The 45896-nt window shown below is 67.7% G+C and carries 41 protein-coding genes, 2 tRNA genes and 1 pseudogene; 11 read left to right on the top strand and 33 right to left on the bottom strand.

Annotated elements, in window-relative coordinates:
- Positions 1-815: tripartite tricarboxylate transporter substrate binding protein (locus PMI14_RS07770; protein WP_007852371.1), on the top strand; the 815-nt coding region annotated here is incomplete at its 5' end.
- Between the two features lie 7 nt (positions 816-822).
- Positions 823-1953 (top strand): CaiB/BaiF CoA-transferase family protein, encoded by a 1131-nt coding sequence (locus tag PMI14_RS07765; protein ID WP_007852369.1) that lies wholly within the window; start codon positions 823-825, stop codon positions 1951-1953.
- A 15-nt stretch (positions 1954-1968) separates the two neighbouring features.
- Here PMI14_RS07765 and PMI14_RS07760 read toward each other — a convergent pair whose 3' ends face one another.
- The 6 genes from PMI14_RS07760 to PMI14_RS07735 all read right to left on the bottom strand — a co-directional run bounded on the left by PMI14_RS07760 (position 1969) and on the right by PMI14_RS07735 (position 9097).
- Positions 1969-3009, bottom strand: a complete 1041-nt coding sequence (locus PMI14_RS07760) for an amino acid ABC transporter substrate-binding protein (protein ID WP_007852362.1) — start codon at positions 3007-3009, stop codon at positions 1969-1971.
- Between the two features lie 212 nt (positions 3010-3221).
- Entirely contained in the window at positions 3222-3509 is a 288-nt protein-coding gene (locus PMI14_RS35900) for an N-acetyltransferase (RefSeq protein WP_007852354.1), read from the bottom strand.
- A 230-nt stretch (positions 3510-3739) separates the two neighbouring features.
- Complete coding sequence (glmM, locus tag PMI14_RS07750; RefSeq protein ID WP_007852352.1) at positions 3740-5074, bottom strand: phosphoglucosamine mutase; 1335 nt, start codon at positions 5072-5074, stop codon at positions 3740-3742.
- A gap of 67 nt (positions 5075-5141) precedes the next feature.
- The gene (gene folP / locus PMI14_RS07745; RefSeq protein ID WP_007852348.1) at positions 5142-5987 is read right to left on the bottom strand and encodes a dihydropteroate synthase; all 846 of its coding nucleotides are present in this window, start codon (positions 5985-5987) and stop codon (positions 5142-5144) included.
- A gap of 170 nt (positions 5988-6157) precedes the next feature.
- Positions 6158-8086 (bottom strand): ATP-dependent zinc metalloprotease FtsH, encoded by a 1929-nt coding sequence (gene ftsH / locus PMI14_RS07740; RefSeq protein WP_007852345.1) that lies wholly within the window; start codon positions 8084-8086, stop codon positions 6158-6160.
- 357 nt (positions 8087-8443) lie between these two features.
- The gene (locus PMI14_RS07735; RefSeq protein ID WP_007852342.1) at positions 8444-9097 is read right to left on the bottom strand and encodes an RlmE family RNA methyltransferase; all 654 of its coding nucleotides are present in this window, start codon (positions 9095-9097) and stop codon (positions 8444-8446) included.
- Between the two features lie 33 nt (positions 9098-9130).
- Here PMI14_RS07735 and PMI14_RS07730 point away from each other — a divergent pair, with 33 nt between their 5' ends.
- Positions 9131-9607, top strand: coding sequence for a YhbY family RNA-binding protein (locus PMI14_RS07730; protein WP_007852340.1), 477 nt, complete (start codon positions 9131-9133; stop codon positions 9605-9607).
- 5 nt (positions 9608-9612) lie between these two features.
- Entirely contained in the window at positions 9613-10383 is a 771-nt protein-coding gene (locus PMI14_RS07725; RefSeq protein WP_007852334.1) for a hypothetical protein, read from the top strand.
- Here the strand turns inward: PMI14_RS07725 and PMI14_RS07720 are convergent, their stop codons facing one another.
- From PMI14_RS07720 to carA, 7 genes are all read right to left on the bottom strand, one after another.
- Positions 10384-10848 carry a DUF4149 domain-containing protein gene (locus PMI14_RS07720; protein WP_007852330.1) on the bottom strand — a complete coding sequence of 155 codons (465 nt, stop codon included), beginning with the start codon at positions 10846-10848 and terminating at the stop codon, positions 10384-10386. It lies immediately after the preceding gene.
- 20 nt (positions 10849-10868) lie between these two features.
- Complete coding sequence (greA, locus tag PMI14_RS07715) at positions 10869-11345, bottom strand: transcription elongation factor GreA (RefSeq protein ID WP_007852327.1); 477 nt, start codon at positions 11343-11345, stop codon at positions 10869-10871.
- Between the two features lie 133 nt (positions 11346-11478).
- On the bottom strand, positions 11479-12207 hold the full coding sequence (locus tag PMI14_RS07710) for an alpha/beta fold hydrolase (protein ID WP_007852325.1): 729 nt from the start codon (positions 12205-12207) through the stop codon (positions 11479-11481).
- 126 nt (positions 12208-12333) lie between these two features.
- A complete protein-coding gene (locus PMI14_RS07705) occupies positions 12334-13293 on the bottom strand; it encodes a helix-turn-helix domain-containing protein (RefSeq protein ID WP_007852320.1) in 960 nt (319 codons plus the stop codon).
- A 116-nt stretch (positions 13294-13409) separates the two neighbouring features.
- A complete protein-coding gene (carB, locus tag PMI14_RS07700) occupies positions 13410-16658 on the bottom strand; it encodes a carbamoyl-phosphate synthase large subunit (protein WP_007852319.1) in 3249 nt (1082 codons plus the stop codon).
- Positions 16659-16668: 10 nt separating this feature from the next.
- Positions 16669-17082 (bottom strand): hypothetical protein, encoded by a 414-nt coding sequence (locus tag PMI14_RS07695; RefSeq protein WP_007852317.1) that lies wholly within the window; start codon positions 17080-17082, stop codon positions 16669-16671.
- 20 nt (positions 17083-17102) lie between these two features.
- Positions 17103-18275 carry a glutamine-hydrolyzing carbamoyl-phosphate synthase small subunit gene (gene carA / locus PMI14_RS07690; RefSeq protein WP_007852315.1) on the bottom strand — a complete coding sequence of 391 codons (1173 nt, stop codon included), beginning with the start codon at positions 18273-18275 and terminating at the stop codon, positions 17103-17105.
- Between the two features lie 441 nt (positions 18276-18716).
- Here carA and PMI14_RS07685 point away from each other — a divergent pair, with 441 nt between their 5' ends.
- Positions 18717-19520, top strand: a complete 804-nt coding sequence (locus PMI14_RS07685) for a hypothetical protein (RefSeq protein ID WP_007852314.1) — start codon at positions 18717-18719, stop codon at positions 19518-19520.
- Between the two features lie 115 nt (positions 19521-19635).
- Here PMI14_RS07685 and PMI14_RS07680 read toward each other — a convergent pair whose 3' ends face one another.
- The 16 genes from PMI14_RS07680 to rpsB form a co-directional block, all read right to left on the bottom strand.
- Entirely contained in the window at positions 19636-20427 is a 792-nt protein-coding gene (locus tag PMI14_RS07680) for an RNA methyltransferase (protein ID WP_007852312.1), read from the bottom strand.
- Between the two features lie 44 nt (positions 20428-20471).
- Entirely contained in the window at positions 20472-21128 is a 657-nt protein-coding gene (rnhB, locus tag PMI14_RS07675; protein ID WP_035202791.1) for a ribonuclease HII, read from the bottom strand.
- Positions 21091-22260, bottom strand: coding sequence for a lipid-A-disaccharide synthase (lpxB, locus tag PMI14_RS07670; RefSeq protein ID WP_007852309.1), 1170 nt, complete (start codon positions 22258-22260; stop codon positions 21091-21093). The genes rnhB and lpxB overlap by 38 nt, the downstream gene beginning before the upstream one ends.
- Before the next feature lie 22 nt (positions 22261-22282).
- Positions 22283-23080, bottom strand: coding sequence for an acyl-ACP--UDP-N-acetylglucosamine O-acyltransferase (gene lpxA, locus PMI14_RS07665; protein WP_007852307.1), 798 nt, complete (start codon positions 23078-23080; stop codon positions 22283-22285).
- 13 nt (positions 23081-23093) lie between these two features.
- The gene (gene fabZ, locus PMI14_RS07660; protein WP_007852304.1) at positions 23094-23534 is read right to left on the bottom strand and encodes a 3-hydroxyacyl-ACP dehydratase FabZ; all 441 of its coding nucleotides are present in this window, start codon (positions 23532-23534) and stop codon (positions 23094-23096) included.
- 16 nt (positions 23535-23550) lie between these two features.
- Positions 23551-24531 (bottom strand): UDP-3-O-(3-hydroxymyristoyl)glucosamine N-acyltransferase, encoded by a 981-nt coding sequence (gene lpxD / locus PMI14_RS07655; protein ID WP_007852302.1) that lies wholly within the window; start codon positions 24529-24531, stop codon positions 23551-23553.
- A 30-nt stretch (positions 24532-24561) separates the two neighbouring features.
- Complete coding sequence (locus PMI14_RS07650; protein ID WP_007852299.1) at positions 24562-25083, bottom strand: OmpH family outer membrane protein; 522 nt, start codon at positions 25081-25083, stop codon at positions 24562-24564.
- On the bottom strand, positions 25083-27380 hold the full coding sequence (bamA, locus tag PMI14_RS07645; RefSeq protein WP_007852297.1) for an outer membrane protein assembly factor BamA: 2298 nt from the start codon (positions 27378-27380) through the stop codon (positions 25083-25085). The genes PMI14_RS07650 and bamA overlap by 1 nt, the downstream gene beginning before the upstream one ends.
- 45 nt (positions 27381-27425) lie before the next feature.
- The gene (gene rseP, locus PMI14_RS07640) at positions 27426-28787 is read right to left on the bottom strand and encodes an RIP metalloprotease RseP (protein ID WP_007852296.1); all 1362 of its coding nucleotides are present in this window, start codon (positions 28785-28787) and stop codon (positions 27426-27428) included.
- A gap of 62 nt (positions 28788-28849) precedes the next feature.
- Positions 28850-30028 (bottom strand): 1-deoxy-D-xylulose-5-phosphate reductoisomerase, encoded by a 1179-nt coding sequence (gene ispC, locus PMI14_RS07635; protein ID WP_007852295.1) that lies wholly within the window; start codon positions 30026-30028, stop codon positions 28850-28852.
- Positions 30025-30882, bottom strand: coding sequence for a phosphatidate cytidylyltransferase (locus PMI14_RS07630; protein WP_007852294.1), 858 nt, complete (start codon positions 30880-30882; stop codon positions 30025-30027). The genes ispC and PMI14_RS07630 overlap by 4 nt, the downstream gene beginning before the upstream one ends.
- Before the next feature lie 8 nt (positions 30883-30890).
- Positions 30891-31622 carry a polyprenyl diphosphate synthase gene (gene uppS, locus PMI14_RS07625; protein WP_007852292.1) on the bottom strand — a complete coding sequence of 244 codons (732 nt, stop codon included), beginning with the start codon at positions 31620-31622 and terminating at the stop codon, positions 30891-30893.
- A 29-nt stretch (positions 31623-31651) separates the two neighbouring features.
- Positions 31652-32212, bottom strand: coding sequence for a ribosome recycling factor (gene frr / locus PMI14_RS07620; RefSeq protein ID WP_007852286.1), 561 nt, complete (start codon positions 32210-32212; stop codon positions 31652-31654).
- 60 nt (positions 32213-32272) lie between these two features.
- Positions 32273-32995 carry a UMP kinase gene (pyrH, locus tag PMI14_RS07615; protein WP_007852283.1) on the bottom strand — a complete coding sequence of 241 codons (723 nt, stop codon included), beginning with the start codon at positions 32993-32995 and terminating at the stop codon, positions 32273-32275.
- A 62-nt stretch (positions 32996-33057) separates the two neighbouring features.
- Positions 33058-33987: a translation elongation factor Ts gene (tsf, locus tag PMI14_RS07610; protein WP_007852280.1), complete on the bottom strand. Its 930-nt coding sequence runs from the start codon at positions 33985-33987 to the stop codon at positions 33058-33060.
- A gap of 104 nt (positions 33988-34091) precedes the next feature.
- The gene (gene rpsB, locus PMI14_RS07605; RefSeq protein WP_007852278.1) at positions 34092-34844 is read right to left on the bottom strand and encodes a 30S ribosomal protein S2; all 753 of its coding nucleotides are present in this window, start codon (positions 34842-34844) and stop codon (positions 34092-34094) included.
- Between the two features lie 169 nt (positions 34845-35013).
- On the opposite strand from rpsB, the gene PMI14_RS07600 reads away from it, so the two are divergent.
- Positions 35014-36348, top strand: a complete 1335-nt coding sequence (locus PMI14_RS07600; RefSeq protein ID WP_007852276.1) for an amidase — start codon at positions 35014-35016, stop codon at positions 36346-36348.
- A 48-nt stretch (positions 36349-36396) separates the two neighbouring features.
- Positions 36397-37632: an FAD-dependent oxidoreductase gene (locus tag PMI14_RS07595; protein ID WP_007852274.1), complete on the top strand. Its 1236-nt coding sequence runs from the start codon at positions 36397-36399 to the stop codon at positions 37630-37632.
- Positions 37633-37663: 31 nt separating this feature from the next.
- Here the strand turns inward: PMI14_RS07595 and PMI14_RS07590 are convergent, their stop codons facing one another.
- A complete protein-coding gene (locus PMI14_RS07590) occupies positions 37664-38530 on the bottom strand; it encodes a methylglyoxal synthase (protein ID WP_238541816.1) in 867 nt (288 codons plus the stop codon).
- 229 nt (positions 38531-38759) lie between these two features.
- On the opposite strand from PMI14_RS07590, the gene PMI14_RS07585 reads away from it, so the two are divergent.
- On the top strand, positions 38760-40280 hold the full coding sequence (locus PMI14_RS07585; RefSeq protein WP_035202794.1) for a bifunctional ADP-dependent NAD(P)H-hydrate dehydratase/NAD(P)H-hydrate epimerase: 1521 nt from the start codon (positions 38760-38762) through the stop codon (positions 40278-40280).
- 21 nt (positions 40281-40301) lie between these two features.
- On the opposite strand, the gene PMI14_RS07580 is transcribed toward PMI14_RS07585, so the two are convergent.
- Entirely contained in the window at positions 40302-41033 is a 732-nt protein-coding gene (locus tag PMI14_RS07580; RefSeq protein WP_007852270.1) for an AraC family transcriptional regulator, read from the bottom strand.
- Between the two features lie 79 nt (positions 41034-41112).
- On the opposite strand from PMI14_RS07580, the gene PMI14_RS07575 reads away from it, so the two are divergent.
- Complete coding sequence (locus tag PMI14_RS07575) at positions 41113-42087, top strand: alpha/beta fold hydrolase (RefSeq protein ID WP_007852269.1); 975 nt, start codon at positions 41113-41115, stop codon at positions 42085-42087.
- Between the two features lie 55 nt (positions 42088-42142).
- Here PMI14_RS07575 and rnr read toward each other — a convergent pair whose 3' ends face one another.
- Entirely contained in the window at positions 42143-44479 is a 2337-nt protein-coding gene (gene rnr / locus PMI14_RS07570; protein ID WP_007852265.1) for a ribonuclease R, read from the bottom strand.
- A 19-nt stretch (positions 44480-44498) separates the two neighbouring features.
- Here rnr and PMI14_RS07565 point away from each other — a divergent pair.
- Positions 44499-44583: transfer RNA gene (locus PMI14_RS07565), tRNA-Leu, on the top strand.
- A 287-nt stretch (positions 44584-44870) separates the two neighbouring features.
- Positions 44871-44955, top strand: a tRNA-Leu gene (locus tag PMI14_RS07560).
- A gap of 211 nt (positions 44956-45166) precedes the next feature.
- Here the strand turns inward: PMI14_RS07560 and PMI14_RS34110 are convergent.
- Positions 45167-45896 (bottom strand): annotated as a pseudogene (locus PMI14_RS34110) (DUF349 domain-containing protein); the annotation flags it as partial.

Below are 45896 nucleotides of genomic sequence, written 5' to 3'. Positions count from 1 at the left end.
GCGAGGCCGGGCTGGCCCAGCCGATGGTGGTGGAAAACCGCGCCGGAGCGGGTGGCAACATCGGCGCGGAGTACGTGGCACGCGCGGCGGCCGATGGCCAGACCCTGCTGTTCGGCACCTCGGGCCCGCTGGCCATCAACGCCAGCCTCTACCGCAAGATCGGCTACGACCCGGTGAAGAGCTTTGCCCCGGTGATCCAGGTCGGCCACCTGCCCAACATCCTGGTGGTGAACCCCGCGGTGCCCGCCAGGACCGTGAAGGAGCTGATCGCCTACGCCAAGGCCTCGCCGGGCAAACTGAGCTATGCCTCGTCGGGCAACGGGGCCTCGTCGCACCTGGCGGGCGTGCTGTTCAATGCCTCGGCCGGCGTGGACCTGCAGCACATCCCCTACAAGGGCACGGGCCCGGCGCTGACCGACCTGCTCGGCGGGCAGGTGACCATGAGCTTCACCGACGTGCTCACCGCGCAGCCCTACGTCAAGAGCGGCAAGCTGCGGGCCCTGGGGGTCACCACGGCAGAACGCTCACAGGCACTGCCCGAGGTGCCGACCGTCGCCGAGCAGGGCGTCCCGGGCTACGACGTGAGTGTCTTCTTCGGCATCGTGGCGCCTGCGGGCACGCCGCCCGAGCGCATCGCCAAGCTCAACAAGGCCTTCATCGAGGTGCTGAACACCGCCAAGGTCAAGCAACTGCTCGCCTCCCAGGGCCTGGAGCCCGCCCCCTCATCCAGGCCCGAGCAACTGGGCCGGTTCATCGAGGCGCAAATGGCCATATGGGCCGGCGTCGTCAAGCAGTCCGGCGCACAACTCGACTGAGGCCCCCATGACTCCCTCCGATTCCCTTCCCCGCGGCGCGCTGGCCGGCGTGCGCGTGCTGGACATCTCGCGCATCCTCGGCGGCCCCTACTGCGGCCAGATCCTGGGCGACCATGGCGCCGACGTGCTCAAGGTGGAGCCCCCGCAGGGCGATGACACCCGGACCTGGGGCCCGCCCTTCAAGGACGGCGTCGCCTCGTACTACCACGGGCTCAACCGCAACAAGCGCAGCATGCACCTGGACCTGGGCAGCCCCGAGGGCCGCGAGGCGCTGCTGGCGCTGGTGGCCGAGGCCGATGTGCTGATCGAGAACTTCAAGTCCGGCACGATGGAGCGCTGGGGCATCGGCTACGAAACGCTGTCAGAGCGTTTCCCGCGCCTGGTGTGGTGCCGCGTCACGGGCTTCGGGTCCGATGGTCCGCTCGGCGCCCTGCCCGGCTACGACGCGGCGGTGCAGGCCCTGGCGGGCATCATGAGCATCAATGGCGAAGCGCAAGGAGGACCGCTGCGCGTGGGCCTGCCCGTGGTGGACATGGTGACCGGCCTGAACGCCGTCATCGGCGTGCTGCTGGCGCTGCAGGAGCGGCAGCGCAGTGGCCGCGGGCAGTTCGTCGAAGCCGCACTGTACGACAGCGGCCTGTCGCTGCTGCACCCGCATGCGGCCAACTGGTTCCTGGACGGCAACACGCCCCGGCGCACAGGCAATGCGCACCCCAACATCTACCCTTACGACACCCTGGCCACCCGAACGCAGCCGCTGTTCGTCGCCGTGGGCAACGACCGCCAGTTCGCCAGCCTGTGCCGCTGCATCGGTGTGCCGGCGCTGGCGGACGACCCCCGCTATGCCCGGGCCGGCGACCGTTCGGTGAACCGCGTGGCGCTGAAGGCCGTGCTGGAAGACGCGATGAAGGATTTCGACGGCAGTGCGCTGGTGGACACGCTGATGGCCGCAGGCGTGCCCGCCGCGCCGGTGCTGTCCGTCGATGCGGCGCTGGCGCACCCGCACACCGCGCACCGGCAGATGGTGGTGGACCTGCCGGGCGGCTACCGCGGCATCGGGGCGCCGGTGAAGCTCAGCCGCACGCCGGCCAGCTACCGCCATGCGCCCCTGGCGCCCGGAACGGGCTTCGAGGGCTGACCGCTCCGCGAATCCTCAGCGGATGGGGAAGGCGTACATCAGCCCGTTCCGGTTCCACAGGTTGTTCAGTCCGCGCTGCAGGCCCAGCGCGGACTTGGGGCCCACGTTGCGCTCGAAGATCTCGCCGTAGTTGCCCGTGGTCTTGACCGCGCGGGCCAGCCAGTCGCGGTCCAGGCCCAGCAGCTTGCCGGTGTCTTCGGTGGTGCCCAGCAGGCGCTGCACCACGGGGTCGGTGCTGCCGGTCTTCTGGCGGTCCACCGAGGCCTGGGTCACGCCGTACTCCTCGGCCTCGATGAGGCCGTAGACCACCCACTTGACGATGGCGAACCATTCGTCGTCGCCGCGGCGCACCATGGGTCCGAGCGGCTCCTTGGAGATCAGCTCGGGCAGCACGACATGTTCGGCAGGGTTCTTGGCCTCCTTGTTGCGCACCGAGGCCAGGCCCGAGGCGTCGGTGGTGTAGCCCACGCAGCGCCCGGCAAAGTACGCCGCGGTGGCGGCCTCGACCTTCTCGAACACGGCGGGCTTGATGCCCAGGTCGTGGGTCTTGGAATAGTCGACGAGGTTCTTCTCGGTGGTGGTGCCCGACTGCACGCACACCGTCTGGCCCTTGAGCTGCTTCATGCTCTTGATGTTGCTCTTCTTGAGCACCATCACGCCCTGCCCGTCGTAGTAGGTCACGGCGGTCTGGTGCAGGCCCATGGACGCATCGCGGGTGAGCGAAAAGGTGGTGTTGCGCGAGAGCACGTCGATCTCGCCCGACTGCAGCGCCGTGAAACGCTGCGAGGTGCTCAGCGGCACGAACTTGACCTTTTCGCCGTCGCCCAGCACCGCCGCCGCCACCGCGCGGCAGATGTCCACATCGAGGCCCGACCAGCGGCCACCGGTGTCGGCGACCGAAAAGCCGGCCAGCGCCGTGTTGACACCACAGACCACCAGGCCCCGGGCCTTGATGCCGTCCAGCGTCTTGCCGGCATGGGCCGACCAGGGGGCTGCGGCACAGGCGGCGGCAAGGAGCAGGCGGGCGACTGCGGCGCGCAGGGGGAGATGGGTCATGAAAGGCGTGCTCCTTGGAAAATGCAGTCACGGTGCCTTGTGTGCACCGCCGGCCGCCACCTTGTGGGTGCGAGATTCTGGACGATACCGGCTGTGCCCCTGCATCGGGATTTACGAGGATGGAAGCAGCCCACAGGCTACACGGATCGCGCCGCCGTGGCCGCAAGCAAACAGCTGCTTACAAAGACCGGGCCGTGCCGGCCCGGTGGAGCTCAGGCCAGTTTCTTCTGCAGAAACTGCGCCTGACCCATCGCTGGGTCGAGTGCATACGGCGCAAAGCCTTCACGCAGGTACAGCGCCATGGCGCTGGTGTTGCCCGAAAGCACCTCCAGCGTGAGCTTGCAGGCCCCGCGCTCACGCGCCATGGACTCGACGAGCGCCAGCATGCGCTGTGCGATGCGCTGGCCGCGCCAGCCCGGGGCCACCACCACGTCGTGCACGTTGACCAGGGGCTGGCAGGCAAAGGTGGAAAAGCCCTCGAAGCAATTGACGAGACCCACGGGGCACGGGCGCCGTGTCCACGCCCTGCTGCGCCCAGGCGATCACGCTGAAGGCCTGGGGGCGCTGCTGCAGTGCAGCGGGCAGGCCCTGCAGCACCTGCCCGGCCAGCGGCTGGCCACCACCGGCAGGATCCCGGGCATAGCCGTCGAGCAACTGCACCAGGGCCCGGGCATCGCCGGGATGGGCATAGTCCACGCGGCGCACATCGATCGCTACGTCGGCCATGGCATCAACCGGCACGCGCGGCATCGGCCAGGCGCTGGGCGCTGCGGCTGGCCAGTTGGGCTTCGCGCGCCTCGACCATCACGCGCAGCAGGGGCTCGGTGCCGCTGGCACGGATCAGCACGCGGCCGGTGGTGCCCAGCTCCTGCTTCACGGCCTCTGTCTCGCGGGCCAGCAGTTGGTTGGATTTCCAGTCCTGCCCTGGCGCCAGCCGCACGTTGAGCAGCACCTGGGGGTACAGGGTGACGTCGCTGAGCAGATCGGGCAGCTTTTTGCCGCTGCGCACGCAGGCCTGCAGCACCTGCAGGGCGCTGACCAGGCCATCGCCCGTGGTGTGCCGGTCCAGCGCCAGCAGGTGGCCCGAGCCCTCGCCGCCCAGCGTCCAGCCGTGGCGTGCCAACTCTTCGAGCACATAGCGGTCTCCCACCTTGGCGCGCACGAACTGCACGCCGCGCTGCTGCAGCGCCACCTCCACCGCCATGTTGGTCATAAGGGTGCCGACCACGCCGGGCACTTCCTCGCCGCGGCCCAGGCGGTCGGCCGCCATCAGGTACAGCAGCTCGTCGCCGTTGTACAGGCGGCCCGAGGCATCCACCATCTGCAGGCGGTCGGCGTCGCCATCAAGTGCAATGCCGTAGTCGGCGCGGTTGGCGCGCACCGAGCGCACCAGCGCCTCGGGGTGGGTGGCGCCCACCTCGTGGTTGATGTTCAGGCCGTCGGGCGCGCAGCCGATGGACAGCACCTCGGCGCCCAGTTCATGGAACACCTTGGGTGCCACCTGGTAGGCGGCGCCATGGGCACCGTCCACCACGATCTTCAGGCCCTTGAGCGTGAGGTCCTGCGGAAAGGTGCTCTTGCAGAACTCGATGTAGCGGCCCGCGGCGTCGTCGAGCCGGCGCGCCTTGCCCAGGCTGGCCGAGTCGGCCCACACCGGGGCCTCTGCCAGGGCGGCCTCCACCGCCAGTTCCCAGGCGTCGGGCAGCTTGGTGCCCTGGGCGCTGAAGAACTTGATGCCGTTGTCGGGGAAGGCGTTGTGGCTGGCGCTGATCACCACGCCCAGGCTGGCGCGCTGCGCGCGCGTGAGGTAGGCCACGCCCGGCGTGGGCAGCGGGCCGAGCAGCACCACGTCCACCCCGGCGGAGTTGAAACCGGACTCCAGCGCGCTTTCGAGCATGTAGCCCGAGATGCGCGTGTCCTTGCCGATCAGGACGGTGGGGCGCTCTTCGGAGCGGCGCAGCACGCGCCCCACGGCATGGGCCAGGCGCAGCACGAAGTCGGGGGTGATGGGGGCCTGGCCCACGGTACCGCGGATGCCGTCGGTGCCGAAATACTGGCGTGTCATGGGTGGAATCTCCTCGGGTTCTATCGTTTTTTTGGTTTGCCATGCGCCTGCCATCGGCGCACGGCCTTCATGGCTGTGCCTGCTTCTGCTGCTCCATCGCCTGCCATACGGCCAGGGCGCTCACTGTCTCGGCAACGTCGTGCACGCGCACGATGCGCGCACCGTTCACCACGGCCAGCAGTGCCGCCGCCACGCTGGGCAGCATGCGCTCCCCGGCCACGGCCAGCCCCGTCACCGCCCCCAGGGACGACTTGCGCGACCAGCCGGCCAGCACGGCATGGCCCGTGGCCACCAGCTCCTGCTGGCGTGCCAGCAAGGCAAAGTTCTGTTCCACCGTCTTGCCGAAGCCGATGCCCGGGTCCAGCGCTATGCGCTCCCGGGCCACGCCCAGGGCCTGCAGGCCGTCGGCCGCCCGCGCCAGGAACGACAGCACCTCGCGCACCACGTCGCCCGCCATGGGCGCCACCTGCATGGTCTGCGGGTCGCGGTGCATGTGCATCAGGCAAACCCCGCACAGGGGATGGCTGGCCACCACGGCCGCCGCGCCGGGCTGGCGCAGCGCCCACACGTCGTTGACGATGTCGGCACCCAGGTCGAGCACGGCCTGCATCACCCCGGGCTTGTAGGTGTCCACCGAGACCGGCACGCCCAGCGACACGGCCCCCTGCACCACCGGCAGCACGCGGGCCAGTTCCTCGGCCAGCGGCACCGCCGGGCTGCCGGGGCGTGTGGATTCACCGCCGACGTCGAGGATGTGGGCGCCGTCTTTCACCAGCTGTTCGCAATGCCGCAGCGCCGCCGCCGTGCTGGCATGCTGCCCGCCATCCGAGAAGGAATCGGGCGTGACGTTGACGATGCCCATGACCTGCGGCCGGGCAAGGTCGATGGCGAAGCGGGAGGTCTGCCAGAACATGGAAAAAAGGGGAAGGTGCGCCGCCAGGGGCGCACCGGCAGGGGAGTGAAGTGACGTGGATGCGGATGGGGCGAAGGAAGGGGCAGAGACCAGGCCCAGCCACGAAAAACGGGGCACTGGGCCCCGTTGGTGCGGTTGAACCGCTGGTTCGCCTGCCTCGCCTGGCCCTGTCAGGCGGCCGACGGTGCTGCCGGGGCAGCCTCGGTGGCCACGGCAGGTGTGCCGCCGCCCGGGGTGTCGCCACCCGACGAAGGTGTGCGTGGCGTCCAGTCCTTGGGGGGACGGGGCGGCTTGCCGGCCATGATGTCGTTGAGCTGTTCCATGTCGATGGTTTCCCATTCGAGCAGGGCCTTGGCCATGGCGTGCATCTTGTCGCTGTTCTCTTCGATCAGGCGGCGCGCCAGATCGTACTGTTCATCGATGATGCGGCGCACTTCGCTGTCGACCTTTTCCATGGTCTGTTCGCTCATGTTCGTGGTCTTGGTGACCGAGCGGCCCAGGAAGACTTCGCCCTCGTTCTCGGCGTAGACCATGGGGCCCAGGGCCGTGGTCATGCCGTAGCGGGTGACCATGTCGCGCGCGATGTGCGTGGCACGCTCGAAGTCGTTGCTGGCGCCGGTGGTCATCTGGTTCATGAACACTTCTTCGGCGATGCGGCCACCGAACAGCATGCTGATCTGGTTGAGCATGTATTCGCGGTCGTAGCTGTAGCGGTCCTGCTCGGGCAGGCTCATCGTCACGCCCAGGGCACGGCCACGCGGGATGATGGTGACCTTGTGCACTGGATCGCACTTGGGCAGCAGCTTGCCAATCAGGGCGTGGCCGGCTTCGTGGTAGGCCGTGTTGCGGCGCTCTTCCTCGGGCATGACCATGCTCTTGCGCTCGGGGCCCATGAGGATCTTGTCCTTGGCCTTCTCGAAGTCCTGCATCTCCACGGTGCGGGCATTGCGGCGCGCAGCCATCAGGGCCGCTTCATTGCACAGGTTGGCCAGGTCGGCACCGCTCATGCCGGGCGTACCGCGGGCGATGATGCCCGGGGCCACGTCCTGGCCGATCGGGATCTTGCGCATGTGCACGTTCAGGATCTGCTCGCGGCCACGGATGTCGGGCAGCGTCACGTAGACCTGGCGGTCAAAACGGCCGGGGCGCAGCAGGGCGGCGTCCAGGATGTCGGGGCGGTTGGTGGCAGCCACCACGATCACGCCCAGGTTGGTCTCGAAACCGTCCATCTCGACCAGCATCTGGTTCAAGGTCTGTTCACGCTCGTCGTTGCCACCACCGAGGCCGGCGCCACGCTGGCGGCCCACGGCGTCGATTTCATCGATGAAGATGATGCAGGGAGCGTTCTTCTTGGCGTTGTCGAACATGTCGCGCACACGGGCCGCGCCCACGCCGACGAACATTTCCACGAAGTCCGAACCCGAGATGCTGAAGAACGGCACCTTGGCTTCGCCCGCGATGGACTTGGCCAGCAAGGTCTTGCCGGTGCCGGGCGGGCCGACCAGCAGCAGGCCGCGCGGAATGCGGCCGCCGAGCTTCTGGAACTTCTGCGGGTCCTTGAGGAAGTCCACGACTTCCTTGACTTCTTCCTTGGCCTCGTCGCAGCCGGCCACGTCCGCGAACGTGACTTGGTTGTTGTTCTCGTCGAGCATGCGCGCCTTGCTCTTGCCGAAGCTGAAGGCACCGCCCTTGCCGCCGCCCTGCATCTGGCGCATGAAGTACACCCACACGCCGATGAGCAGCAGCATGGGGCCCCAGCTGACCAGCAGGGTCATGAGCAGGGAGCCTTCCTCGCGGGGCTTCACGTCGAACTTGACGTTGTGGCTGATCAGGTCGCCCACGAGGCCACGGTCGAGCACGGAGGCGTTCGTACGGATCTTGCGGTCGTCGTTGGTGACGGCCACGATCTCGCCGCCGCTCAGCCCTTCGGGGATGGTGGCGCTCTTGATACGATTGTTACGAACTTCCTCGAGGAATTCGGAGTACCCGATATGTCCTGCGCTGGCGCCGCCACGGGTGTCAAACTGCTTGAACACCGTGAACAGCACCATGGCAATGACCAGCCATACGGCAATTTTTGAAAACCACTGATTGTTCAAGCGGGGCTCCAGTTGCAAGGGAGAAAGGGCGACGGTCACAAAGCCGTCACGGCCTATATGTGGCCCATTTTAGGTCTTTCAAGCCAAGGCGCCATGGCTATTCCCCCTAGCGGCCATGGGCACCGCTCGGGATTTACGGGGGTTTTTCACAAATCGGCGCTCTTTTCGACCGATTGACCTCCTCGGCACGCCCCTTTGTACTCTGAACTACCTACTGCCGGCGGCCCACGAAACTGGCGCAAACCAAACCAGTGCTCCCGCGCAAGGGCCGCCCCGCCGCGCTGGGAGCGTCCCCCTCCCCGCATTGCGCAGCAATGCAGGAGAGAGGGGGAAGGCGTGAAGCGACTCAGGGGGTGCTTACTTCAGCCCCATGCCGACGAGGAAGGTTTCCGACGATTTGTCGCGCGAGGCCTTGGGTTTGACGGGTTTCACGACCTTGAAGGTCTGCTTGAACAGCGTGACCAGGTCGCTGTAGCCGCTGCCATGGAACAGCTTGACCACCAGCGCCCCGTCGGGCTTGAGGTGGGCCGTCGCGAAATCCACCGCCAGCTCCACCAGATGGGAAATGCGGGCAGCGTCGGCCGATTCAATGCCCGAGAGATTCGGCGCCATGTCCGAGACCACGACGTCCACCACCCGGCCCTCCAGCGCCGCCTCCAGCTGGGCCAGCACCGATTCCTCGCGGAAATCGCCGTTCAGAAAGGTCACGCCCTCGATGGGCTCCATGGGAAGGATGTCCAGCGCGATGATGTTGCCATTGAGCTGCCCCGTGGCCGCGCCGCTGGGCGACAGGCGCCGGCGCACGTACTGGCTCCAGGCGCCCGGGGTGGAGCCCAGGTCCACCACGGTATTGCCGGGCTTGATCAGGTGCAACTGCTCGTCGATTTCCTTGAGCTTGTAGGCCGCACGGGCCCGAAAACCCTCTTTCTGGGCCAACTTGACATAGGTGTCATTGACGTGGTCGTTGAGCCACGCCTTGTTGACCTTCTTGCTTTGGGTTTTAACTTTCATTGTGTTTTTCTTTCAGCCTCGATAATACGGCCCATGCCCCAAATTCAATTGACCCCCGCCGAGCGCCGGGAACACCGCGCCAACGCCCACCATCTCGACCCCGTGGTGCTCGTGGGCGGCGACGGCCTGACCCCCGCCGTCCAGAAGGAAATCGACGCCGCCCTGAATGCCCACGGGCTGATCAAGGTGCGCGTCTTCGGCGACGACCGTGCCGCGCGCGAGCTGATGTACCAGCAGCTCACGGCCGACCTGAACGCCGCCCCGATCCAGCACATCGGCAAGCTCCTGGTGCTGTGGCGCCCTCAGCCTGCCAAGGAGCGCACCATCGACGAGGACCGCATGCCTGGCCCGCGCGACGTGAAGGTCCTGAAATACAGCAAGCGCGCCGGCCAGCGCCCCGAGGTCAAGCAGCTGCGCGTGCTGGGCAACCAGCGCCTGACGCCTGGCGGCCAGATCAAGCGGGCCAAGAAGCCCAAGCTCAAATCCGTCAAGAAACGCCAGGCCGACTGATCCGAATGGTCGTCGCCGCCACGCCTGCTGGCAGCGCTGCGGCCCCCGGGGGCCAGCGCCACGTCATCTGCATGAAATGGGGCACGAAATACGGCCCCGAATACGTCAACCGGCTCTATGCCATGGTGCGCAGGCACCTGTCGGGCCCGTTCCATTTCGTCTGCCTCACCGACAACAGCGCCGGCATCCGCAGCGAGGTGCAGTGCCTGCCCATCCCGCCACTGGACCTGCCCGCGGGCATCCCCGAACGCGGCTGGACCAAGCTCGTCACCTTCAGCGCCGACCTGCACGGACTCAGGGGCACGGCCCTGTTCATGGACGTGGACGTGGTGGTCACCGGTTCGCTCGATGGTTTCTTCACCGAGCCGGGCGAATTCCTCATCATCCACGATTACAAGCGCCCCTGGCGCATCACCGGCAATTCGTCGGTCTACCGCTTCGAGCTGGGCGCGCACCCCGATGTGCTCGATTACTTCCGCGGCCACTTCGCCGAGATCCGCGAGCAGTTCCGCAACGAGCAGGCCTACCTGTCGGATTTCCTGCACCGCCAAGGCAAGCTCGCCTACTGGCCCGCAGCCTGGTGTCCGAGCTTCAAGTACCACGGCATCCCTGCCTGGCCCAGCAACTACTGGAAGGCACCCTTCGTGCCGCCAGACGCACGCATCGTGATCTTCCACGGCGAGTGCAACCCGCCCGACGCGCTGGCCGGCCGGCGCAACCGGCGTTTTCGCTACATCCGGCCCGCCACCTGGGTGGCGGAGCACTGGCACGAGTGATCAGGCCCCGGGCTGGGCGGCTGCCGGCCCGGCTTCGCCATTGACCGAGGCCGGCGGGACCTGCACGGTGCGCCACAGCACCACCAGCGCACATACCCACTGCAGCACGTACATGCCCGTGCCCACGGAATGCCACAGGCGCAGGTCCTGCCGCGCCACGATGCGCGGCGACACGCCGAACTGAACCAGCAGAGCGAGCAGCAGACCCCCGAGCACGAAACCCAGCGCCGCCTGGGCCCAGGGCTCCTGGACTTCCTCATGCCGGCGCCGGGAGATGAGCAGCAGCAACATGCAGCAGGCGACCGTGACCCAGGTCTGCGCAGCGAACAGCTTGGCCGCCATCTGCCCGGCGATCGCAGCCGAGGGCAGGTGGGCGAACAGCAGGGGCACCACCAGGAAACCCACGGTGGTGAGACTGCCCCACCACAGGGCGGCAGCCAGGGCCGGAAGGCGCGCAGCGGTCATGAAAGCAAAAAGGCCTGGCCTCAGACGTAGCTGACGGCCACCACTTCGTAACGGCGAACGCCACCGGGCGCCTGCACTTCGGCGGTATCGCCCTCTTCCTTGCCGATCAGCGCGCGCGCGATGGGGCTGGAAACGTTGATCAGGCCCTGCTTGAGGTCGGCCTCGTCCTCGCCCACGATCTGGTAGGTCACCGTATCGCCGGTCTCTTCGTCCTCGAGCTCCACCGTGGCGCCGAACACCACCTTGCCGCCCGCATCCACCGCGGTCGGATCGATGATCTGCGCGGCGGACAGCTTGCCTTCCACTTCCTGGATGCGGCCTTCGATGAAGCCCTGGCGGTCCTTGGCAGCTTCGTACTCGGCGTTCTCGCTCAGGTCCCCCTGGGCGCGGGCGTCGGAAATGGCCGTGATCACCCAGGGGCGGTCCACGGTCTTCAAGCGGTGCAACTCTTCGCGCAGCTTCTCCGCGCCGCGCTTGGTGATGGGAATGGTGGTCATGTCCGTCGTCGTTCGGGTTGTCAAAAAAACGACACCGCCGGGCGCAGGCCGGGCGGTGTCATGGACATGATTATGCCGCGTGTTGGGCGCGCTTCAAAGCACCCTAGAAACCCGCAAAAAAGAGGCGATGTTTTCAATCCCGACCGGCGCGCTCGATGCTTGACGCCGCCAGCGCCGGGTCGGAGAAGCAGATCTCGTGGCTGCCCTGGCACTCCACCAGGCGGAACAGGCCCAGCCGCTCCGACAGGCGCGGGTGCCAGGGCAGGCTGTGGGGCAAGGCCACGTCCTGCTGGGCATTGAGGTAGCTCTTGCCGATCTCCAGCGCCGCCAGGGGCGCGGGCAGGCGCGCGGGTTCGGTGAAGGTGCGGTAGGGATGCGCGTTGAGCAGTGCGTAGCTGCTTTTCGCCAGGGCCTCGTCGCCATCGTTGATGAAGGCCTCGCGCCAGATGGGGTACGGCAGCATCACCGCGTTGCCGTTGGCCGCGGCGATGCCATCGAACAGCGCGCGGTAGTGCGGCGGCACCAGGTCGTTGAGGCACTCGCCGTCCTGCGGGACAAAGGCGTTCCAGTACACCAGCCGGCGGATGCGCCCCGGCAGCCGTGCCGGCATGTGGCTGATGACCATGCCGCCATAGCTGTGGCCCACCAGGCGCACATCGCGCAGGTCCTGGCCCTCGATGAAGGCCGCGAGCGAGTCCACCGCATCGGCCAGGCCCGTGGCCGCGCGGTCGTCGCCCGGCCGGTTGCCGGCCAGCGTGGGGCAATGCACGGTATGGCCGCGCGCGCGCAGGTGGCCGGCCGTGGCCTCCATCTCGGCGCCAGTGTGCCAGGCGCCATGGACCAGAACATAGGTATCCGCCATCGTTGTCTCCTTCGTTGGTTGTGACAGGCCGGGCGACATGCCCTGCCCTGGCGGTACCTTAGGAAGAAGACGGGGGCCTGGATGGCCTGTGCGTGCCAGGCCCCTGTGCTGTGTGTGCCAGGGCTCTCAACGCCGCCGCCACGCGGCCGGCGACATGCCCATGGCGCGCTGGAAGGCACGCGCGAAGTGCGATGCATCGGCAAAGCCGCAGCGCCGCCCGATCTCGGCCACGGACACATGGGCCAGTTGCGGGCGGCGCAGCAGATCGCCGGCACGTGCCAGGCGCAGCTGGCGCAGCGTGCCCGCAAAGGTGCTGCCCCGCGCCGCAAACGCTCGATGCAGGGTGCGCAACGAGATCCCGGTCTCATCGGCCAGCACCTGTGCCGACAGGCCGCCCTGGTCGATCCGGGCCGCCATGAGCGCAGACAGATGGGCATGCAGGCCCTGGGCGGCACCGGCAGGCACCACGGGCTGCTCCAGCGCGGCCGACAGCAGGGCCCCCAGGTGGTCCGACAGCAAGGCGGGCGGCAAGGCCTGGGCCGAGGCCGGGTCACGCGCGAGCTGCACCGCCAGGGCGCCCAGGCTCTGGCCCCAGCCCTGGTCGCGCCAGGCCACGCGGGGCCCGCGCGCCTCGGCCTGGACCAGCCACTGCCCCACCCAGGCACGCGGCAGCTGCAGCGAGACGCAGCCCACGCCTTCGGGAAAATGCAGCTCGTAGGGCCGGGCCGAATCCACCAGCGCCACGTCACCCGGGCGCAAATGGGCCACCTGCCCGTCCTGGCGCACATGCCAGGAGGATTCGGCCTGGGCGATCAGATAGAACGGCAATTGCCGGCTGCAGGCAATGCCGGCGGGCGTACGGTACACATCCTGGGTGGAGGCCCGCACCTGGTTGACCGAGAGGCTGGCCACCGGCAGGCTCTGCAGCACGCCATCGAAGGTGGTCGCCTCGCGCGAGCTGCAGTCCATCTCCAGGAAAGCCTCGCAGATGGCGCCCACCCAGTAGTCCAGCCGCGCCGCAGGCGCGACCACCTCGGTCGACCATCGGCGCAGGGGCTGCGGGGCAGGTGCGGTAGCGGCAGGCATGGCGCCAATCTAGCGGCAAGACCCAACGGCAGGCAACAGGGCAAGCCCGCAGGCAAAGAAAAAGCCCCGTGGAGGCGCGCTCCACGGGGCTCGGCGGCCACGGCTGGCCGGCGGGATCAGGCTGCCGCGAGCTGCGCGTGCAGTTCCTGCACCGAGTACACGTCCAGCTTGTCCATGTACTTCATGCCTTCCACGGCCGCCTCGGCGCCGAAGATGGTGGTGAAGGTGGTCACGCGGGCCAGCAGCGACGAGGTGCGGATGGCGCGCGAATCGGCGATCGCGTTGCGGCGCTCTTCCACGGTGTTGATGACCATGACGATCTCGTTGTTCTTGATCATGTCCACGATGTGCGGGCGGCCCTCGGTCACCTTGTTGACCACCTGCACCGGCACGCCGGCCGCATCGATGGCGGCGGCCGTGCCCTTGGTGGCCACGAGCTCGAAGCCCATGGCCACGAGCTGGCGAGCGATGTCCACGGCACGCGGCTTGTCGGCGTTCTTCACGGTGAGGAACACCTTGCCCGAGGTGGGCAGCTTGGTGCCCGCGCCGAGCTGGCTTTTCACGAAGGCTTCGCCGAAGGTCTTGCCCACGCCCATGACTTCGCCGGTGGACTTCATCTCGGGGCCGAGGATGGTGTCCACGCCGGGGAACTTCACGAAGGGGAACACCGCCTCCTTCACGCTGAAATACGGTGGTGTCACTTCCTTGGTGATGCCCTGCGAGGCCAGCGTCTGGCCGGCCATGCAGCGCGCGGCCACCTTGGCCAGCTGGATGCCGGTGGCCTTGCTCACGAAAGGCACCGTGCGCGAGGCGCGCGGGTTCACTTCGAGCACATAGATCACGTCCTTGCCGTCGACTTCCTGGATCGCGAACTGCACGTTCATCAGGCCCACCACGCTCAGGCCTTCGGCCATGGCAGCGGTCTGGCGCTTGATCTCGTCAATGGTCGGCTGCGACAGGTAGTACGGGGGCAGCGAGCAGGCAGAGTCGCCGCTGTGCACGCCGGCCTGCTCGATGTGCTCCATCACGCCTCCGATGAAGGTGACGCCTGCGGAGTCGCGCACGCAGTCCACGTCGCACTCGATGGCGTTGCTCAGGAAGCGGTCCAGCAGCACGGGCGAGTCGTTGCTCACCTTGACGGCCTCGCGCATGTAGCGCTCCAGGTCGCGCTGCTCGTGCACGATTTCCATCGCGCGGCCACCCAGCACGTAGCTGGGGCGCACCACCAGGGGGTAGCCCAGGGCGGCGGCCTTTTCCAGGGCCTCGGGTTCGGTGCGCGCCGTGGCATTGGGCGGCTGGCGCAGGCCCAGGTCACCGAGCAGCTTCTGGAAGCGCTCGCGGTCTTCGGCCGCATCGATCATGTCGGGGCTGGTGCCGATGATCGGCACGCCTTCGGCTTCGAGGCCCAAGGCGAGCTTCAGGGGCGTCTGGCCGCCGTACTGCACGATCACGCCGACCGGTTTTTCCTTGTCCACGATCTCCAGCACGTCTTCCAGCGTCACGGGCTCGAAGTACAGGCGGTCGGAGGTGTCGTAGTCGGTGGAGACGGTCTCGGGATTGCAGTTGACCATAATGGTCTCGTAGCCATCCTCGCGCATCGCCAGCGCTGCGTGCACGCAGCAGTAGTCGAACTCGATGCCCTGGCCGATGCGGTTGGGACCGCCGCCGAGCACCATGATCTTCTTGTTGTTCGTCGGTGCGGCCTCGCACTCTTCCTCGTACGTGGAGTACAGGTAGGCGGTGTTGGTGGCGAACTCGGCGGCGCAGGTGTCCACGCGCTTGTAGACCGGGCGCACGTTGAGCGCGCGGCGCGCTTCGCGCACGGCCTTCTCGGTGGTCTTGAGCAGCTTGGCCAGGCGGCGGTCGGAGAAGCCCTTTTGCTTGAGCGTGCGCAGCGTGGTCGCATCGATCGCGGCCAGTGCGCCCTCGCCCTTCTCGGCCGCAAGCTGGTCGATATCGAGCTCGATCTTCACGATCTGCTCGATCTGCACCAGGAACCAGCGGTCGATCTTGGTCAGCTCGAACACCTCGTCGACCGACAGGCCCATGGCGAAGGCGTCGCCCACGTACCAGATGCGCTCGGGACCGGGCTCGCCCAGCTCCTTTTCGAGCACTTCGCGGTCCTGGGTCTTCTCGTTCATGCCGTCCACGCCCACTTCCAGGCCGCGCAGGGCCTTCTGGAAGGATTCCTGGAAGGTACGGCCCATGGCCATGACCTCGCCCACGGACTTCATCTGCGTGGTCAGGCGGCTGTCGGCCGTGGGGAACTTCTCGAACGCGAAACGCGGGATCTTGGTGACCACGTAGTCGATGGAAGGCTCGAACGAGGCCGGCGTGATACCGCCCGTGATCTCGTTGCGCAGCTCATCGAGCGTGTAGCCCACGGCCAGCTTGGCCGCGACCTTGGCGATCGGGAAACCCGTGGCCTTGGAGGCCAGCGCCGAGGAGCGCGAGACGCGCGGGTTCATCTCGATCACGACCATGCGGCCGTCCTTGGGATTGATCGAGAACTGCACGTTGGAGCCGCCCGTGTCCACGCCGATCTCGCGCAGCACCGCCAGCGAGGCGTTGCGCATGATCTGGTATTCCTTGTCGGTCAGCGTCTGCGCGGGGGCCACGGTGATCGAGTCGCCGGTGTGCACGCCCATCGGGTCCAGGTTCTCGATGGAGCAGATGATGATGCAGTTGTCCGCCTTGTCGCGGACCACTTCCATCTCGTACTCCTTCCAGCCGAGCAGCGATTCTTCGATCAGCAGCTCGTTGGTGGGCGAGGCTTCCAGGCCGCGCTTGCAGATGGTCTCGAACTCTTCGGGGTTGTAGGCGATGCCGCCGCCCGTGCCGCCGAGCGTGAAGCTGGGGCGGATCACGGTGGGGAAGCCCACCTGCTTTTGCACGCCCCAGGCCTCTTCCATGCTGTGGGCGATGCCCGAGCGCGCCGAGCCCAGGCCGATCTTGGTCATCGCGTCCTTGAACTTCAGGCGGTCTTCGGCCTTGTCGATGGCCTCGGGCGTGGCGCCGATCAGCTCAACCTTGTACTTGTCGAGCACGCCCTGGTGCCACAGGTCGAGCGCGCAGTTGAGCGCGGTCTGGCCGCCCATGGTGGGCAGGATGGCGTCGGGGCGTTCCTTGGCGATGATCTTCTCGACCGTCTGCCAGGTGATGGGCTCGATGTAGGTCACGTCGGCCGTGGCCGGGTCGGTCATGATCGTCGCGGGGTTGCTGTTGATCAGGATGACCTTGTAGCCCTCTTCGCGCAGGGCCTTGCAGGCCTGCACGCCGGAGTAGTCGAACTCGCAGGCCTGGCCGATGATGATCGGGCCAGCGCCGATGATGAGGATGCTTTTGATGTCTGTACGTTTTGGCATGTTGCGTCGATCAGTCGATCGTGGGTTCGGCTGCCTGGGGACTGGCGGGCGTGGCGGCGGCTGCAGCGTCGCGGCGCGTGTTGATCTTGGCGATGAGCGCCTGCGCGCGCTCGGGCGGCAGGTTCTTCTGCATCAGCTGCAGCAGGCCATCGCCCTGCACCAGGGGCAGCAGCACTTCGGTTTCCGCGTCATAGAAGGTCACGTCCCATTCGGCCATGGCTTCGGCAAAGGTCTCGTCGTCCCAGGTCTTGCCCTTGGCCACCAGCGTGACCAGAGGCATGGCCTTGTTCTCGATGAAGGACTTCTTGTAGGGCTTTTGCGCCCAGCGCTCGATGAACCACTCGCGGTGCGGCGACGGCAGGGTCAGCACACGCTTGTGGATGGCTTTCTCGAGCGAGGCCTGGGGGAAGCTGAAGAGTTTCATGGCGCGGTTCCTTCAGGGGCTTATTGGGTGCGCGCGGCCCGCATCGCGTCGGTGAAGCGGTCGAACAGGTAGGCGATGTCGTGCGGGCCGGGCGATGCCTCGGGGTGGCCCTGGAAGCAGAACGCCGGCTTGTCCGTGTGCACCAGGCCTTGCAGCGTGCCGTCGAACAGGCTCACGTGCGTGGCGCGCAGGTTGGCAGGCAGCGAGTCCATCTCCACGGCAAAGCCGTGGTTCTGGCTGGTGATGCTCACGCGGCCGGTATCCAGGTCCTTCACGGGGTGGTTGGCACCGTGGTGGCTGTTGACCATCTTGAAGGTCTTGGCGCCTGCGGCCAGGGCCATGATCTGGTGGCCCAGGCAGATGCCGAAGGTGGGCACGCCGCTGTCGACGATGGTGCGTGTGGCTTCGATGGCGTAGTCGCAAGGCTGTGGATCGCCAGGGCCGTTGGAGAGGAACACGCCATCGGGCTTCATGGCCAGCACGTCGGCGGCAGGCGTCTGGGCCGGCACCACGGTGACCTTGCAGCCGCGCTGCGCGAGCATGCGCAGGATGTTCTTCTTCACGCCGTAGTCGTAGGCCACCACATGGAACTGCGGTGCCTCGAGCTGGCCGTAGCCCTTGCCCAGCGTCCACTCGGTCTCGGTCCACTCGTAGCGGGTCTTGGTCGACACCACCTTGGCCAGGTCCAGCCCGGCCATGTTGGGCGCGGCCTTGGCGGCCACCAGGGCTTCGTCGATCAGCGCCTGCGTCACGCTCTGGCCTTGTGCCAGGCCGATGATGGCGCCGTTCTGGGCACCCTTTTCGCGCAGCAGGCGGGTGAGCTTGCGGGTGTCGATGTTGGCGATGGCCACGGTGCGTTCGCGCACCAGGTACTGCGACAGCGTTTCGGTGGAGCGGAAGTTGCTGGCCAGGAGCGGCAGATCCTTGATGATCAGGCCTGCGGCATGGACCTTGTCGGCTTCGATATCCTCGGTGCTGACGCCATAGTTGCCGATGTGCGGATACGTCAGGGTGACGATCTGCTGGCAGTAGCTCGGGTCGGTAAGGATTTCCTGGTAGCCGACGATGGAGGTGTTGAACACCACCTCGCCGACGGTGGTGCCGGTGGCACCGATCGAATTGCCGATAAAGACCGTGCCGTCTGCGAGCGCCAGGATGGCGGGCGGGAAGGTTCCCTTGAGAGACAAAAGCACTGGGTTCTCCGAATGGTTACGGTCGCCCGGAGTCGCAGGAAGAGGTCCTGGGACTGCTGTTTGTGGGAAGTTTGCTTTGGGTGCGGCCGGGCGACGTGTTTGCGGGAAAGCCTCCAATTGTAGCCTGAGAGGCCCATCTTGCAGGATTAACCCGGCATTTTGCCCTGCATTTGCCGCCACTTTCCGGCCGCTGGCTCGCTGCTGCATGGTCGCGCAGGCTGCGCACCGCGCTATCACTTGCATAGCAAATTTCATTGTAACAAGCAGCGACAACTGCTGCATGTCCTTGCGCCGCCCGGTGGCGATGGTGCGACCACCGCGCCGGTGCGGGATCCGAGAAGCTTTTCACGAAACGACACAACTTCCCGGCGCGGCAGGCAGGCCCGACGGGGGCCCTCCGCTAGACTTTCCCGTATCGTTTGACACACCGAGAGAGACGGGATGACCAAGACTTCAATCGCATTGGCGTGCGCACTGTTTTCCACCCTGGCCGTCGCCCAGGACCTGGCGGCCTACCCACAGGTCTTCACCGGCCCGCAGGGCCTGGAGGTGGTGCTGGCACCGACCACCGACGGCAAGGCCGCGCTGGTGCGCGTGAGCGGCGTCAACAACCCCATCGACAAGGTAGTCCTCCTGGGCAAGCAGGAGCAGCGCGGCAGCGGCAGCGAGGCCTATGTGACCACGATCGATGGCCGCGACTGGGGCCTGGTTCAAAAGCAGGCCAACCGCTATGGCGGCGGCGAGCGCTATGTCACCTACCTGCCGGGCCGCCAGGGTGCGGTGGACCTGGCCTTCGACGAGAAGAAGAGCAAGGCCCTGAACATTGCCGAACTCAAGACCGCCTATGCGCGCCAGCAAAAGGACGGCGTGCAGGAAAAGCTCGCCCGCTTCGACCGCGACAAGCACCTGGCCTCTGCCCAGGCGGAGCTGGCCAACACCGATACCTCGGCCAGCAGCGCCTGCGGCAGCCCGGTGAAGACGGCGGTGGACTGGAAGACCATCGACGACGACAAGCTCAAGAAGCTCAGCATCCAGAGCTTCTGCGGCGAAGTCGCCTCGCAGATCGGCAGCATGTGCGGGAGCAATGCCGGCTTCAAGGCCAAGGCCGCCACGCTGGGCCAGGTCCAGTGCCAGTTCGGCCCCGAGATGAAGCTGCGCGTGGAGGGCCAGAAACTGGTGTTCACCACGCACCAGGATGCGCCCAACCAGGGCGACTTCGTCCAGCAGTTCCTGCGCAACCAATAGTACGGCTTTGCCTTCGGGCGCCTAGCGTCGTTGGTTCGCCTTGCCGTGCTACGGCACTGTCTGCGGCTTCCCGCCTAGCTATACGCCCGAATCCAAACCCGTACGGGGAGGTGGATCAGCGCCCTGCCGACAGGGCGCGTTGCGCCGCACTCGCGTGCAGGCAGATGGCGGCGGCCGCGCCCACGTTGAGCGACTCCTCCCCGCCGGGCTGGGCAATGCGGATGTGGTGGCTTGCACGCTCCTGCAGCACCGCGCCCACGCCCTGCCCTTCGTGCCCCATGACCCAGGCGCAGGGCCAGGGCAGCTCGGCGCGGTGCAGGTAGTCGCCCTGGTGCGAGCTGGTGACGAGCATGGGCAGTTGCAGGCCCGCCAGGTCTTCGGGTGCCAGGCCTTCGATCAGGTCGAGCGCGAAATGCGCGCCCATGCCGGCGCGCAGCACCTTGGGCGACCACAGCGCGGCGCTGCCCTTGAGCGCCAGCACCTGCCGAAAACCGAAGGCCGAGGCACTGCGCAGGATGGAGCCCACGTTGCCCGCGTCCTGCACACGGTCGAGCACCACAGCTGCCACACCGGCCCGGGGGGCCTTGCCTTCGGGCAGGTCGAGGAGGAAACCCATCTTCGCGGGCGACTCCAGGCCGCTGATGTCGGCAAACAGCGCGTCGGCCAGCAGCACCACCTTGGGTGCGGCCTTGCCCCATTCGGGCTGGGCCGTGGGCCACAGCGATTCGGCGAACACCGCCACGGCCGGCGCCACGCCGCGCTCCAGCGCCGCGCGGCACAGGTGGTCGCCCTCGAGCCAGACACGGCCCTGCTTGCGGTAGGCACCGTTGCCCTGCGCCAGGCGGCGCAGGTCCTTGACCCAGGCGTTGTCGCGCGAATGGATGGCTGTGATGGAAGATGATGTCATGGAAGGACGAAACTGCCGCGGACGGAAAGGAGCGGCCAGAGGCCTCAGGCGCTGATGCGCTCGGAGGCAAGGGGCGACACCAGCACCTGAGCCACGGGCGCGAACGAGCGCCGGTGGTGGATGCAGGCGCCATGGGTGCGCAGGGCTTCCATGTGTACCAGGGTGCCATAGCCCTTGTGGGCCGAGAAGCCGTAGTGCGGGAAATGCGCATCCACCTCGTTGCACCAGCGGTCGCGGTGGACCTTGGCGAGGATGGACGCGGCGGAGATGGATTTCACCAGCGCGTCGCCCTTGACGATGGCCTCGGACGGCACGTCGAGCCGGGGCAGCTGGTTGCCGTCCACCAGCACGCGCACGGGCTTCAAGCGCAGGCCCATCACGGCGCGGCGCATGGCCAGCAGCGTGGCCTGCAGGATGTTCAGTTGGTCGATCTCCTCGACGCTGGCCTCGGCGATGGCAAAGCACAGGGCCTTGGCGCGGATCTCATCGAACAGGGCCTCGCGGCGCAGCGCCGTGAGCTTCTTGGAATCGTCGAGCCCGGCAATGGGGCGCATGTCGTCGAGGATGACGGCGGCGGCCACCACGGGCCCGGCCAGCGGGCCGCGGCCGGCCTCGTCCACGCCGGCCACCAGGCCGGGCGGGTGCCAGTCCAGGCTCACCTGTTCAGACAGCAGCGGTGGCAAGGATTTTCTCGATCGCATCGGCAGCCAGTTGGGAGGTGTCGCGCCGCAGGCTCGCATGCAGCGCGGAAAAACGCTGTTCCAAAACCGTGATGGTAGCGGGATGCTGCGATTTTGCATCCAACCATTGCAGCGTGGCGTCGCACAGCGCCTGCGGCGTGGCCGCATCCTGGATCAGTTCGGGTACGACGAATTCGCCGCACAGGATGTTGGGCAGCCCGACCCAGGGCTGCAGCTGCTTGCGCTTCATGAGCCACCAGCTCAAGGGGTGCATGTGGTAGCCGATGACCATGGGGCGCTTGAACAGCGCCGCCTCCAGCGTGGCCGTGCCGCTGGCGATCAGCGTCACGTCGCAGGCCGCCAGCACCGTGTGCGACTGGCCGGTGACGATCTGCAGCATGTCGGCCACGCCCTGCGCGCGCGCAGCCTCTTCGATGCGCGCCTGCAGCGCGGGCACGGCTGGCACCACCATGCGCAGGTTGGGGCGCGCCTTGCGCAGCAGCGCCGCCGCAGCGAAGAACGCGGGCGCGATGTACTGCACCTCGGCCGAACGGCTGCCCGGCAGGATGGCCAGCACCTCGTCGGCATCGGCCAGGCCCAGGCGCGCACGCGCGGCGCTGCGGTCCGGCACCTCGGGGATCACGCTGGCCAGCGGATGGCCGACGTAGGTGGCGGCAATGCCGTGGCGCGCCAGCAGCTCGGGCTCGAAGGGGAAGATGCACAGCACATGGCCGGCGCTCTTGCGGATCTTCTCCACACGGTCGGCACGCCAGGCCCAGATGGAAGGGCAGACGAAATGCACCGTGGGAATGCCGGCGGCGCGCAGGTCGGCTTCGAGCCCCAGGTTGAAGTCGGGCGCGTCCACACCGATGAAGACGTCGGGCCGGTCGGCCAGCAGGCGCGTGCGCAGTTGCTTGCGAATGCCGAGCAGTTCGCGCAGGCGGCGGAGCACCTCCATGCTGTAGCCGTGCACGGCCAGTTTGTCGCTGGGCCACCAGGCCGTGAAGCCGCGCCTGGCCATCTGCGGCCCGCCGATGCCGTGCGCCGTGGTGGCCGGCCAGCGGGCCTGCACGCCATCGAGCAGCAGGCCGGCCAGCAGGTCACCCGAGGCTTCGCCTGCGACCATCGCCACGCGGGGCGCCTTGTCCGTCATTCGGAAATCCCTCGGACCGGGATCAGCGGGCAATGCCCGCGGCCGAAGCCTCGAGGAAAGCGTCCATCAGTGCCACGTCGGTGGCGGCTTCGGGCATTTCCCCGGGCAGGGCCAGGATGAGCTTGCGCGCCTCGTCCAGGGTCAGGCCCTGGCGGTACAGCAGCTTGTGCATCTCGCGGATGGCCGCGATGCGCTGGGCCGAGAAATCGCGCCGGCGCAGGCCCACCAGGTTCACGCCACGCACGGCCAGCGGGCTGCCGTCCACCACCATGTAGGGCGGCACGTCCTTGTTGACGTGGCTGGAGAAACCGACCATGGTGTGCGCGCCGACGCGCACGCGCTGCAGCACGCCCGTAAGGCCACCCACCGTGGCCCAGTCGCCCACCTCCACGTGGCCGGCCAGCGTGGTGTTGTTGGCCAGGGTGGTCTGGTGGCCGATGGTGCAGTCGTGCGCGATGTGCACGTAGGCCATGATCCAGTTGTCGTCACCCACCGTGGTCTCGCCACGGTCCTGCACCGTGCCGGTGTTGAAGGTGCAGAACTCGCGGATGGTGTTGCGGTCGCCGATCACCAGGCGCGTGGCTTCACCGGCGTACTTCTTGTCCTGCGGAGCGGCGCCCAGCGAGGCGAACTGGAAGATGCGGTTGTCCTGGCCGATGGCGGTGTGCCCTTCGATGACGCAGTGCGCCCCCACCGTGGTGCCGGCACCGATCACCACGTTCGGGCCGATCACGGCAAAGGGCCCCACCTGCACCGAAGGGTCCAGGCGGGCGCCGTCGGCAACGACGGCGGTGGGATGGATGTTGCTCACGTTCGACACCGGCGCAAGCGGATCAGCCCACCTGGCGCATGGTGCACATGAGTTCGGCCTCGCAGGCCACTTCCTCGCCCACGCAGGCGAGGCCCTTGAACTTCCAGATGCCGCCGCGCACGCGGTCGATGGTGATGGTCATCACCAACTGGTCGCCCGGCTCCACTGGGCGCTTGAAGCGCGCACCGTCGATGCCGACGAAGTAGTAGATGTTGTTCTCGTCGGGCACCTTGCCCATGGCATCAAACGCCAACAGCCCGGCGGCCTGGGCCAGGGCTTCGAGGATCAGCACGCCGGGCATCACCGGGCGGCCCGGAAAGTGCCCCATGAAGTACGGCTCGTTGAAGGTGACGTTCTTGATCGCCTTGATGTGCTTGTTGCTCTCCAACTCGATCACCTTGTCCACCAGCAGGAACGGGTAGCGGTGCGGCAGTTGCTTGAGAATCGCGTGAATATCCATCATCGAGTTGTTCTTCCGTTCATGCTGCCTTGAGAGCTTGCTCCAGCGCCTTGATGCGCTCTCGCAAGCTGTGCAGTTGTTTGAGTGTTGCAGCGTTTTTTTCCCACCGCGCATTGTCGTCGATGGGGAACATGCCGGTGTATTGGCCCGGCTGGGTCAATGAGCGGGTGACCACGGTGGCCGCAGAGATATGCACATTGTCGGCCAGCGTGAGGTGGCCCAGCACGATGGCGCCGCCGCCCACCGTGCAGTGCGCGCCGATGGTCGCACTGCCCGCCACGCCGACGCAGCCGGCCATGGCCGCATGCTTGCCGATGCGCACGTTGTGGCCGATCTGGATCAGGTTGTCGAGCTTCACGCCGTCCTCGATGACGGTATCGTCCAGCGCACCGCGGTCGATACAGGTGTTGGCCCCGATCTCCACGTCGTTGCCGATGCGCACGGCGCCCAGTTGCTCGATCTTGACCCACTGGCCCTTCTCGGGCGCAAAACCGAACCCGTCGGCACCGATCACCACGCCGGAATGCACGATGCAGCGCTCGCCGACATGGCAGTTCTCGCCCACCGTCACGCGCGACCTGAGCACCGTGCCGGCGCCGATGTGCGCACCGCGCTCGACCACGCACAAGGGGCCGATGGTGGCGCTGGGATGCACCTGCGCCGAGGCATCGACCACGGCACTGGCATGCACCCCACCCGGCCCCGCAGGCGCGGTGTGCTGGCGCCACAGCTGGGTGGCGCGGGCGAAGTAGACGTAGGGGTTGTCCGCCACGATGCAGGCGCCCCGTGCCACGGCAGCCTCGCGCATCGCCGGGGCCACAATGACACAGGCCGCCCGGGAGGCGGCCAGTTGCTGCTGGTAGCGGGGGTTGCTCAGGAAGCTGAGATCCCCCGGCCCCGCAACCTCCAGTGGCGCGATGCGGGAGATGACGGTATCACCCGCCCCTCCTTCCAGCGTGCCCCCCAGCGCATCGACGATGTGCCCGAGACGCAAGCTCACACGCCACCCGCCCAGCGCTGGTAAGGCTGCTTACTTGGCAGGCGCTGCATTGAGCGCCTTGATCACCTTGTCGGTGATGTCGTGCTTGGGGTTGATGTAGGCGACTTCCTGCAGGATCACGTCGTACTTCTCGGCCTCGGCGACCTGCTTGACGATCCGGTTGGCGCGCTCTTGCAGGGCTGCGTACTCTTCGTTGCGGCGGGCGTTCAGGTCTTCCTGGATTTCGCGGCGCTTGCGCTGGAAGTCACGGTCCTGGTCCACCAGCTGGCGCTGGCGGACGGCGCGCTGGCTCTCGGCCAGCGTGGGGGCTTCACGCTCGAATTTCTCGGAAGCAGTCTTCAGGGCATTGCCCATGTCCACGAGATCCTTCTCGCGGCGCGTGAATTCCTGCTCGAGCTTGGCCGATGCCGCCTTGGCTGAGGTGGCCTCGCGCAAGATGCGGTCGGTGTTGATGAAACCGGCCTTGAAGGACTCTTGCGCTTGCGCGGGAACCGCCATGGCAAAGCTGCCAAGCAACATGACCAGGGCGAAATGGCGGGAAAGGGAGTTCATTAGAAAGACGTTCCAATCTGGAATTGCAGTTTCTGGATTCTATCGCCAGCAAACTTGCGTACCGGTTGTGCAAAGGCCAAGCGCAGCGGGCCCAGCGGGGAAATCCAGCTCAGGCCCAGCCCCACGGAGGCTCGCATGTCGCTGGCGGTTACTTTTTCATGCTCGCCATACACATTGCCTACATCCATGAAGGTGAAGACGCGCAGCGTACGGTCGTTGCCCGCGCCCGGGAAGGGTGCGATCAGCTCGGCATTGAGGGTGACCTTCTTCGGACCGCCCAGGGAGGAGCCCGTCACGTCGCGCGGACCCAGGGTGCCCTGGTCGAAGCCGCGCACCGAGCCCAGGCCGCCCGAGTAGTAGTTCTTGAACACGGGGAACGGCCGGCCGTTCATGCCCTTGCCGATGCCCAGTTCGCCGTTGAAGGCCAGCGTGAAGCGCTTGTTCAGCGGCACGTACTGCTGGTACTGGTAGTTGGCGCGCACATAGCGGGCATCGCCGGCCACCGACCACTCGGAATTCACGCGCTGGTAGCGGCCCGAATTGGGGGCCAGCGCGCTGTCGCGATCGTCGCGCGACCAGCCGATGGTCAGCGGGATCGAGGTGCTCTTGTAGCCGAAGTTGTCGGCATAGGCCAGGTAGGTGGCGGGGATGTTGGTGCCGGGCTTGATGGTGGTCTGCTCCAGGCCGCCACCGAAGAACACCGTGTCCGTCTCGCTGAACGGCACGCCAAAGCGCATCGAGCCACCGGTGGTCACCAGCTGGTAGTTGCCGCCCTGGTCCTCGTAAGGCTTGTCGGTGCGGTAGTACAGGTCCACCGTGCGCGAGATGCCTTCGTCCGTGAAATACGGGTTGGTGGTGCTGAACACCAGCGTGCGGCGGTACTTGCTGGTGTTGACGTCCACACCCAGGTAGTTGCCGGAGCCGAAGAAGTTCTCCTGCTTGATGCCGAAGGACAGGGCCACCTTCTCGGCGCTGGAGAATCCCACGCCCATCTGCAGCGAGCCCGTGGGCTTTTCGGCCACGTTGATCACCAGGTCCACCTGGTCGGGCGAGCCCGGCACCTCCTGCGTCTCGACATTGACTTCGGTGAAGAAGCCCAGGCGATCGACGCGGTCGCGCGACAGGCGGATGCGCTCGCCGTCGTACCAGGAGGCCTCGTACTGGCGGAACTCGCGGCGGATCACTTCATCGCGCGTGCGGTTGTTGCCGCTCACGTTGATGCGGCGCACGTAGGCACGGCGCGAGGGCTCGACCTGCAGCACCAGGGCCACGCGGTTGTTCTCGCGGTCGATCTCGGGCACGGCCTCCACGCGCGCAAAGGCAAAGCCGAAGCGGCCGAAGTACTCGGAGAAGGCCTTGGTCGTCTCCGTCACCTGGTCGGCGTTGTAGGGCTCGCCGGGGCGGATGGTGATCAGCGACTTGAATTCGTCCTCGCGCTCCAGGTAGTTGCCTTCGAGCTTGACACCCGAGACCACGAAGCGTTCGCCTTCGAACACGTTCACGGTGATCGAGATGCCCTGCTTGTCCGGCGAGATCGCGACCTGCGTCGACTCAACGCGGAACTCCAGGTAGCCGCGCTGCAGGTAGTAGGTGCGCAGGGTTTCCAGGTCGGCATTGAGCTTGGCGCGCGAATAGCGGTCGGACTTGGTGTACCAGCTGAGCCAGCCGCCCGTGTCCTGGTCGAACAGGCCCTTGAGCGTGGACTCGCTGAAGGCCTTGTTGCCGACGATGCGCACTTCGTTGATGCGCGCGGGTTCACCCTCGACCACCGAGAAGGTGAGGTTCACGCGGTTGCGCTCGATCGGCGTCACCGTGGTCACCACCTCGGCGCCGTACAGGCTCTTGTTGATGTACTGGCGCTTGAGCTCCTGCTCGGCGCGGTCGGTCAGCGCCTTGTCGTAGGGGCGGCCTTCGGTCAGGCCGACTTCGCGCATGCTCTTCTTGAGGGCATCCTTGTCGAACTCGCGGGTGCCCGCGAAATCCACGTCGGCAATGGTGGGGCGCTCTTCGACCACCACCACCAGCACGTTGCCCGAGGCTTCCAGGCGCACGTCCTTGAACAGGCCCAGGCCGAACAGCGCGCGGATGGCCGCAGCGCCCTTCTCGTCGTTGTAGTCATCGCCCACGCGCAGGGGCATGGATGCGAAGATGGTGCCGGGCTCCACGCGCTGCAGGCCCTCCACACGGATGTCCTGCACCTTGAAAGGCTCCAGTGCCCACGCCGCGTTGGCGACAAAGACCATGGCTGCAATGGCCGATGCGGTACGCACGCCCAGGCGATTGATTGGATTTTTCATGAATGGAACTGGAGCCGCACCTGCCGGGCAGGTGCGGAAAAATGGTTAGCCAAAAAGCCGGGTGATATCGTTGAACAGGGCAATGGACATCATGAGGAGCAGCACCGCGACACCACCGCGCTGCAACCGCTCCAGCCATGCGTCCGAGACTTGCTTGCCCGTCACGCCCTCCCAAAGATAATACATCAGGTGCCCACCGTCCAAAACTGGCAGCGGCAGCAGGTTCAGCACCCCCAGGCTCACGCTGATCAGCGCCAGGAACACCAGGTACTGCGTGAGGCCCAGGCTCGCCGAACGGCCGGCGTAATCCGCAATCGTCAAGGGGCCACTGAGGTTCTTGAGGGAGGCCTCGCCGATCACCATGCGCCCCATCATCTTCAGGGTCAGCAGCGAGACATCCCAGGTCTTGACCACGCCGGTCCAGAAACCCTCGATCACGCCGTATTCAACGGTTACAAATTCGGGCGCTGCACCCACGTAGGCACCGATGCGGCCGACCGTGGCGCCGAGTTCGGGCTGGGCGTCGGGCAGCACCTCCAGCGTGAGCGAGTTGCCGGCGCGGTTGACCAGCCAGGGCTGCGACAGCGGCTCGGTACCCCGCATCGACTGGCGGATCAGCTCACGCAGCTGCTGGCCGTCGACCACCTCGGTGGCGCCGATCTTGAGCACCACGTCGCCCTGCTGCAGGCCTGCGCGCTCCGCGGCGCCCTTGGCCATCACCTCGCCCAGCACCGGGCGCGTCCAGGGGCCGAGGATGCCGATCTTGCGGAACAGCTGGGCATCGGCCTCGCGGGCGTCGATCTTGGACATGTCCAGCACCATCTCGCGGTGCGCACCGGTCTGCGGCTGCACGTCCAGGCGCACGGACTCACCCTCCAGCGCGCCGCGGGTCAGCAGCCAGCGCAGGTCTTCGAACGAGCGCACGGGCTCGAGCTCGTCCGCCCCCAGGGCCGCACGCTGCACCAGTTCGCCGCCGCGCAGGCCGGCGCTATGGGCCACCGACCCCGCGACGGGGCTGGCCAGCACGGCCTTGGGCTCCTCGACGCCGTTCCAGTTGACGATGGAGTAGAGCAGCACCGCCAGCAGCAGGTTGGCCAGCGGGCCGGCGACCACGATGGCAGCGCGCGAGCGCAGCGGCTGGGTGTTGAAGGCCAGGTGGCGCTCTTCGGGTGCCACGGGCGCTTCGCGCTCGTCGAGCATGCGCACATAGCCGCCCAGCGGGAAGGCGCCGAGCACGAACTCGGTGGGCGAGCCCTTGGGCCGCCAGGTGAACAGCGGCTTGCCGAAGCCCACGGAAAAGCGCAGCACCTTGACGCCGCAGGCCACGGCCACGCGGTAGTGGCCGTACTCATGGACGGCGATCAGGAGCCCCAGGGCAACGATGAAGGCAACAAGGGTCAGCAGCATGGGAGGCTCCGTGGGTCAACAGGGACAGCAGCCGGGGCCATCGGGTGGGAAGGATGGACCGGTCAGGCGGCCAGCAGGCCGGCGGCCTGCTCTGCCGCCCTGCGCGACTGGGCGTCCAGATCGAGCAGCGCTGCCAGGGAATCCGGCTTGGAGGGCGAAACCGCATCCAAAGTTGCAAGGTTGACCGCATGGATGTGGTCGAAACGCAATCTGCCCGACAAAAATTGCCCCACCGCCACCTCGTTGGCGGCGTTGAGCACGGCCGTCGTGCCTTCGGCCGCCTTGAGCGCCTGCCAGGACAGGTGCAGGCCCGGGAAGCGAATGGCGTCGGCGTCCTCGAAGGCCAGCGCGCTCAGGGCCGAGAAATCGAGCCGGCTGGCGCCGCTGGCTATGCGCTCGGGCCAGGCCAGGCCCACGGCAATCGGCACGCGCATATCGGGCGTGCCCAGTTGCGCGAGGATGGAGGAGTCCTTGAACTGCACCATCGAATGGATGATCTGCTGCGGGTGGATCACCACCTTGATCTGGTCGGGCGCCAGGTCGAACAGCCAGCGCGCCTCGATCACCTCGAGCGCCTTGTTCATCATCGTGGCCGAATCGACCGAGATCTTGCGGCCCATCGAGAAATTGGGGTGCGCGCAGGCCTGCTCGGGCGTGATCTGCGACAGCGTGGCCGGATCGCGCTGGCGGAAGGGCCCGCCCGAGGCGGTCAGCAGGATGCTGTCCACCCGATCGGGCCAGGTGGTGGGGTCCTCGGGCAGGCACTGGAAGATGGCCGAGTGCTCGCTGTCGATGGGCAGCAGCGTCGCCCCGCCCTCGCGCACCGTCTGCATGAACAGGCCGCCGCCCACCACCAGCGCCTCCTTGTTGGCCAGCAGCAGGCGCTTGCCCGTGCGGGCCGCCGCCAGGCAGGGCGCCAGGCCCGCGGCACCGACGATGGCGGCCATCACGGCATCCACATCGGGGTGGGAGGCGATGGTTTCCAGCGCGTCGGCCTCGTGCAGCACGTGCGTGGCCAGGCCGCTCTGGCGCAGTTTTTCCTCGAGCTGGCGCGCGTGGGGCGCGCTGGCCATCACGGCGAAGCGGGGCGTGAACTGCGCGCACTGCGCCAGCATCAGGTCCACCTGGGTGGCCGCGCTCAGCGCAAAGACCTCGTAGCGTTCAGGGTGGCGCGCCACCACATCCAGGGTGCTGGTCCCGATGGAGCCGGTGGAACCGAGGACGGTAAGCCGTTGTTTCATAGAGGGGTCGTCAGGCTCGTGAGCATCATCGCCAGGGGAAGGGTGGGCAGCAGGGCATCCACGCGGTCGAGCACACCGCCGTGGCCGGGCAGCAGGTTGCTGCTGTCCTTGACGCCGGCGCTGCGCTTGATGAGCGATTCCACCAGGTCACCACTGACGCTCATCGCCGTCATGAACAGCGCCGCCACCACCAGCAGCCACCAGCCCTGGCGGGCCATGCTGCTGTAGAAACTGAGCACCTCGGCCTGCCAGTGGGCATCGGCCGCCACCCAGGCGAACGAGAGCACCAGCACGCCGGCCAAACCGCCCCACACGCCCTCCCAGCTCTTGCCGGGGCTGATGGACGGGGCCAGCTTGCCCTTGGTGAAGCGCAGGCCGAAAGCGCGGCCCGCAAAATAGGCAAAGATGTCGGCGACCCACACGAGGACCAGCACCGACAGCAGGAAATTGATGCCCACGTGGCGCGCCTGCACCACGGCGAGCCAGGCCAGCCACAGGGCCAGCACGCCGGCCACCAAGCGCACGGCGGCGGGAATCCGCGGCCAGCCGGGCACGCCGGCGCGCAGCAGCCAGGCTGTGCCCAGCACCCACAGGGCGCCGCCCACGACCCACAGCACGGTCAGCGGCTGCGCGAGCCAGCCCAGCGCCCACGAGCCCAGGCACAGTGCCACGCAGGTGGCGCCCACGGCCAGCGAACCGGCCTGGCCAAAGCCGCACAGGCGACCCCACTCCCAGGCACCGGCGGCCATGAGCACCAGCACCACCACGGTGAACGGCAGGGGCGAGCCGTAGAACAGTGCTGGCAGCAGGATGGCCAGCAGGACGAGGGCAGTGATGACGCGCTGTTTGAGCATGGGGCCTTTCAGCCCGGCATCGGATCGGGATGCGCGGACAGGAGCTGTTCAGAGGTTTTGCCGAAACGGCGTTCCCGCGCACTGTAAGCCGCAATGGCTTCGTCGAGTGCGGATTCGTCGAAATCCGGCCACAGCCGGTCGCTGAAGAACAGCTCGGAATAGGCCACCTGCCAGAGCAGGAAATTGCTGATGCGCATCTCCCCGCCGGTGCGGACCACGAGGTCCGGATCGGGTACATGGGCCATGCCCATGGCCGCATTCAGGCTGGCCTCGGTGATCGGCTCACCCTTGGCAGCCAGGGCCGCAGCCGCCTGGGCGATGTCCCAGCGCCCGCCGTAGTTGAAACAGACGTTGAGCACCAGGCGCGTGTTGTGCGCCGTGGCGGCCTCGGCCTGGGCCAGGCCGTCACGCACCTTGGCCGACAGGCCCGCGCGCTCGCCCACGAAGTACAGGCGCACGCCGTCCTTCAGGAGCTGGGGCACCTCGCGCGCCAGCGCCATGGCCAGGAGCTCCATGAGGCCGGAGACCTCTTCGGCCGGGCGGTTCCAGTTTTCGGAAGAGAAGGCAAAGACGGTGAGCACACCCACGCCGCGCTGCACGCAGGCGCGAGCGCAGCGGCGCAGTGAATCAACCCCTTGCTTGTGGCCAGCCAGGCGCGGCAGGAAGCGGCGCGTGGCCCAGCGGCCGTTGCCATCCATGACGATGGCGATGTGGTGTGGCACCACCTGCGGTACAGACATGTAGAACGATCGAGCCCGTGAACCGGGGCTCAAACCGCCATGATTTCCTGTTCCTTGGCCGCCACCAGCGCATCGACTTCGGCAATGTGCCGGTCGGTGAACTTCTGCACATCGGCTTCGGCGCGCTTCTGGTCGTCTTCGGACGCCAGCTTGTCCTTGACCAGCTTCTTGACGGCTTCATTGGCGTCGCGGCGCAGGTTGCGGATGGCGATCTTGGCGCTCTCGCCCTCGGTGCGGGCCAGCTTGGTCATTTCCTTGCGGCGCTCTTCGCTCATCGGCGGCATGGGCACGCGGATCAGGTCGCCCATGGAGGCCGGGTTCAGGCCCAGGTCGCTTTCGCGGATGGCCTTTTCGATCTTGGCGCCCATGCCCTTTTCCCAGGGCTGGACGCTGATGGTGCGCGAGTCGATCAGCGCCACGTTGGCCACCTGCGACAGGGGCACGAAGGAGCCGTAGTACTCGACCTGCACGCTGTCGAGCAGCGACGGGTTGGCACGACCCGTGCGGATCTTCTGCAGGTTGTTCTTGAAGGCCATGATGGACTGGTCCATCTTGGTCTCTGCGTTCTTCTTGATGTCGGCAATCGTCATGTTTTTCTCCTCGGGGCGGACCAGAGACGGGCCAGCGCGCAGCCGGCCCGTGCATCGTCATCAGGCGTAGACCAGCGTGCCTTCGTCCTCGCCCATCACCACGCGCTTGAGCGCACCGTGCTTGATGATCGAGAACACCCGCACCGGCAGCTTCTGGTCGCGGCACAGGGCGAAGGCGGTCGCATCCATGATGCCCAGGTTGCGGGACATGGCCTCGTCGAAGCTGAGCTTCGTGTAGCGCGTGGCCGTGGGATCCTTCTGGGGGTCGGCAGTATAAACGCCGTCCACCTTGGTGGCCTTGAGCACCAGCTCGGCACCGATCTCGGCACCGCGCAGGGCCGCAGCCGTGTCGGTGGTGAAGAAGGGGTTGCCGGTGCCGGCCGCAAAGACCACCACCTTGCCCTCTTCAAGGTACTGCAGCGCCTTGGGGCGCACATAGGGCTCGACCACCTGCTCGATGGCGATGGCGGACATCACGCGGGCGATCAAACCCTGCTTGTCCATCGCATCGGCCAGGGCCAGCGCATTCATCACGGTGGCCAGCATGCCCATGTAGTCGGCAGTGGCCCGGTCCATTCCGACCGAGCCGCCCGCGACGCCACGGAAGATATTGCCCCCACCGATCACCACCGCCACCTGCACGCCCAGGCGGGTGACTTCGGCAATCTCCTCCACCATGCGCACGATGGTGGCGCGGTTGATACCGAAGGCGTCGTCCCCCATCAGCGCCTCACCAGACAGCTTGAGCAGGATGCGCTTGTGGGCTGGTGCAGCGTTGGACATGGGAAATTTCTCCGGTAGGTGGTGCAGGGCTTTGGTGGGGTTGTTGCGGGAGTCGGCGGCGATCAGGCCGCGGCCTTGGCGGCAGCCACCTGGGCGGCCACTTCGGCTGCGAAGTCGTCGACCTTCTTCTCGATGCCTTCGCCGACCACGTACAGGGTGAAGCCCTTGACGGTGGTGTTGGTGGCCTTGAGCATCTGCTCGACGGTCTGCTTGCCGTCCGCAGCCTTCACGAAGACCTGGTTGAACAGCGAGACTTCCTTGAGGTACTTCTGCACGCCGCCTTCGATACGCTTGGCGACGATTTCGTCGGACTGCACGGGCTTGCCTTCGGCTTCGGCCTTGGCCTTGTCTTCAGCCGCCTTGGCAGCAGCCACCGAGCGCTCTTTTTCGATCAGGTCGGCAGGCACGTCGGCGCTGGTCAGGGCCACGGGCTTCATGGCGGCCACGTGCATGGCAACGTCCTTGGCAGCCGTTTCGTCGCCTTCGAACTCGACGACCACGCCGATGCGCGTGCCGTGCAGGTAGGAGGCCAGCTTGTTGCTGCCACTGAACTGCTTGAAGCGGCGGAACGACATGTTCTCGCCGATCTTGCCGATCAGACCCTTGCGCACGTCTTCCAGCGTGGGGCCGAAGCTGTCTTGCTCGTAGGCCAGCGCACCCAGGGCAGCCACGTCGGCGGGGTTGTGCTTGGCGACCAGCTCGGCAGCGGCGTTGGCCAGTGCGATGAAGCTGTCGTTCTTGCTCACGAAGTCGGTTTCGCTGTTCACTTCGACCAGGGCGCCGGTGGTGCCGCTGATGAAGCTGGCGACCACGCCTTCGGCGGTGATGCGCGAGGCGGCCTTGCCGGCCTTGGTGCCCAGCTTGACGCGCAGCAGCTCTTCGGCCTTGGCCATGTCGCCGTCGGCTTCCGTCAGGGCCTTCTTGCATTCCATCATCGGGGCGTCGGTCTTGCCGCGCAGTTCGGCAACCATGCTTGCGGTAATTGCAGCCATCTTTGTTCCTTCGGTGTTCAGTTCAGTGGGTTCAGATTCGGGCTAAAAAAAAGGGGGCCAACAGAGCCCCGCTTTTGTTCGCGACGGATCGCGCAGCCGGGCTATCAGGCGGCGGCTTCTTGCACTTCCACGAATTCGTCGCTGCTTTCGCCGGTGGCGGCCTTGACGACTTCGTTCACTGCGTTGGCACGGCCTTCGATGATCGCGTCAGCGATGCCGCGGGCGTACAGCGTCACAGCCTTGGCCGAGTCGTCGTTGCCGGGGATCACGTAGTCGATGCCTTCAGGCGAGTGGTTCGTGTCGACCACGCCGATCAGCGGGATACCGAGCTTCTTGGCTTCGGCCACGGCGATCTTGTGGAAGCCCACGTCGATGATGAAGATGGCGTCGGGCAGTGCAGCCATGTCCTGGATGCCGCCGATGTCCTTCTCGAGCTTCTCGATCTCACGGGTGAACGTGAGCTGTTCCTTCTTGCTCAGGCTGTCCAGGCCGGTTTCCAGCTGGGCCTTCATGTCCTTCAAGCGCTTGATCGAGGTCTTCACGGTCTTGAAGTTCGTCAGCATGCCGCCCAGCCAGCGCTGGTCGACGAAAGGCACGCCAGCGCGTTGCGCTTCGGTGGACAGGATTTCGCGGGCTTGGCGCTTCGTGCCGACCATCAGGATCGTGCCGCGGTTGGCAGCCAGTTGCTTGGCGAACTTCTGGGCTTCCTGGAACAGTGGCAGCGACTTTTCCAGGTTGATGATGTGGATCTTGTTGCGATGGCCGAAGATGTAGGGGGCCATCTTGGGGTTCCAGAAGCGGGTTTGGTGACCGAAGTGGACACCGGCTTCCAGCATTTCGCGCATGGTAACGGACATAAAAATACTCCAAAGGTTAGGTCTAAAATCAGCCCCAATATTTGCAACGCCGTGTTTCCCACGACCGCTGCAACACCTTGACAGGGCTGGTTTGCGATTGGTTTTGCTACAAGCCGCCACGCGCAAAGCGCTACTGCTCCCAGCAAAACCCAAGGATTCTAGCACACCCATGCGTCCCGACCTTCTTGCCACCCGCTCGGCGCTGCGGGCAGGCGCCAGCACCCCGGCCACCGAACTCGAACGCTGCATCGCCGCAGCACAGGCACCGGCCAACACCCACACCTTCCTGCAGACCCATTTCGACACTGCGCGCACCACCGTGGTGCAATCGGGCACCATCGACCAGCCCCTGGCCGGGCTGGCGGTCTCGGTCAAGGACCTGTTCGACATCGCGGGCCAGGCCACGACGGCCGGCTCCACCGCACTCGCCGGCAGCCCCGCGGCGCAACAGGACAGCCCGGCAGTTGCCCGGCTGCGGGCAGCCGGCGCCAGCCTCATCGGCCGCACGAACATGGTTGAGTTCGCCTTCTCCGGCGTCGGGGTGAACCCCCACTTCGGTACGCCCGCCGCCTGGGATGCGCGCTTTGGCGCCCTGCCCGGCGAAGCCCGCGTGCCTGGCGGCTCCTCTTCGGGGGCAGCGGTCTCCGTGGCCACGGGCGCGGCCTTCGTGGGCCTGGGCTCGGACACGGGCGGCTCCATCCGCATCCCGGCGGCCCTGAACGGCATCGTGGGTTTCAAGAACACGCAGCGCCTGGTGCCCACCACGGGCGCGGTACCCCTGTCCACCACGCTCGACACCGCCTGCGCCATGACACGCAGCGTGCGCGATGCCATCCTGGTGCACGAGCTGCTGTCGGCCACGCGCGTCACGCGCAGCCCTGCCCCGCTGGCCGGTTACCGGCTGGCCGTGCCCACCACCCTGTTCCTGGACGGCATGGACGCCACGGTGGCCCGCGCCTTCGAGCGCACCCTGGCCACGCTGCGCAGTGCCGGCGCGCGCATCGACACCATCGCCCTGCCCGAGGCGGCGCAGCAGCCCGCGTACGGCTTCTCACCCCCCGAGGCCTACGCCTGGCACCGCGAACTGCTGGCCGCCAAGGGCGACCACTACGACCCGCGGGTGCGCGCCCGCATCGAAAAGGGCGCCACGCTTGCGGCATGGGAGTACATCGCCCTCGTCGGCATGCGCCGCGCCTGGCAGGAGCGCATGCACGCCGCCATCGACGGCTACGACGCCCTGCTCTCGCCCACCGTGCCGATCACGGCGCCCACCATCGCCAGCGTGGCACCGGGCAGCGAGCGCGACGAAGAGTTCTTCCGCGTCAACACCCTGCTGCTGCGCAACACCAGCCTGGTGAACCTGCTGGACGGCTGCGCACTGTCGCTGCCCTGCCACGTGCAGGGGGAACTCCCGGTCGGCCTGATGGTCTGGCAGGGAGCGATGCGCGACGACGGCGTTCTCAACGCCAGCCTGCAGATCGAAAAAGCACTACAAGAAAAATAGCGACCGGCGTTCGCCGGAAACCGGCCAACGCAACCCATACTCCCACCCATGAAGATTGCCATCGTGGGCGCCGGCATCATCGGCGTCACCACTGCTTACGAACTGGCCCGCGACGGCCATGAGGTCACCGTCCTCGAGCAGCGCAACGCCGCTGCCGAGGACGCCAGTTTCGCCGCCGCCGGCCTGCTGGCCCCCGTGCTGCCCACCCCCTGGTCACTGCCGGGCATGGCGCCCGCCCCACGCCTGCTGGGGGCGCAGTCCACGGTGCGCCTGGGCCCGGGCTTCGGCCGCGCCGACGTCTCCTGGCTATGGCAATGGAAACGCCTGGCCAGGCGCGGCCCCGGCCCGGCCACCGCCCTCGAGCGGCTGGCGCAGTACAGCCTGGAACGCACGCTGCAGATCGCCTCCGAGCACGAACTCGACTTCGAGGCCAGCCCCGGCCGCCTGCTGCTGCTGCGCACCGAGCAGGACCGCACCGCCCTGCAGCCAGCCTTGCAGTGCCTGCGCGATGCCGGCGTGGCCGTGCAGGAGATCGATGCCGCCGCCGCCCAGAAGCTCGAGCCCGGCCTGTGCCCCGAAACGCCGCTGGCCGGCGCCATCTCGCTGCCCGGCGCTGCCGCCGGCAACTGCCGCCTGTTTGCGCAGCTGCTGCGCCAGGGCACGCAGGCCGGCGGCGTGCACTTCGCCTTTGGCACGCGTGTGGAGCGCCTGTCCACCAGCCCCACGGGCGTGGTGCTCGCTGGCGAGGCCACGCCGCAGCGCTTCGATGCCGTGGTGCTGTGTGCCGGCATGGCCTCGGCCGCCCTGCTGCCCGCCTTCGGCCTGCGGCTGCCGATGACGGCCGTGCATGGCTACTCCATCAGCGCACCGCTGCGCGAGGACACGCACGCCCCGCAGGCCAGCGTGGTCGATGTGCAGCAGCAGATCAGCATCACCCGCCTGGGCCTGCGCGTGCGCGTGGCCGGCGGGGCGGAGCTGGGCAGCGCCGACGCCGAGCACCATGCACCCACGCTGGCGCGCCTGTACCGCACGCTCAACGACTGGTTCCCGGGCGGTGCACAGCTGTCCACCGGCGTGCAGGCCTGGCGCGGCGCGCGCACCATGCTGCCCGACGGTGCGCCCGTGATCGGCGCCAGTGGCGTGCCGGGCCTGTGGCTCAACACCGGCCACGGCACGGGCGGTTTTGCCCTGGCCAGCGGCAGCGCGCGCGCGATTGCCGACCTGGTGGCCCAGCGCAACCCCGCCGTGGACCTGGACGGACTGGGGATGCGGCGCTTCGGATAAGCCCCGCCGGGACGGGAGCGCCGGCCTAGGCCTAGGCCCAGGCGCGGGCCCAGGCATCGGCCATGGCCGGCGTGTGGTAGCAGGCGGCCTCGAAGCTCTTGGTGCAGACCGCGCGCTCCAGCAGCTGGATGTCCGCCTCGTGCTGGCGCGCGACATGCACATCCTCGAAGAACAGCACCTTGTCGCAGCGCTGGTCGAGCACCAGCTCGGCAATCTGCGCATCGCCGCCCAGCGGACCGCTGCGCAGGGGCTGCACCCACGGCCGCTCGCGCGGCCAGCCGCGTGACCAGGCCATCTCGTTGAGCCTCCCGCCCGTGGTGCCGGTGGCAAAGCGCTCCTGCGTTTGCGAGAGCAGGTCGAAATGGCGGTGCGCAAAGTCCACCATGGCCGACTTGAGGGCGTCATGGGCGATCAATGCCAGCGACTGCTGCCCGATCAAGGGCACCATGGCCGGCGGGCGCTGGCGCAGCGAGACCCCGGCCTGGAGCGCAGCCTCCACGGCCACCCATTCGGCGGCCGCCGCCACGGTCAGCAGCAGGGGCTTGCCATGCGATATGCACTGGCGCTTGAGGGCCTGCGCCTCGGGGTACAGGGACGAGGGGTCGAGCGGGTCCAGCAGGTAGATGGCGCCGGCCAGCTCCTGCTCGGTATGCACGCCGCCCGCGATGCGCGAGACCATGCGCATCACGCCGCCTTCGCGCCCATAGGGCAGGCGCATGAGGCGCGGAAAGTGCTCGGCCAGGGCCAGTTGCTCGATGGCGTCGGCCGATCCTCCCACGGCGGCAACACCCAGCTGGAGCTCCTGCAGCACCGACCGCGACGCCGCGGCCCATCGGGCCAGGCCGCCATCTGCGGTCGAGCGGTGCAGGCGGTGCGCCGCCAGGCCAAAGGTTCTCAAGGGAAGGGTTGTCGTCACCAGAGGGCTCCCAATGCAGTTTGCAGACCGGCCAGTTCGCCACCCCCAAGACGGGTGCAGGCGACCCCCGAGAGCCGCCAGAGCCTGGCCGTTTCTTCCAGTTCCTCCAGCGCGGCCATAGCCTCAGCAGGCGTACGATGCCACACATTGGGACCGACCGCCCTCGGCGCAGGCAGACCCGCCCATGGCCCTGACGGCGCACAATGCGCGCATGCACCGCATCACCCCCGGGCACCCCCATGCCCTGCACCACACCGCCGCCACCCGCCGCATCGAGCGCGAAGCCGCTGCCGGCCTGCCGCCCCATACGCTGATGCAGCGCGCCGGCCTGGCCGTGGCCCGGCTGGCGCAGGCCCTGGCACCCCATGCGCGCACGGTGTGGATCGCCTGCGGCGCGGGCAACAACGGCGGCGACGGCCTGGAGGCCGCCATGCACCTGCGCCTGGCCGGGCGCCGCGTGGTGGTGACCTGGCTGGGCACGTCCGAGACCGCGCCGCCCGACGCGCGCCAGTCGTGGGAACGGGCCCTGGCCGCCGGCGTGGAATGGGCCGATGCAGCCCCCACCGATCTCACCGGGGCGGACCTGTGCATCGACGCCCTGCTGGGCATCGGCATCACCACCCCGGCAGCGAACGCAGCACCGCGCGCCCCCAACGAACGCCTGCTGGCCTGCCTGCGGCAACTGCAGGCCAGCCCGGCACCGGTGCTGTCGGTGGATCTGCCCTCAGGCCTCGGTGCGGACACCGGCCAGTTCGGCCCGGGCCTGGCGCCCGATGCCCTGCTGCACCACACGCCCTCGCCACGCCACACGCTGAGCCTGCTCACGCTCAAGCCCGGCCTGTTCACGGCAGCCGGGCGCGATGCAGCGGGCAGCGTGTGGCTCGACGACCTGGGCGTGGCGCCCGGCCACGAGCCCCCCAATGCCTGGCTCACCGGCCCGCCCCTGCCCGCGCCGCGCGCACATGCCAGCCACAAGGGCAGCCATGGCGACGTGGCCGTGGTGGGCGGCGAAGGCCTGGCCCTGCGCGGCATGGGCATGGCGGGTGCTACCCTGCTGGCCGCATCGGCCGCCCTGCACCAGGGCGCGGGCCGTGTGCTGGTGGCCCTGCTGGATGCCGGCCACATGGAGGTGGACCTGCAGCAGCCCGAGCTGATGCTGCGCCGCTTTGGCGCGCTGGAACTGGGCCAGCTCACCGTGGTCTGCGGCTGCGGTGGCGGCGAGGCCGTGGGCAGCGTGCTGCGCGAGGTGATCACGCGTGCGGCGCGCCTGGTGCTCGATGCCGATGCCCTGAACCTCATCGCGCGCGATGCCGCGCTGCACGCCCTGGTGGTGGCGCGCGGCCAGCACGGCCAGCCCACCGTGCTCACCCCGCACCCGCTGGAGGCCGCACGCCTGCTGGGCCTGACCACCGCCGAGGTGCAGGCCGACCGGCTGGATGCCGCCCAGCAATTGGCCGCCCAGTTCAACTGCGTGGCCGTGCTCAAGGGCTCGGGCACGGTGGTGAGCGCGGCCGACCGCGTGCCTGCCATCAACCCCACGGGCAACGGCCGGCTGGCCACCGCCGGCACGGGCGACGTGCTGGCCGGCATGGTGGGCGCCCGCCTGGCCGCGGGTGCCGGCGCCTTGCGCGCCGCCAGCGAGGCGGTCTACGCCCATGGCCTGGCGGCGGACCTGTGGCCCGCCGGACAAGCCCTCACGGCCAGCGCACTGGCCCGGCGCATCGCACCCTGAAGAAGCAAGGGATGCCGGGGCTCAGGGCACCAGCCGCACTTCCTTCAGGGGCTTGAGCACGCTCGACGGCGTCATGCCGAAGGTCTGGCGGAACATGCGGCTGAAGTGGGCCGAGTCGCTGAAGGCACCGTGCAGGGCGGCATCGGTCAGGCGCGGGCTGGTCGCCAGCCCCGCCATCGCCAGGCGCACCTGCGACCACACCCGGTAGCTGCGCAAGCTGACGCCCATCTCGGCCCGGAACAAATGGTTGAAGTGCGATGCCGACAACTGCACGCCCGATGCCAGGCCGTCGCGCCCGAGCCGCGCCTCGCCGGGGTGGCGCAGCCACTGCAGGCTGCGCTGCACGCGCACATCGAGCGGCCTGCCGGGGTCGCAGCGCAGCCGCAGCAGCGACGGCAGATCGAAGTGGTGCAGGTAGGCGTCCATGGCGCTGCGCGAGCGCACCGGGATGGCCACGTCCGGGATCACGCCACCGTGCACGGCAAAGGGCTGGCGCAGGCTGCGCGCCTCGTGCGAGTCGGGCTCCAGGTACATCAGCGCCACCTGCTCGCCGCAGGGGTCCAGCAGGTGCTGCACGCCGGCATCGACCAGGGCGCTGTGGCAGCGCTCCACCCGCCCGCCCTCCAAATGCAGGGCGAAGCGGCCCGACAGGCCGATCAACAGCACCGGCGCCGCATGCCCATGCCAACCCGTGGGCGGCAAGCCGCCCACATACAGGGCCCGGTCGCCCCCCAGGGTCAGCGTGCTGTTCACTGGCGCAGCCCAAACATGCAAGTCTTCAAACCATGCTCCCGGTAGCCTTCATCGATCCCCACCCACCGGAGACCTGTTCTTGAAGCGCATTGTCCTTTTTACCGCGGCAGCACTGGTGCTGGCCACCACCGCGCTCTACTACGCTGCACCGGCCCTGTTCCAACAGCCCTTGCTGCAACTCAACCGCCAGCTGTCGGGCCTGGCCGCCCACACGACCCGCATCAACGGGCACGAAGTGCACTACCTGGACAGCAGCGCTGCGCCGGCCGGTGGCCGGCTCCCCGTCATCCTGCTGCATGGCATTTTTGCGGAGAAAGACCACTGGGCGGATTTTGCACGCCCGCTCACTGCCACCCACCGCGTGGTCGTGCCGGACCTGCCAGGCTTTGGCGAGAGCACGCGCGACGAAGCCCTGCCCTACGACTACGCGGCCCACGTCGCGCGGCTGGTCGCACTCATGGATGCCTGGGGCATCGAAAAAGCCCACCTGGCTGGCAACTCCATGGGCGGCACCATCGCGGCACTGCTGGCGCGCGAGCACCCGGAGCGCGTGGCCAGCGTGGCATTCATCGGTGCCCCGCACGGGCTGCGCTCGCCCCGGCCCAGCCGGATGGACCAGCTCATCGATGCCGGGCAGCGCCCGCTGGTAGCCCCCGATGCCGCCGCCTTCGAGGCCATGATGGCGCTGGTGTTCGAGAAGCGCCCCTTCCTGCCCTACCCCATCCTGCACGCCACCGAGCAGGCAGCGGCGCGCAACGCGGCATCCAACACGCGGCTGTGGGATGCCCAGCTCAAGGACCGCTACCTGCTGGGGCAGCGGCTGGCAGGGCTGCAGCAGCCCGCGCTGGCGCTGTGGGGCGAGCAGGACCGCGTGTTCGACATCTCGGGCACCCAGGCCCTGGCCGCGCTGCTGCCCCAGGCACGCATCGAGCCCCTGCCAGGCATCGGCCACCTGCCCATGATGGAAGCCCCGGCCGACACGGCGCAGCGCTACCTCGCGTTCCTGCAACAGACCGCACCGCAGGGCCCGGACCAGCGCGCCGCACGGCCCTGAAAAAAAACAGCCCGCGCAGGCGCGGGCTGTTCGGTTCATCGGAGTGCCCCAGGCCTCAGCCGCGGCGCGGCTTGCGCCCCTTGCTGCCAGGCTTGCCCTTGGCGGCAGCCTTCTTCACCGAGGCCTTGAGCTCCTGGATCGGTGAACGCGCCGCGCGCTCGCGCGTGAGCGATGCCATCTCGGTGGCCGAGGGATCGGCCGCCTTCGGCTTGGAGCGGCCACCGCCGCCGCCCCCCTTGCGCGGGCCCTTGCCGGAACCACCGGAGCCATCCTGCGACACGCCCTTGTCCTTGAGCGCGCGGCCCACGAGTTCTTCGCCCTCGCGCACCAGGCGGAAGTCGATCTTGCGGCCGTCGAGGTCCACGCGGCTGACCTGCACCCGCACCCGCGCGCCGATGGCGTAGCGGATGCCGGTGCGCTCGCCGCGCAGCTCCTGGCGCGCCTCGTCGAACTTGTAGTACTCGCCACCAAGTTCGGTGATGTGCACCAGGCCCTCGACGTACATGGCATCGAGCGTGACGAAGATGCCGAAGCTCGTCGCCGCGCTGACCACGCCGCTGTATTCCTCGCCCAGGTGCTCGCGCATGTACTTGCACTTGAGCCAGGCCTCCACGTCGCGGCTGGCCTCGTCGGCGCGGCGTTCGTTGGCGCTGCAGTGCAGGCCCGCGGCCTCCCAGGCCTGGACCTCGCGGCTCGGGGGCTTCACATCCTTGCGCGGCTTCATGCCGGGCGCCGCGACGCGCGATGCCAGGCGCTTGGCCAGCTTGGCATGGGCCTCGCCCGGCGTGGGCAGCGAAGGCAGCTTGTACTGCGTCTTGCCCAGAATGGCCTTGATCACGCGGTGCACCAGCAGGTCGGGGTAGCGCCGGATGGGGCTGGTGAAGTGGGTATACGCCTCGAATGCCAGGCCGAAGTGGCCGCTGTTGACGGGCGTGTAGATGGCCTGCTGCATGGAGCGCAGCAGCATGGTGTGGATCTGCTGGGCGTCGGGCCGGTCCTTGGTGGCCTCGGCGATGGCCTGGAACTCCGAGGGCTTGGGATCGTCGCCGATGGTCATGCCCACGGCCATGGCCTTGAGGTAGTTGCGCAGGATCTCCTGCTTCTCGGGCGTGGGGCCTTCGTGCACGCGGAACAGGCCGGGCTGGCCGCCCTGGGCGATGAAATCGGCGCTGCAGACGTTGGCGGCCAGCATGGCCTCTTCGATGAGCTTGTGCGCATCGTTGCGGGTGCGCGGCACGATCTTCTCGATGCGGCCGTTCTCGTCGCAGATGATCTGCGTCTCGGTGGTCTCGAAGTCCACCGCGCCGCGCTGGCGGCGTGCCACCAGCAGCGCACGGTACACGTCGTGCAGGTTGAGGAGGTCGGGGATCCGCTCCTTGCGCTTGCTGGCCTCGGGCCCGCGCGTGTTTGCCAGGATGGCCGCCACCTCGGTGTAGGTGAAGCGGGCATGGCTGTGCATCACGGCCGGGTAGAACTGGTAGGCATGCACCTCACCCTTGGCGTTGACCAGCATGTCGCAGACCATGCACAGGCGCTCGACATCGGGGTTGAGCGAGCACAGGCCGTTGGACAGCTTCTCGGGCAGCATGGGGATCACGCGGCGCGGGAAGTACACGCTGGTGGCGCGGTCGTAGGCATCGATGTCGATGGCGCTGCCGGTCTCCACATAGTTGCTCACGTCGGCGATGGCCACCAGCAGGCGCCAGCCCTTGCCGCGGCCCACGCGCGCAGGCTCGCAGTACACGGCATCGTCGAAGTCGCGCGCGTCCTCGCCGTCGATGGTGACCAGGGGCACGTCGGTCAGGTCGACGCGGCGCTTCTTGTCCTGCGCGCGCACCTTGTCCGGCAGCTCCTTGGCCTGGGCCAGGCACTCGGCCGAGAACTCGTGCGGCACGCCGTACTTGCGCACCGCGATCTCGATCTCCATGCCCGGGTCATCGACCTCGCCGAGCACTTCGGTGATGCGGCCCACGGGCTGGCCGAACAGGGCCGGCGGTTCGGTCAGTTCGACCACCACCACCTGGCCGGGCTTGGCGGCGCCGGTGGCGCCCTTGGGGATCAACACATCCTGGCCGTAGCGCTTGTCTTCGGGTGCGACCAGCCACACGCCGCTTTCCTGCAGCAGGCGGCCGATGATGGGCTGGGGCGGGCGCTCGATGATCTCGACCACGCGGCCTTCGGGACGGCCGCGGCGGTCCTGGCGCACGATGCGCACGCGCACGCGGTCCTTGTGCAGCACGGCACGCATCTCGTTGGGGGGGATGTAGATGTCGCCTTCGCCGTCATCACGCACGACGAAACCATGGCCATCACGGTGCCCCTGCACGCTTCCTTCAATTTCGTCCGACAAATGTGCAGCGGTAGCGCCGGGGGTGGATTTTTTGATATACAATCTGAGTCTTTCCTGAAATGCCCAGGTGGCGGAATTGGTAGACGCACTAGTTTCAGGTACTAGCGAGTAACATCGTGGAGGTTCGAGTCCTCTCCTGGGCACCAAGTTTAACGAGAACCGGTGATGGTTTTCAAAATATCGAAGCCGCTGTACCCACAGCGGCTTTTTTATTTTCCGCCCTGCCCCTTGCGGCATCGTCGGCGCGAGGTGGCACCAGGACGGAACCGCGGCAATCATGTGCCCTCTTCGCGCTCACGTGCGGCACGAGCACCCTCCGGCACCCCGCTGCAACCGCTCGCGGCACAGCGCAAGCCACCAACTATTTTCAAAAAAGTGGGCAACTTTCCTGGCGGCCCCAAAAAACGTTCTATAATTCAAATCTGATCTGAAAGCCCAGGTGGCGGAATTGGTAGACGCACTAGTTTCAGGTACTAGCGAGTAACATCGTGGAGGTTCGAGTCCTCTCCTGGGCACCAAACACATAAAAAGCCGTTGCATTCGCAACGGCTTTTTTGTTTTGCGGCGCGACTTGAGGCCCCTCCCTCGCCAAGGCTCGGGCCCTGCACCCAGCCGCTCTGTCGCAGCACCCGCCAAAAACAACGCGCCTTCGCAGCCATACCCGAAGGCATGCACGCGAAGGCGCGCCATGCAAGCGCGCGGGGCAGCAGCCCCGCACCCTCTTGCTTGCTACTTGCGCAGCAGGTTCTTCAGCACGTTCTGCAGACGGCGGGCCGTGGCCGCATCGCTGGCGCTGGCCAGCACGCGGGCGGCATCCTGGCCCCAGGTCTGGTCGGGTGCCGGGTCATTGCGGCGCGTGAGCAGTTGCAGTTGCAGCAGGCGGCGTGCAGAGATGTGCTCGGCCGGTGTAGGAACCTCGGCCGCCATCTCCAGGCGCAGCAGGGCTTCGGCGGCATCGCCCTTGGGCGCGGCCGTCAGGGCCTGCGTCCAGGCCGTGCGCACGGCCGGCGTCACGCGGCCACCCAGGTCCTGCGTGCTCGGCACCTGCGCCGCATCGCGCTTTTCCCAGGCCGACAGCAGTTGCGTGAGCGCCTCGCCATGGGCCTGCGCCGCCAGCTTCTTGAGCGCCAGCTGGGCATGCTCCATGGCGTCGCGCTGGGCGCGGAAGGCCGTGTCACCCAGACGCGGGCCACGGTCTTCATAGGCTGGGCGGTCACCGAAGCGACCACCGCGGTCACCGCCACGGTCTGCACCGCGATCGCCAGGACGGCCATCGCGCGGGCCGCCACGGCCTGCTGCATCACCGCGGCCGCCATCGCGGCGCTCGCCAGGGCGTCCACCACGGCCTGGGGCCGCAGGCGCATCCTTCTTCATGCCGGGGCGGTCGTCGCCACGCACGGCCACCACGGGGCGGGCAGGCTTGGGCGGTGCTGCCGGAGCTGCGGCAGGAGCAGCAGCC

Origin of the sequence: Acidovorax sp. CF316, assembly GCF_000276605.1 — a bacterium.
Classification (GTDB): Bacteria; Pseudomonadota; Gammaproteobacteria; order Burkholderiales; family Burkholderiaceae_C; genus Acidovorax.
Note: the sequence above shows the minus strand (reverse complement) of the source record. Positions and strands in the feature narration are given on the sequence as shown.

Excerpts from the sequence above, each read along its gene's own strand:
- PMI14_RS07765 (WP_007852369.1), top strand. The coding sequence starts at position 823 with ATGACTCCCTCCGATTCCCTTCCCCGCGGCGCGCTGGCCGGCGTGCGC.
- PMI14_RS07760 (WP_007852362.1), bottom strand. The coding sequence starts at position 3,009 with ATGACCCATCTCCCCCTGCGCGCCGCAGTCGCCCGCCTGCTCCTTGCC.
- glmM (WP_007852352.1), bottom strand. The coding sequence starts at position 5,074 with ATGACACGCCAGTATTTCGGCACCGACGGCATCCGCGGTACCGTGGGC.
- folP (WP_007852348.1), bottom strand. The coding sequence starts at position 5,987 with ATGTTCTGGCAGACCTCCCGCTTCGCCATCGACCTTGCCCGGCCGCAG.
- PMI14_RS07735 (WP_007852342.1), bottom strand. The coding sequence starts at position 9,097 with ATGAAAGTTAAAACCCAAAGCAAGAAGGTCAACAAGGCGTGGCTCAAC.
- PMI14_RS07730 (WP_007852340.1), top strand. The coding sequence starts at position 9,131 with ATGCCCCAAATTCAATTGACCCCCGCCGAGCGCCGGGAACACCGCGCC.
- PMI14_RS07725 (WP_007852334.1), top strand. The coding sequence starts at position 9,613 with ATGGTCGTCGCCGCCACGCCTGCTGGCAGCGCTGCGGCCCCCGGGGGC.
- PMI14_RS07720 (WP_007852330.1), bottom strand. The coding sequence starts at position 10,848 with ATGACCGCTGCGCGCCTTCCGGCCCTGGCTGCCGCCCTGTGGTGGGGC.
- greA (WP_007852327.1), bottom strand. The coding sequence starts at position 11,345 with ATGACCACCATTCCCATCACCAAGCGCGGCGCGGAGAAGCTGCGCGAA.
- PMI14_RS07710 (WP_007852325.1), bottom strand. The coding sequence starts at position 12,207 with ATGGCGGATACCTATGTTCTGGTCCATGGCGCCTGGCACACTGGCGCC.
- PMI14_RS07705 (WP_007852320.1), bottom strand. The coding sequence starts at position 13,293 with ATGCCTGCCGCTACCGCACCTGCCCCGCAGCCCCTGCGCCGATGGTCG.
- carB (WP_007852319.1), bottom strand. The coding sequence starts at position 16,658 with ATGCCAAAACGTACAGACATCAAAAGCATCCTCATCATCGGCGCTGGC.
- PMI14_RS07695 (WP_007852317.1), bottom strand. The coding sequence starts at position 17,082 with ATGAAACTCTTCAGCTTCCCCCAGGCCTCGCTCGAGAAAGCCATCCAC.
- PMI14_RS07685 (WP_007852314.1), top strand. The coding sequence starts at position 18,717 with ATGACCAAGACTTCAATCGCATTGGCGTGCGCACTGTTTTCCACCCTG.
- PMI14_RS07680 (WP_007852312.1), bottom strand. The coding sequence starts at position 20,427 with ATGACATCATCTTCCATCACAGCCATCCATTCGCGCGACAACGCCTGG.
- rnhB (WP_035202791.1), bottom strand. The coding sequence starts at position 21,128 with ATGCGATCGAGAAAATCCTTGCCACCGCTGCTGTCTGAACAGGTGAGC.
- lpxB (WP_007852309.1), bottom strand. The coding sequence starts at position 22,260 with ATGACGGACAAGGCGCCCCGCGTGGCGATGGTCGCAGGCGAAGCCTCG.
- fabZ (WP_007852304.1), bottom strand. The coding sequence starts at position 23,534 with ATGATGGATATTCACGCGATTCTCAAGCAACTGCCGCACCGCTACCCG.
- PMI14_RS07650 (WP_007852299.1), bottom strand. The coding sequence starts at position 25,083 with ATGAACTCCCTTTCCCGCCATTTCGCCCTGGTCATGTTGCTTGGCAGC.
- bamA (WP_007852297.1), bottom strand. The coding sequence starts at position 27,380 with ATGAAAAATCCAATCAATCGCCTGGGCGTGCGTACCGCATCGGCCATT.
- rseP (WP_007852296.1), bottom strand. The coding sequence starts at position 28,787 with ATGCTGCTGACCCTTGTTGCCTTCATCGTTGCCCTGGGGCTCCTGATC.
- ispC (WP_007852295.1), bottom strand. The coding sequence starts at position 30,028 with ATGAAACAACGGCTTACCGTCCTCGGTTCCACCGGCTCCATCGGGACC.
- PMI14_RS07630 (WP_007852294.1), bottom strand. The coding sequence starts at position 30,882 with ATGCTCAAACAGCGCGTCATCACTGCCCTCGTCCTGCTGGCCATCCTG.
- uppS (WP_007852292.1), bottom strand. The coding sequence starts at position 31,622 with ATGTCTGTACCGCAGGTGGTGCCACACCACATCGCCATCGTCATGGAT.
- frr (WP_007852286.1), bottom strand. The coding sequence starts at position 32,212 with ATGACGATTGCCGACATCAAGAAGAACGCAGAGACCAAGATGGACCAG.
- pyrH (WP_007852283.1), bottom strand. The coding sequence starts at position 32,995 with ATGTCCAACGCTGCACCAGCCCACAAGCGCATCCTGCTCAAGCTGTCT.
- tsf (WP_007852280.1), bottom strand. The coding sequence starts at position 33,987 with ATGGCTGCAATTACCGCAAGCATGGTTGCCGAACTGCGCGGCAAGACC.
- rpsB (WP_007852278.1), bottom strand. The coding sequence starts at position 34,844 with ATGTCCGTTACCATGCGCGAAATGCTGGAAGCCGGTGTCCACTTCGGT.
- PMI14_RS07600 (WP_007852276.1), top strand. The coding sequence starts at position 35,014 with ATGCGTCCCGACCTTCTTGCCACCCGCTCGGCGCTGCGGGCAGGCGCC.
- PMI14_RS07595 (WP_007852274.1), top strand. The coding sequence starts at position 36,397 with ATGAAGATTGCCATCGTGGGCGCCGGCATCATCGGCGTCACCACTGCT.
- PMI14_RS07585 (WP_035202794.1), top strand. The coding sequence starts at position 38,760 with ATGCACCGCATCACCCCCGGGCACCCCCATGCCCTGCACCACACCGCC.